40 protein-coding genes and 11 pseudogenes (1 of these 51 running past the window's edge) are annotated in these 57,671 nt (G+C 60.7%); 36 read left to right on the forward strand and 15 right to left on the reverse strand.

Going from position 1 to position 57,671, the window contains the following annotated elements:
• Positions 1–305 precede the first annotated feature (305 nt).
• The 3 genes and pseudogenes from EN862_RS10465 to EN862_RS36790 all read left to right on the forward strand — a co-directional run.
• Entirely contained in the window at positions 306–1,415 is a 1,110-nt protein-coding gene (locus EN862_RS10465; RefSeq protein ID WP_245460084.1) for a succinylglutamate desuccinylase/aspartoacylase family protein, read from the forward strand.
• 574 nt (positions 1,416–1,989) lie between these two features.
• Positions 1,990–2,274 (forward strand): annotated as a pseudogene (locus tag EN862_RS10475) (transposase); the annotation flags it as partial.
• Positions 2,275–2,493: 219 nt separating this feature from the next.
• A pseudogene (locus tag EN862_RS36790) lies at positions 2,494–2,982 on the forward strand (IS21 family transposase); the annotation flags it as partial.
• Positions 2,983–3,254: 272 nt separating this feature from the next.
• Here the strand turns inward: EN862_RS36790 and EN862_RS10485 are convergent.
• The 3 genes from EN862_RS10485 to EN862_RS10495 form a co-directional block, all read right to left on the reverse strand.
• Positions 3,255–5,003 (reverse strand): hydantoinase B/oxoprolinase family protein, encoded by a 1,749-nt coding sequence (locus EN862_RS10485; RefSeq protein ID WP_126101850.1) that lies wholly within the window; start codon positions 5,001–5,003, stop codon positions 3,255–3,257.
• Positions 5,003–7,084 carry a hydantoinase/oxoprolinase family protein gene (locus EN862_RS10490; RefSeq protein ID WP_127868431.1) on the reverse strand — a complete coding sequence of 694 codons (2,082 nt, stop codon included), beginning with the start codon at positions 7,082–7,084 and terminating at the stop codon, positions 5,003–5,005. Before EN862_RS10490 ends, EN862_RS10485 begins: the two co-directional genes overlap by 1 nt.
• Before the next feature lie 80 nt (positions 7,085–7,164).
• Positions 7,165–8,070 carry a LysR family transcriptional regulator gene (locus EN862_RS10495; protein WP_126101848.1) on the reverse strand — a complete coding sequence of 302 codons (906 nt, stop codon included), beginning with the start codon at positions 8,068–8,070 and terminating at the stop codon, positions 7,165–7,167.
• Between the two features lie 81 nt (positions 8,071–8,151).
• Here EN862_RS10495 and EN862_RS36090 point away from each other — a divergent pair, with 81 nt between their 5' ends.
• On the forward strand, positions 8,152–8,418 hold the full coding sequence (locus EN862_RS36090; protein WP_167498733.1) for a hypothetical protein: 267 nt from the start codon (positions 8,152–8,154) through the stop codon (positions 8,416–8,418).
• Positions 8,419–8,802: 384 nt separating this feature from the next.
• On the opposite strand, the gene EN862_RS10510 is transcribed toward EN862_RS36090, so the two are convergent.
• The 4 genes from EN862_RS10510 to EN862_RS10525 all read right to left on the reverse strand — a co-directional run bounded on the left by EN862_RS10510 (position 8,803) and on the right by EN862_RS10525 (position 11,480).
• On the reverse strand, positions 8,803–9,036 hold the full coding sequence (locus EN862_RS10510; RefSeq protein WP_126101846.1) for a hypothetical protein: 234 nt from the start codon (positions 9,034–9,036) through the stop codon (positions 8,803–8,805).
• A gap of 2 nt (positions 9,037–9,038) precedes the next feature.
• Positions 9,039–10,716 (reverse strand): IS66 family transposase gene (locus EN862_RS10515; protein ID WP_126101845.1). Its coding sequence is split into 2 segments (ribosomal slippage): positions 9,039–9,401 and positions 9,403–10,716, totalling 1,677 coding nucleotides; the frame shifts between segments, so codons are not numbered across the junction.
• A 66-nt stretch (positions 10,717–10,782) separates the two neighbouring features.
• Positions 10,783–11,130 carry an IS66 family insertion sequence element accessory protein TnpB gene (gene tnpB, locus EN862_RS10520; protein ID WP_126101844.1) on the reverse strand — a complete coding sequence of 116 codons (348 nt, stop codon included), beginning with the start codon at positions 11,128–11,130 and terminating at the stop codon, positions 10,783–10,785.
• Positions 11,127–11,480 carry a transposase gene (locus EN862_RS10525; RefSeq protein WP_126101843.1) on the reverse strand — a complete coding sequence of 118 codons (354 nt, stop codon included), beginning with the start codon at positions 11,478–11,480 and terminating at the stop codon, positions 11,127–11,129. Before EN862_RS10525 ends, tnpB begins: the two co-directional genes overlap by 4 nt.
• 600 nt (positions 11,481–12,080) lie before the next feature.
• Here EN862_RS10525 and EN862_RS10530 point away from each other — a divergent pair.
• The 6 genes from EN862_RS10530 (at position 12,081) to EN862_RS10560 (ending at position 20,983) form a co-directional block, all read left to right on the forward strand.
• The gene (locus tag EN862_RS10530; protein WP_126101842.1) at positions 12,081–13,751 is read left to right on the forward strand and encodes an ABC transporter substrate-binding protein; all 1,671 of its coding nucleotides are present in this window, start codon (positions 12,081–12,083) and stop codon (positions 13,749–13,751) included.
• A gap of 1 nt (position 13,752) precedes the next feature.
• The gene (locus EN862_RS10535) at positions 13,753–14,748 is read left to right on the forward strand and encodes an ABC transporter permease (RefSeq protein ID WP_126101841.1); all 996 of its coding nucleotides are present in this window, start codon (positions 13,753–13,755) and stop codon (positions 14,746–14,748) included.
• Positions 14,745–15,677: an ABC transporter permease gene (locus tag EN862_RS10540; protein ID WP_126101840.1), complete on the forward strand. Its 933-nt coding sequence runs from the start codon at positions 14,745–14,747 to the stop codon at positions 15,675–15,677. Before EN862_RS10535 ends, EN862_RS10540 begins: the two co-directional genes overlap by 4 nt.
• Positions 15,674–16,684, forward strand: a complete 1,011-nt coding sequence (locus EN862_RS10545) for an ABC transporter ATP-binding protein (protein ID WP_126101839.1) — start codon at positions 15,674–15,676, stop codon at positions 16,682–16,684. Before EN862_RS10540 ends, EN862_RS10545 begins: the two co-directional genes overlap by 4 nt.
• The gene (locus EN862_RS10550; RefSeq protein WP_126101838.1) at positions 16,677–17,678 is read left to right on the forward strand and encodes an ABC transporter ATP-binding protein; all 1,002 of its coding nucleotides are present in this window, start codon (positions 16,677–16,679) and stop codon (positions 17,676–17,678) included. Before EN862_RS10545 ends, EN862_RS10550 begins: the two co-directional genes overlap by 8 nt.
• Positions 17,679–18,868: 1,190 nt before the next feature.
• Complete coding sequence (locus EN862_RS10560) at positions 18,869–20,983, forward strand: S9 family peptidase (protein ID WP_126101837.1); 2,115 nt, start codon at positions 18,869–18,871, stop codon at positions 20,981–20,983.
• A gap of 400 nt (positions 20,984–21,383) precedes the next feature.
• On the opposite strand, the gene EN862_RS10565 is transcribed toward EN862_RS10560, so the two are convergent.
• Complete coding sequence (locus EN862_RS10565; protein ID WP_127229477.1) at positions 21,384–22,193, reverse strand: IclR family transcriptional regulator; 810 nt, start codon at positions 22,191–22,193, stop codon at positions 21,384–21,386.
• 698 nt (positions 22,194–22,891) lie between these two features.
• Between EN862_RS10565 and EN862_RS36795 the strand changes: the two genes are divergently transcribed.
• Entirely contained in the window at positions 22,892–23,212 is a 321-nt protein-coding gene (locus EN862_RS36795; RefSeq protein ID WP_245490127.1) for an amidase family protein, read from the forward strand.
• 414 nt (positions 23,213–23,626) lie between these two features.
• On the opposite strand, the pseudogene EN862_RS10575 reads toward EN862_RS36795, so the two are convergent.
• Together EN862_RS10575 and EN862_RS10580 are read right to left on the reverse strand one after the other, a co-directional pair.
• Positions 23,627–23,968: pseudogene (locus EN862_RS10575) on the reverse strand (transposase); the annotation flags it as partial.
• Positions 23,969–23,999: 31 nt separating this feature from the next.
• Positions 24,000–25,218 (reverse strand): annotated as a pseudogene (locus tag EN862_RS10580) (IS256 family transposase).
• Here EN862_RS10580 and EN862_RS10585 point away from each other — a divergent pair.
• Positions 25,217–25,609: an ABC transporter permease subunit gene (locus EN862_RS10585; protein ID WP_245490130.1), complete on the forward strand. Its 393-nt coding sequence runs from the start codon at positions 25,217–25,219 to the stop codon at positions 25,607–25,609. The pseudogene EN862_RS10580 and the gene EN862_RS10585 sit on opposite strands and share 2 nt — an antisense overlap.
• A gap of 1,143 nt (positions 25,610–26,752) precedes the next feature.
• Positions 26,753–27,919: a Xaa-Pro peptidase family protein gene (locus EN862_RS10590; RefSeq protein WP_126101834.1), complete on the forward strand. Its 1,167-nt coding sequence runs from the start codon at positions 26,753–26,755 to the stop codon at positions 27,917–27,919.
• Between the two features lie 76 nt (positions 27,920–27,995).
• Here the strand turns inward: EN862_RS10590 and EN862_RS10595 are convergent, their stop codons facing one another.
• Positions 27,996–28,661, reverse strand: coding sequence for a TetR/AcrR family transcriptional regulator (locus tag EN862_RS10595; protein WP_126101833.1), 666 nt, complete (start codon positions 28,659–28,661; stop codon positions 27,996–27,998).
• A gap of 131 nt (positions 28,662–28,792) precedes the next feature.
• On the opposite strand from EN862_RS10595, the pseudogene EN862_RS37370 reads away from it, so the two are divergent.
• The 22 genes and pseudogenes from EN862_RS37370 to EN862_RS10680 all read left to right on the forward strand — a co-directional run.
• Positions 28,793–29,071, forward strand: a pseudogene (locus EN862_RS37370) (hydantoinase/oxoprolinase N-terminal domain-containing protein); the annotation flags it as partial.
• Positions 29,072–29,181: 110 nt separating this feature from the next.
• Positions 29,182–29,286, forward strand: a pseudogene (locus EN862_RS37375) (hypothetical protein); the annotation flags it as partial.
• Between the two features lie 193 nt (positions 29,287–29,479).
• The gene (locus EN862_RS36805; protein WP_245460083.1) at positions 29,480–30,064 is read left to right on the forward strand and encodes a hydantoinase/oxoprolinase family protein; all 585 of its coding nucleotides are present in this window, start codon (positions 29,480–29,482) and stop codon (positions 30,062–30,064) included.
• Entirely contained in the window at positions 29,970–30,584 is a 615-nt protein-coding gene (locus EN862_RS36810) for a hypothetical protein (protein ID WP_245483997.1), read from the forward strand. The genes EN862_RS36805 and EN862_RS36810 overlap by 95 nt, the downstream gene beginning before the upstream one ends.
• Before the next feature lie 62 nt (positions 30,585–30,646).
• Positions 30,647–32,174 (forward strand): annotated as a pseudogene (locus EN862_RS10605) (hydantoinase B/oxoprolinase family protein).
• Positions 32,171–32,497: a hypothetical protein gene (locus EN862_RS36545; RefSeq protein ID WP_210211891.1), complete on the forward strand. Its 327-nt coding sequence runs from the start codon at positions 32,171–32,173 to the stop codon at positions 32,495–32,497. The pseudogene EN862_RS10605 and the gene EN862_RS36545 overlap by 4 nt, the downstream one beginning before the upstream one ends.
• A 108-nt stretch (positions 32,498–32,605) precedes the next feature.
• A pseudogene (locus EN862_RS36555) lies at positions 32,606–33,259 on the forward strand (hydantoinase B/oxoprolinase family protein).
• Between the two features lie 242 nt (positions 33,260–33,501).
• Positions 33,502–33,840 carry a hypothetical protein gene (locus EN862_RS36565; RefSeq protein WP_135897370.1) on the forward strand — a complete coding sequence of 113 codons (339 nt, stop codon included), beginning with the start codon at positions 33,502–33,504 and terminating at the stop codon, positions 33,838–33,840.
• Between the two features lie 139 nt (positions 33,841–33,979).
• Positions 33,980–35,143: a M20 aminoacylase family protein gene (locus EN862_RS10615; RefSeq protein WP_126101832.1), complete on the forward strand. Its 1,164-nt coding sequence runs from the start codon at positions 33,980–33,982 to the stop codon at positions 35,141–35,143.
• Between the two features lie 336 nt (positions 35,144–35,479).
• Entirely contained in the window at positions 35,480–36,733 is a 1,254-nt protein-coding gene (locus EN862_RS10620; protein WP_126101831.1) for a methylaspartate ammonia-lyase, read from the forward strand.
• 15 nt (positions 36,734–36,748) lie between these two features.
• A pseudogene (locus tag EN862_RS10625) lies at positions 36,749–37,882 on the forward strand (CaiB/BaiF CoA-transferase family protein); the annotation flags it as partial.
• Positions 37,883–38,975: 1,093 nt separating this feature from the next.
• Entirely contained in the window at positions 38,976–39,632 is a 657-nt protein-coding gene (locus tag EN862_RS10630; protein ID WP_127229476.1) for a hypothetical protein, read from the forward strand.
• A 316-nt stretch (positions 39,633–39,948) separates the two neighbouring features.
• A complete protein-coding gene (locus EN862_RS10635) occupies positions 39,949–41,100 on the forward strand; it encodes a porin (protein ID WP_126101829.1) in 1,152 nt (383 codons plus the stop codon).
• Between the two features lie 787 nt (positions 41,101–41,887).
• Positions 41,888–42,850 (forward strand): zincin-like metallopeptidase domain-containing protein, encoded by a 963-nt coding sequence (locus EN862_RS10640; protein WP_126101828.1) that lies wholly within the window; start codon positions 41,888–41,890, stop codon positions 42,848–42,850.
• A gap of 213 nt (positions 42,851–43,063) precedes the next feature.
• Complete coding sequence (locus tag EN862_RS10645) at positions 43,064–43,483, forward strand: DUF2958 domain-containing protein (RefSeq protein WP_126101827.1); 420 nt, start codon at positions 43,064–43,066, stop codon at positions 43,481–43,483.
• A gap of 79 nt (positions 43,484–43,562) precedes the next feature.
• Complete coding sequence (locus EN862_RS10650; protein WP_127229475.1) at positions 43,563–45,293, forward strand: ParB/RepB/Spo0J family partition protein; 1,731 nt, start codon at positions 43,563–43,565, stop codon at positions 45,291–45,293.
• A gap of 535 nt (positions 45,294–45,828) precedes the next feature.
• Positions 45,829–46,152 carry a DUF736 domain-containing protein gene (locus EN862_RS10655; RefSeq protein ID WP_126101826.1) on the forward strand — a complete coding sequence of 108 codons (324 nt, stop codon included), beginning with the start codon at positions 45,829–45,831 and terminating at the stop codon, positions 46,150–46,152.
• Positions 46,153–46,303: 151 nt separating this feature from the next.
• Positions 46,304–46,564, forward strand: a complete 261-nt coding sequence (locus tag EN862_RS10660; RefSeq protein WP_126101825.1) for a helix-turn-helix domain-containing protein — start codon at positions 46,304–46,306, stop codon at positions 46,562–46,564.
• A complete protein-coding gene (locus EN862_RS10665) occupies positions 46,561–47,109 on the forward strand; it encodes a S26 family signal peptidase (RefSeq protein ID WP_126101824.1) in 549 nt (182 codons plus the stop codon). The genes EN862_RS10660 and EN862_RS10665 overlap by 4 nt, the downstream gene beginning before the upstream one ends.
• The gene (locus tag EN862_RS10670; protein ID WP_126101823.1) at positions 47,097–47,780 is read left to right on the forward strand and encodes a lytic transglycosylase domain-containing protein; all 684 of its coding nucleotides are present in this window, start codon (positions 47,097–47,099) and stop codon (positions 47,778–47,780) included. The genes EN862_RS10665 and EN862_RS10670 overlap by 13 nt, the downstream gene beginning before the upstream one ends.
• Before the next feature lie 180 nt (positions 47,781–47,960).
• The gene (gene rlxS / locus EN862_RS10675; RefSeq protein WP_126101822.1) at positions 47,961–49,931 is read left to right on the forward strand and encodes a relaxase/mobilization nuclease RlxS; all 1,971 of its coding nucleotides are present in this window, start codon (positions 47,961–47,963) and stop codon (positions 49,929–49,931) included.
• 73 nt (positions 49,932–50,004) lie between these two features.
• Positions 50,005–50,736 (forward strand): AbiV family abortive infection protein, encoded by a 732-nt coding sequence (locus EN862_RS10680; RefSeq protein ID WP_126101821.1) that lies wholly within the window; start codon positions 50,005–50,007, stop codon positions 50,734–50,736.
• A gap of 120 nt (positions 50,737–50,856) precedes the next feature.
• Here the strand turns inward: EN862_RS10680 and EN862_RS10685 are convergent.
• The 3 genes and pseudogenes from EN862_RS10685 to EN862_RS10695 form a co-directional block, all read right to left on the reverse strand.
• Positions 50,857–53,999: pseudogene (locus tag EN862_RS10685) on the reverse strand (error-prone DNA polymerase); the annotation flags it as partial.
• Positions 53,996–55,314, reverse strand: a pseudogene (locus EN862_RS10690) (DUF6504 family protein). The pseudogenes EN862_RS10685 and EN862_RS10690, both read right to left, overlap by 4 nt.
• A complete protein-coding gene (locus EN862_RS10695; protein WP_126101820.1) occupies positions 55,229–55,990 on the reverse strand; it encodes an ImuA family protein in 762 nt (253 codons plus the stop codon). The pseudogene EN862_RS10690 and the gene EN862_RS10695 overlap by 86 nt, the downstream one beginning before the upstream one ends.
• Before the next feature lie 237 nt (positions 55,991–56,227).
• Between EN862_RS10695 and dinB the strand changes: the two genes are divergently transcribed.
• Positions 56,228–57,301, forward strand: coding sequence for a DNA polymerase IV (gene dinB / locus EN862_RS10700; RefSeq protein ID WP_245460077.1), 1,074 nt, complete (start codon positions 56,228–56,230; stop codon positions 57,299–57,301).
• A 12-nt stretch (positions 57,302–57,313) separates the two neighbouring features.
• Here dinB and ligD read toward each other — a convergent pair whose 3' ends face one another.
• Positions 57,314–57,671: the end of a DNA ligase D gene (ligD, locus tag EN862_RS10705; protein ID WP_126101818.1), read on the reverse strand. 1,583 nt of this gene lie beyond the right edge of the window; 358 of the gene's 1,941 nt are visible here — the last part of the coding sequence; its start codon lies beyond the right edge, outside the window; the stop codon is at positions 57,314–57,316.

Here is a 57,671-nt window from a genome sequence, read left to right on the forward strand (position 1 = left end):
GGCCCAACATGGCGCTGCACATGCCGCTGTTCCTGACCGACGAGGAGGGCCGTTTCGCGATCGGTTGCAGCGAGACGATCCTGGTGACCGATGGAGGGGCGGAGGTCCTGAGCAACGGCGATCGCGACCTTCGATTCCTCTGATCTAGCTATTTCAACACAATTCCAGATAAGACGATGTCATGGTGGTCGGCTTGTAAGGAAATCGTACGAGACGGATTTTGAAACCTGTTTTTGACCTAACTGAAAGTAAAAATTTTCGAGGAATAATCTGCATACATTTCAATACTGGGAGCACTGGCTGCAGTGCCTGATGGGGTCATTGGCGGAGAAATAATTGTCGCCTTCGTCAATCCGCCGGCCAAGCTGCACACTGTGGCAACGATTAATCCACCACGTTTTATAGATAATGGAACCTTGTCAATGAGCCAAAAACCGCACCTTACGTTTGACCTCGACGAGCCTGGCGTGAACAAGGGTTATCTTGTAGTCCCAACGGGCACGGACAGGGAAGCTCTTCCGCTTCCAGTTCTAAGCCTTAATAAAGGGGAGGGGCCGCGCCTCCTTATTACCGCCGGTATCCATGGCGATGAATTCGAAGGACCAATTGTCGCGCTTCGGCTCATTGACTGGCTAATTGAAGCGCAAACGTGCGGGAGAGTTCTCATTGCGCCGATGCTCAATCCGACAGCTTTGGAAGCGTGGAGTCGCAGGTCGCCAGTAGATAGGTTGGACCTGAATCGTGTGTTTCCCGGCCGGCCGAACGGGTCAATATCCGAACGCACTGCGAGTGCAGTGTCGGAGTTGCTGTTACCAACGGTTGACATGGTTTTTGATCTGCACAGCTTCGGACCCAAGTTTGATTGTCCCCCCGCAGCCACAACGCACCCTATTGGCGACGCCGATCTCATGCGAAAGACGCTTAACATGGCAGCGGCCTTCAAGTTTCCAGTGACACTGGCCTGGGATGGACCAACGCAAGGAATGTTCGATACCTTGGTTCAAAGCCAAGGCAAGGTATTCGTTTGTGCTGAGCTCGGCAGTGGAACCGTGAGCGCCGACGCTCTTGCGGTCGCCGAAGCTGGGGTACGCAACGCAATTATCGAGCTTGGGCTCGTAGAAGGAAAGACAGAGTATCCGACGCCCCGTCAAATGAAGACTAACCTGACACTCGAGTCGCTCACGTCGGACCAACTGACATCGCCGGCACGAGGCATCTTCGAACCTCGTTGTTCGGTGTTGGACGAGCTGAGTGAAGGAGATCTTGTAGGACTCCTGCATCCGTTGGATCCGTGGTCATCAAAGGCCATTGAAATTCGAGCGCCTACCACATCGATCGTCTGTTCATTAAGGACCGGAATGCAGGTCGACGTCAACGATGGCTTAGTGTACCTCGCGCGGCCGCTCAATCTCTGAATCTAAGGGGCATCGATATTTCGCCTCAACAACGACATACCGAGTGTGCGTACTTGTCAAGTAGCGCCCACGCGGCCGCCGGACACCCGACCACATTATGCTGCCCATGATGATCCTGCCTCTGGTCAGCGTCATCTCTGATGGCGGCCGCCCGCAGCATGGGCGACGCCTTTTTGCCGCCTTCTCGCGTTTTCTTCCCGCTCAGCCTGCCGGGCGTGCGCGGCGGTTCCCTGTGGTGTTTGTGATCTGCCTCGGCTTTTACATCACGCCGGCCCCTCGGCGGGTTGGGAGACGCCATGCTGTCGACCTTCATGGCGTCGCAGTCCAGACCTCCTGTAAGTTTGCGCGCGTCGCCCTCGGCCGTCACCGCTTCTGGCGGTCGCCGTTGTCGTGCTTTCCATTCTCGGGGCTAGACCTTTCCGGTAGGCAGGGCCGCACGGCGCAACCAGCGCGGAAGTTGGCTGACCCGGCTGCCTTGGTAGTGTGCTGAGAGTTCTGCAAATTCGCTGAGAGAGGGCGGTCATGGCAGGCTGATGATTGTTCACGTCACCGATTCCCGCGAAGGAACGCCGCCATGACCAAGACTGAAGATAAATCCGCCGGCCGTCAAAGACATTCTGCTTTCGAACCCGGATACGGATGGATTGCACGAGGTGATCCGCGCTGTGATGCAGGAGGTGCTCGAGGCCGAGATGGACGAGGCGCTGGGTGCTGCGAAGAACCAGCGCACGCCGGAGCGTCTCGGCTATCGCTCTGGCTATTAGTCTAGGGCCGCACCCTTGTCACGCGGGTCGGCAAGCTTGAGCTGCGGGTTCCGCAGGATCGGGCGGGCCGCTTCTCCACCGAATTGTTTGAGCGCTAGTATCGAAAAACTAGGTTCGGGTCTGCGGATATCCGTCGACGTTCCCGCTGGGGCGCGGCAATCAAGTGAGAGCGCAGCGTCAATCAAGATGAGAATGCCGCCGGCGGCGTTCCCTTTCGGAGCGTTGTCTGGCGATCGCGGCCGACCGGGTACGCCAGTGGTTTGTCGGATTGGAGGAATCACTTAGTGCCCGGCCGCCACGTAACCGATCACCAGATGAGGCTTCATGAAGTTCCGGCAGACCCATACGACGGCCGTCGCGGCGGCGAAGGCGTCGATCGGCACGGCACGGCCTATCGCATCGAGAAGGATTCGAGGCTGCCCTCGCAGAGGAAGGTTCCGCGACAACGCCGCCGCCCGATCCGCTCGCCCGACAATTTTGACGCCGAGATCGTGCCGCTGCTGTGGGCTGCGCCGGGAATCCGGCCGGTCGCAATCTTCGAGGAGACGCTGCGGCGTCATCCCGAGCTGGGCAACGCCATTCGCCAGCGTCGCGTCCGATCCCGGCGCGCTGTCCGATGGCGAGGAACAGGAAGTCATCTTCCGGCAAACGCACGAGCCGGCCGCCTCGGCCTGTCGGATTTCACCGATCATGAGCAGCACCGGCCTCACCATCGCCGGACAGCCGCTCGATCACCGTCTCTATCATTCGCGGCTCGCCTATTCCGGCTTGCAGCCGTGATGGCAGGCGTTGACGCACTGGTTTTTCCGAAGACGGATTCGGCAGAGTGGGTTTTAGAGATCGCGAATGCGGTTTCGGAACTCGAACGCGAAAGAAATCTTCCGCCGGGAGGCCCCGGTCCTTGCCCAGATCGGATCTGAACAGTTCACCAGTCCGACTATCGCACGATTCATCCTCCGAATCCATTCAAGGAAAATGAATCACGGCCGCAGCCCAAGGGCGAGCGCCTGTTTCAACATCCTGCTAGGTCGAGCCGGGTTCAAATCCTTATTTCTCGTCCTCCGCTTGAAATGACTTATTCCGCCGCACGAGATCTTGCCTGCCGCAGTTGTTGCGTGGCGTCGAGATCGATGACGATGCCCGCTTCACTCTTCGTGAGGACTACGGCGTAGTCGCGCCGCGCACCTTCTATGCTGATCTTGCCGAGACGACAGTCTTCCAGCACGCGCTCCGGCTCCCGTTCGGATGCTGGGCCGTACCCACCCCCCGATGGCATCACGTGGCAGAACAGGTCGTTTTTCTTCATTGGTACCGGCTCCTTAAGGAGCACCGGCAGCACGATGGCATTGTCGCCCGAGATCAGACGGTTCATCGACGGCTTGCCTTCGCAGCCCCCAAAGAGGCCATGCGGCGGATAGGCACGCTTATCGGAACGGATATTCAAGGTCGCTGAGCTCGCAAGGAGCCGATAATCGCGCCGGATGGCGAGCCCACCCCTACGGCGTCCCGGACCCCCTGTGTCGGGGACGAAGCCGTATTGCTCGATGCGGATAGGATAGGTCTGCTCGATCATCTCAACCGGCACGTTCGACTGGTTGGCGCCGATATGTGGGCCACCGTCCAGCCCGTCATTCGCTAGGCTGGCTCCCCAGGTTCCCATAACCGTTTCACAGAAGACGAACTGGTTGCCCCCATGCAGGCCCGCAATGGTAGGCAAAGTCGAGCCGCCGGATCCGTCGGCCGTTACCCGGTCGGGAGCAGCCTGCGAAAGCGCGCCGAAGAGGCAGTCGATCATTCTGTAGCCGGTAATGCCGCGCGCGCCGCAGGGGGCTGGCGATACGGGACGGACCACGGTGCCTTCCGGAGCCCTGACCTCGATGATCTCGGTGAACCCGTGGCAGTTGGGAACGTCCGCCTTCATCACGGATCGTAGGGCTGCGTAGGCACAGGCCTTGGTGAAGGGGAAAGTGGCGTTTACGCCGCCGGCGACCTGAGGCGAGGACCCGTCCCAGTCTATCACAACCCGGCTGCCCTTAATCTCGACCTGAACCTTGAGAAGGATCGGCTCAGGATTCTCGCCGATCCCGTCAATATGGTCGGTGAAGTGATAGACGCCGTCGGGAAGATCGCCGATCTCAGCTTCTGCCAGCTCACGTGCGTAGTCGTTCAGATCCTCTATCGCCTGCAGAACCGTATCGGCGCCATAGCGATCGAAGAGACGCACCATTGCCCGCGCACCCGTCGCTCCGGCGGCCATCTGTGCCTGAAGATCGCCCAGGACGAGATCGGGCGTACGCACGTTGATCGCTATCATATCCCACAGAGTGGCGTTGCGGCGCCCTCGATCCACAAGCTTGAGGACAGGGATGCGCAGGCCCTCCTGAAATATTTCGTGAGCGCCGAGAGCGTTAGAGCCCGCCACGATGCCGCCGACGTCCGAATGGTGCGCCAGTGTCGTCGCCCAGCCACGCAGGACATTCTCGTAAAAAATAGGGCGGACGATATAGATGTCGGGAAGGTGCTGGCCCGCTGCCGCGTACGGGTCGTTCATGATCAGCACGTCGTCCGGATGGATGTCGTCGCCGATTTTCCACAGCATCGTCTGTAGCGCATCATAGAAGCTGCCTAGATGCATGGGCGTGCACACGCCTTGAGCGATTGTACGCCCGGTCGCATCGCAGAGGGCCGTCGAGAAATCCAATGAGTCGCGAACGATCTGGGAGTAAGCGGTACGAACGATCGTAAGCGTCATCTCATCGGCGATCGTGTCGAACGCGTTCTTGAATATCTCGAGCAAAAACGGGTCTGTCTTGCGGTTTCGCATCACGCGACTCCTCGTTGCAGATCGACGACCAGGTTGTCAAATTCGTCTCGGAAGACGGAAGCGTCTGGCGGCACAACCGTCGTCCCTTCATATTCTTCCACGATAACCGGCCCGGCCTGCCTCTCCCGCGTGACTTCCGCGCGTCCCACGACAGCCGTCTCAATGAAGCCGTACCTCTTTCCGAACCACACCGGCCTTGAAGTGGTCTCGCTTGGCTTGAGTGCGTGCCGTAGGCGAGCAGGCACGACATGGTCCGGGTCGGATGCCCTGAGACGCAACGCGACGATCTCGACTGCGTTGTGCTCATCGAAACGGTGACCAAACCGTCGCTCATGCTCGGCGTCGAAGCGGGCGCGCAGCTCGCTGCGCGCCTCGGTGGATAGGTGCCCATCATCGAGATCAATAATCAGCTCGAATGCCTGCCCAAGGTAGCGCATCTCTACCTGGCGCATGCACCTGGCCTTCCCGGAAACACCCAGAAGGCGCTCCGCCTCACGCTGGAGCTGAACGTAAGCCTGTTCAGCTGCCGTATAATCGAGCTCGTCCAGTCGTGCGACGAAGGCTGATGCGACAGCTACTGACTTTTCGGCCAGAAGCAGACCCACGGCACTGAAAACGCCCGCTGCTGCAGGAACATATATGCGGCCGATCTCCAAGCTTCGCGCAATGGACGCCCCATGCACGCCGCCATTGCCTCCAAAAGCGAACATGGCGAAATCGCGCGGATTGCGCCCGCGATAGGTCGTCACCGCCTTGATGGCCCGCACCATCGTCGCATTCGCAACCTCATGCACGCCGTATGCGGCTTCATGCACGGACATTCCGAGCGGGGAGGCGATCGTCCTCTCAAGAGATGCGCGCGACAAGCCGGCATCGATCCTTACTGTTCCGCCGGCCAGAGACTGCTGATTCAAGAAGCCGAGCACGATATTCGCATCCGTAACGGTCGGCTCCTCACCGCCCAGCCCGTATGCGGCCGGACCCGGCGCCGCGCCGGCGCTGTCAGGGCCGACTTTGATAGCCCCTGCCCGGTCCAGCCGCACGATGGAGCCGCCACCAGCGCCAACCTCAGCGATGTCGATGACCGGAAGCTTGAGCGCGTATCCGCCGCCGCCGGCGATCGCACCCGCGGTGCTCATCGAAGCGCCGATCTCGTAGTTTTCGGCGAAGATGACATCGCCATCCTCGATCAGGGAACCTTTCGCGGTGGTGCCGCCCATGTCGAACGTTATGGCGTTCCGGATACGCAGAAGGCGGGCCAGATGGGCGGCGCCGACGACACCCGCCGCCGGCCCGCATTCCACGATCTGGGCCGGCTTGTCCTTCACCGCATCGGAGGAGATCGAGCCTCCGGAGGACTGCATGACTGATATGCGGGCGTTGCAACCGGCCGCAGCGAGATCGGCTTCCATCCCTTCCAGGTAGCGCTTAACCGGAGGGCCGACATAGGCGTTTACCACCGTCGTGCTGGTACGTTCGTATTCACGAATCTGCGGGAGCACGTCGACCGAAAGGGTTACGAAGCAGCCGGGGAGCAATTTCCGGAGGAGCGCGCCGGCGCGGCGTTCGTGGTCGGGAAAGCGATAGGAGTGCAGGAAGCAGACGGCGACAGCCTCCGCCCCCGACCTGGCGATGACCTCGGCGGCCTTGCACACATCATCCTCACCCAGCGGCACAACGACGCTGCCATCGGCTCCGACGCGCTCACGAACTTCAAGCCTCAGGTCGCGCGCCGCCAAAGGAAGAGGTTTGACGTAGAGCGGCTCGTAGAGCTTAGGCACACGGATGCGCCGCAATTCAAGCACATCACGAAATCCCGCCGTTGTGAGCAGCGCGACGCGGGCACCCTTGCCCTCCAGAATCGCGTTTGTAGCGACGGTGCATCCGTGCGCCATTTCGGCCATCGTCTCGATCCGAAGATCTCGGGCCGATGCGAGGGCTTTCGCACCTTCGATCACTCCGCTGGCATAATTCTGGGGTGTCGATGGCACCTTAATCGTACTTAGCAGCCCGTCCTCGGCTATAAAGGCAATATCGGTGAATGTACCACCAATGTCGGACGCCAAACGCCAGCCTTTCATCGAACCCTCCCTGCTCCACCAATTTGACGAAACATAGAAAGGAGCGCCCCATAGATGCAAATCGCAATTTACGCTGGAGATCAATAAAGTAATTTTATCGAGTCCGATGAGCCGCGTGCCTTCAAGAACTCTATGGCACGTTCGGTGAGCGTCTCGGGGACATGCGTGTCCGGCCCCTGCGGGTAGCAGACCGTGAAGCGGACATCGGTGAGCTTGAATTCGGTATCGACGACGACAAGGCTGCCGGTAGCGACTTCCTCCTCGATAGAGCCGAGAGGCACCGCGCCTATCCCCAAGCCCTTGCGAACCATCAAAATGGTTGTCTGAAGCGAGTTGATCGGGTTCAGCCTGGGCGCAATATCGGCTTTGCGAAGATCGCGCAGCAGATCCTGGTGTGGCCTAGTCATCCGCTCGAAGGTGAAGATGTCCATGCGGTCGATTTCGGCCGGTGTTAGCTTCCTGCCGTGCAGGCCGAGCGACGGTGCGGCTGCGAATACCATGGGACAGTCACAGAGCAGATGGTTGATCATCTGCGGATTGGAGATGGGACCCACAATGAACCCGATATCGATTTGTCGGGCAAGCAATTCGTCGCGCAGTCGATAGGATGGACCGATGTGAAGCTCGAACTCGGCATCCGGATTTGCCGCGCGCAAGGCCGCAAGGAAGGGCGGGATCCAGATGACTGCCATCGTGTCTGAAGCCCCGATACGCACGATTCCACGCAGCTCGCCTTTGCCGTAGCGTTTGAGGGCCTTGGCTTGGATTTCCAGTAGCTTCTCGGCGCTGCGAAGAAAGCTGCGGCCCTGCGGAGTGAGCGCAACCCGATGGCCCGAGCGATCGAAAAGACTGACGCCCAGCCGATCTTCGAGCGCCGCGATACGCGCTGAAATGGTTGGCTGTGTTGTGTTCAGTTGCTCCGCAGCCTTGGCAAAGGTCCCGAGCACCGCTACAAGATAGAAGCTTTTGATCTGGTCAAAGGTCATGCAGCTTTATCGGTCGGCGTCGGCGGTTCTGCAAGCGCCTTGGCGAGCCGGCCAGCCCCGTGATGGCACGCGGACCCTCGCGTGGGACTGATGATGCCGGTGGCAAACGACTACTACTCGGACCTAAACGACGAAAGGCGCCACTTCGATCTCGCCGACGCCTGCGCCGGCTACAGTGATCAGCTGGAGCTGCAAGCTGTTTCCCTCCTTGTCTTCCCGAATTCCGTCGCCGTTAGTACGCCGATATCCAACGGCATCGAAGCTGCCCGCGCACGCATTGAGCAAAAAATCAGAATGTTGGAGGAGCACATTCTCGGGTTCGCCACACAGGGATCCGTGCCGCCGTGATGACCGTACCCGGCATTGGCGTCTTGACGGCCAATCCGCTTCGTCACCGCGGTGGATGATTTAGCGCGCTTTGTTCGCTCATCGGGTGTTGGCGCCCATTTCGGCCTGACGCCGAGACGGTATCAATCGGGAAGTCGATCGTGACGGGTCGGTGTCAAAATGCGACGACACGCTCACAGGCACCTATCTATCTCTTCGAGCTGCGGGCACTCTGTTGGCACGGGTCGCCAGATGGTCTGCACTGAAAGCGTGGGCGCGCGTCTGGCGCGCCGGATTGGCAGCAAGAAAGCCCGAGTGGCCGTCGCCTGCAGAGTACCCATCCGGTGAAGTCCGCAGACGTGCGTATCTGGTGACCGTGAGGACCTGAGCACCGGAGTGCTGGGGTCAAGCTTTCGATGAGGAGACCCGATGATATTCTTCGAGGAGGAGTTTGACCTCCTCGATGCCTTCATCGGTGAAGGCCAAGATCCCGTCGTCATCGTTGGTGCCGTACACCCAGATGACGCCGTCCTCCGGCTCGAGACCGAGGGTCAGTTCGTGGATGAGCGCTTCGCTGACGCCGAGGTCGCTGGCGACACGGCCGACGGTGTAGACGTGATGCACCTTATTGCGCTGCATGATCAGGCGGCAGCTGGTTGGGTCCGCAGTTTTGCGGACCTCCAATTCCACGGCAGCAGATCATCGATCCGATGGGCCGGATAGGCGGGCAGTCGGGCGAGGACGTCGGCGAGCCAGGCCTGCGGGTCGATATCGTTCATCTTGGCGCTGACGATCAGGCTGTAGAGAACGGCAGCGCGCTGTCCGCCGCGATCGGAACCGCAGAACAGCCAGGACTTTCTGCCGAGAGCGATGCCGCGCAGGGCTCGCTCGGCTGCACTGTTCGATAGGCAGATCCGCCCATCGTCGAGGAACCGGGTGAAGGATGACCAGCGGCGCAGCATGTAGTTGAAGGCCTTGCTCAGGTCGTGTCCGCGCGAGAGCTTTGTCGCGCGTCTCGATCATCCAGCGCTCGAGCTCGGTGAGCAGCGGCGCGCTCCGCTCCTGGCGCACGGCGTGGCGTTGGGCTGGCGACAGGCCGTTGATCGCGCGTTCGATATCGAACAGGGCATCGATGCGCTTCACGGCTTCGACCGCCAGTGGATAGACCAGGTTGGGCTTCTCGCTGCGCGCCTTCTTGCGCGCCGCCGCTTCGATATCGGCCAGCTCGAACATTTTGCGCCGGCTGTGGGCCCAGCAGCTGGCTTCCATAACAGGCGCCGGCTGACGACCCGTCGCATAGAGATCGCCATAACCGCCAAAGGCATCGGCCTGCAGAATGCCGCTCCAGCCGGCGAGATGCGCCGCGGGATGTTCGCCTCGACGATCGCGGGAATAATAGAATACCGCCGCCGGCGGATCGGCGCCGCCGAACGGTCGGTCATCGCGCACATAGGTCCATAAACGGCCGGTATCGGTCTTGCCCTTGGCCAGGACCGGCACCGTTGTGTCGTCGCCGTGCAGACGTGAAGCGGCCAGCACATGGGCTTCGAGCTGCTTGAACAGCGGCATCAGCGCCGCGGCGCCGGCCCCGACCTGGTCGGCGAGCGTCGACAGGCTGAGCGGCACGCCTTCGCGCGCATAGCGTTCAGCCTGGCGGTTGAGCGGCTGATGCTGGCCGAACTTCTCGAACAGGATCATCGCCAGCAGGCCGGGACCGGCCCAGCCACGCGGGGTGGCGTGGAACGGCGCCGGAGCCCGGCTGATCGCCTCGGAGTCGCGGCAGGTGAACTTCTCCCGCACGTGCTGGATCACCTTCCATTGCCGCGGCACCACCTCCAGCGTCTCGGTGATATCCTCACCCAACTTGCGTAGCCGATGACCGCCGCAGCAGTGACAAGCAGTCGGCGCGGGCTCGACCATGCGTTCGCGCGGCAGATGCTCGGGAAATGGCTGGCGCGCGGGTCGCTTGCGCACATAAGGCGCCACCTCGGTGGTCCGGGCCGCAGCCTGTTCGGCGGCGATCTCGTCTTCCGTCGCGGTGCTCTGGAGTTCCTCGAAGATGAGTTCCATCTGGTCGTGCAGGCGGGCTGAGCGTTCAGAACTCTGACCATGCAGCGCCCGCTGCAGCTTCCGGATCGTCAGATCCTGATGTGCGATCAGCGCTGCATCATCCGATGCCTTGGCTCTGGCGACCGCCAGTTCGGCCTCGACCAGCGCAGCGCGCGCGGCCTTGTCTTCGGCTCTGGCCAGCGCCGCGATCAGCGCCGCTCTCAGCGCGCCAATATCGTCCGGCACAGCACCCTGGGCGGTGGCAACCATGCCTTGGAGTGAATCATAAAACGAGTCCGCTGACTCGCGGAAAATGGCGCAAACTCAAAGAAAAACTCAGCCCGCGCGCTGCGGTCGGAACGTGTGACGCGGGTTGCGCCAATCGATCCCGTCGAGCATGTAGGCAAGCTGCGCCCGTGATATCGAAACCGTGCCGTCCGCCGGCGACGCCCATAGAAACCGGCCCTTCTCGAGCCGTTTAGCATACAGCGACATGCCGAGCCCATCATGCCAGATAATCTTGATCAGGTTGCCGCTGCGGCCGCGGAAGACATAAAGATCGCCGGCATGCGGATCCCGGCCCAACGTCTCCTGAACTTGTAGAGCGAGACCCTGCATTCCGCGACGCATATCGGTCTGGCCGACTGCCAACCAGATACGCACCTGGCTCGGAACCGGGATCATGAAACCCCTAGCGCCTTCACCATCGCCGCCGCCAGTGTTGGCGGCGTGGTCAGCGGAATCCGCAGCCGCACCTTGCCGGCGACCTCCAGCTCGATCACCGCTGGGGATGCCGCCGGCCGCGAAACGGCGACAGGCTCATCGGGAGCCACGACAACTTCGGCAAAGCCCGTCTCGCGGGCTCTCACCGTGCGGCGCCACTTGTAGATCAGGCTGGTCGCGACATCGTACTGACGCGCCACCGCCGCCACTGTGGCCCCAGGCGCGAATGCCGCGGCCAGTATCCGGCACTGATCCGCTTCACTCCAACGGCGCCGCCGCTCCGGCCCGGTCAATAACGTCACATGGCTCATGTTGTGCTGCTAACCACGCTCGTAAGGACGACCTTAAGAGCGCAGCCTCGCTACCGTGCCATCTTCTCGCAAGGCGGCCTCCGCCGGAGGCGTACCCTGCAGACTGGCTGTGATCATGCATCGGATCTGGATCGACGTCAGCGAATTCCGCTGGTCGAAGGAGGAGGCGACCGCGATCACCAGCTAAGCATTAAGCAAGATCCGCCCTTTCGGCGGTGAATGTCCCTGCCGGGATGATGGCGTCGTGATCTCGTGGATGGGGAGGCAGCCCTAACTTAAGGTACTACTGCGTCGATTACATTGAGGCACCCACGTCTTGAACGCTAAATGCGGCGACCCAGTGTTAACCGCGAAGAGAACCACAGAGCCGGCAGGAACATGGATACGCCGACAGGAGCTTGCAATCAGCTCCACGATCAGAGAACCCCATCTAAATCCTAGATACCTGCGATATTGATTCTGTTCTTGCATTCCGTCTTTGCCCGCGACCATCATCTTCAACGCAAACGAAGGGAACCGCTGCATCACGCCAAGACATGGCCTAGGCTATGCGCGTTCGGTTTGAAATTGCGGTGCACTAGAATTTAAAGGGAGGACAGAATGAACGAGTGGCAGCTCAACCGCCGTGCCATGATGAAGGCTATGCTTGCGGGATCAACCGCGCCTTGGATCATGCACTCAAACGCGTTTGCCTCGTCGTGTGGTGATCATATCGTGCGCTTCGGCACAATGGGCACCCCGGACACGATGAACCCTTTTGCGAGTTATGGTTCCTTCTGGCCCCTGGTTTTCTCCTATGACTGCTTGGTGGGTATGGACGCGCAGCGCCACGAGGATCGGAAGGGGTTTGCGAAGGAGTGGTCCGTCGCTGACGACAAGCTCACCTGGACCTTTAAGATCTGGCCTGGCATGAAGTGGTCGGATGGTCAGCCTGCGACGGCCAGGGACGCTGCGTTCACCTATAATTATCTACGCGACTCCATTGGCAAGCCCGACGAACTAAATCGGGGTCTCAACAACACCGACGGCATGGACCAAATCGATCTCATAGAGGCTGTTGATGATGAGACTTTGCAAATAGTAACGAAGGCTCCTACGCGCTGGCCAATTGACAACTACCTTCTAATTGTCCCCGAGCACATTTGGAAGGATATCAGCTACGCCGATGCTCGCGGCACTTTCCGCAATAATCCCCCGCTGGTGGGAACTGGACCTATGATCGTTGCGGAGTTTAAACAAGGTCAGTTTGATCGCCTCACGCCAAATCCTTATTTCCGTACAGGACAGCCAAAAACTGCCGGCATGATATTGCAATACGTCACGACAATCGATTCAGTCGCGCAGGGTTTGAAGAGCGGCGACCTCGATTACGGCAGCGGTCTCACGGCCGCCCAATGGGCCGACCTCTCAAAGGATCCCAACATAAAGGTCGGTGAATCGCGCGTTGAGCAGCGTAATTATTTGGCCTTTAACACTCTCTCGGAGAAGGGGGCAGGCAGCACCAAGGCCCTGCAGGACCCGGCTTTTCGCGACGCGATCGGCTATGCGATCGACCAGAAGGCCATCGTCGACCGAGCTTACCGCGGGCACGCGGACCCTGGCGTGGGACTGGTAATGCCGGTGGCGGCCGATTACTATTCGGACCTAAACGACATCAGGCGCCACTTCGATTTCGCCGAGGCAGGCCGCCGACTCGATGCCGCCGGCTATCGCGACAAGAATGGAGACGGCGTCCGGGAGGACAAGGAGGGCAACAGCTTCCAGCTCGATCTGATTACCGGAAAGTTCTCGGGTGTCCTCGAGATGCCGATTGCGGTCGTGCAGCTTATCGCTGGCTGGCTGCAACAAGTCGGCATACCTTTATCGGTTACCCAACTCGACTCCGGCGCGCTCACTGCCCGCACGGCGGCGCCGGCGGATGGCGGCGGAGGCTGGGATTTGCTCGTAGCCAGCAACTGGCCATCTCCCACACCTCACGACCTGCTTAGGATGGGGAGCAGCAAGGCCATCGGCAACCCAAACATGTCATACTGGACCGATGACAACTTCGAAAAGCTCTTGTCCGAGGTCGACAGTACCGTCGACCCTAAGAAGAGCCAGGAACTGGTCGATGAGGCGGCGCGCCTCATTTATCGCGAAGCACCCTATATCATGCTATGCTATCCCCTCGTGCTCGACGCCCATCGCACAGATTGTTTCGAGGGCTGGGGGACACAGGACATGGTGTCGATGTGGACCTATTTTCCGTTCGATCGCTTGAGGTCAATCTGACATGGCTGCCAATGGTGGCCGGACCACGCGGCACATTGGGCATGCCCTTCTCAGAGCAGCCGTAACGCTTTCGATGGTAGTAATTCTGAACTTCATTTTATTCAGAGTCATTCCGGGCGACCCCGCTAAATTGCTATTGGGCGGGGCACGAGTTTCTGTGACCGCTGAGCAGTTGGAAGCGCAGCGGAAGAGTTGGGGCCTTGAGCGGCCGCTGGTGCCGGACCAGCTTGTCGACTACGTGTCAGCAACGCTTCATGGCGACCTCGGTTATAGTTTCAAGTTCAGGGGCAGGCGGGTCGCAGGCCTGCTCTTGGAGCGGCTGCCGGCCACTATTGCACTGGTCGGCATCGCTCAGCTCATCGCAATCGTTGTGGGGGTCACGCTCGGCATGTATGCGGGCTGGCGCAGGGGAGGAGTCGTCGATCATATCACGACGGGTGCCTCTCTCGCCCTCTATTCAACGCCATCGTTCTGGGTCGGCATGCTTCTGGTGGTCATCTTTAGCACGGCATTGGGCTGGCTACCTGGCTACGGTGGATATTCTCCGGGCGCGCTTAAGGGTTCTCTTGACTTATTGTTAGATTATCTGCGGCATCTCGTACTTCCCGTGTCCGCAGTGGCTCTTGGTCTGATCGGGCAATACGTTGTGGTTTCTCGTGCTGCTATGAGCGATGTTGTCGCCGAGGACTACATGGTAACTGCCCGGGCTAAGGGGCTGACTGACCTCCAAATGTTGATGCGTCACGCCTTTCGCAATGCAATGCTACCAGTCATGACCTTGGTGACGCTAAATCTTGGTTATGTAGTGGCGGGTGCTATTACCGTCGAATCTGTATTCGCATGGCCAGGCATAGGCAACTTAACTGTTGAGGCACTCAACGCGAGAGACTATCCAGTTCTGCAAGGGATATTCCTATTGCTTGGTGTGTCGATCGTTGTCGCGAACCTCGTCGCTGATCTTACTTACGGTCTTCTCGATCCAAGAGTTAGGCAATGAGTGAAAATACTGTTCAATATTCTAAGCGCAGCCGAGAGCGGGCTATCAAAGACTTTCTGCGTCAATTTCTTGGTCATGGCGGGGCTCAGCTGGGTATAGTATGCCTTATCTTCTTTTTTGTGCTGGCAGCGGTGCCGAATATTCTGGTGGGACCTCTGCAGACTGCGATCAATGCAACCGGCGACTTCCTCGCACCACCATCAAGCCAGCATCTGCTGGGGACGGATGAGGTGGGGCGAGACGTGCTCAATCTGGTCGTCCATGGTGCCCGGATATCACTCACGATCGCGCTGCTGGCGACTGTAATCAGCCTCATCGTCGGCACCACGGTCGGAATGACCTCGGGCTACTTTGGTGGCTGGGTGGATGTCTGGCTGATGCGCATCACAGATTTCTTTTTTGTTATGCCTTCATTCGTGCTCGCGCTGGTCATCACGCCTGTGGTCCTTGAGGTGATGGGGCGCGGTGGAGACATCCTTGGCTTCCGCCCTTCTCTTTTTGTGATCATTGTTGTCATCGGCATGACCAGCTGGGCGTTCGTTGCTCGTATCGTTCGCAGCCAGACACTCTCGCTTAAGGAGCGAACATTCGTTGATCGTGCCCGGGTGGTGGGAAGCAGCGATTTCAGCATCATGGTACAGCACATCCTGCCCAATCTCGTGCCGCAAATTGCAGCCAATGGCGCCTTGGTCGTCTCCGGCGCAATCTATATCGAGACTTCACTCTCGTTCCTTGGGCTTGGCGATCCCTTGCAGCCTTCATGGGGCACGTTGCTATCGCTCGCTCAGCGCGCCGGCGCCGCCAGTGCTGGAGCCTGGTGGTATCTTGGCGCCCCCGGGCTGTGCGCGCTTACGGTTGCGCTTAGCTTCGTCCTGATTGGCAATGCCCTCGACGATACGTTCAATCCACGCCGGAGGGTGATCCCATGACAGAACCCTCCCGGAGCACGGCGTTGCTTCTGAACGTCGACGGGCTCTCTGTTGACTACAAGCTCAAGGGCCTTTCATCGCGTGCAATCGATGGCGTAAGCTTTGCGCTTCGAGCCGGAGAGGCCGTTGCCCTCGTCGGTGAATCGGGCAGTGGAAAGACCACGACCGCAATGGCGATTGCGGGTCTGCTATCGCCCAACGCGCGGGTAAGCGAGGGCGAGGTACGCTATCGCGGAGAGCGACTGCCTATCAATGACGATGTCGCCATGCGGCCACACCGCTGGAGCGAGACGTCCGTCGTCTTTCAGGGCGCGATGAATGCGCTCAATCCCGTTCACCGCATCACCAAGCAGATCGCCGAGCCATGCATCCTGCGGCTCGGTTTGTCGCGCAGCGAGGCCACCGTGCGGGCAAGGGAGCTGCTCGAACTGGTCGGCATTCCGGCGGACCGCGGTGCAGCCTATCCTCACGAACTGTCGGGTGGGATGCGTCAAAGGGTGATGATTGCGATGGCACTCGCATGTCGCCCCTCGATTGTCATCGGCGACGAGCCCACCACGGCGCTCGATGTCATTACACAGGCTCAGATTCTCAAGCTCTTTGGGGACTTGCGATCGAAGCTTAACCTTGCCCTGATTTTGATTACCCACGACCTTTCTGTTGTTGCCGAGACTTGTGATCGCGTGATGATTATGTACGCTGGCCGCATCGTCGAGGATGGCACTGTCGCCGATGTCTTCGCGCAACCCAAGCATCCCTATACCCAGCTGCTGATCGAATCGATACCAAACCCAGCAAACGGCAAACGGATGATCCGGCCTATCCCCGGTGATCCTCCCAACTTGGTGAATCGACCCTCAGGCTGCGCCTTCCATTCACGTTGCCCGTCTGCAATGACGGTATGCGCGACCGAAGTCCCCAGCCTCGACGAAGTCCGGCGGGGCCGCGTCGCCTGTCACCTTCACCGGCCCTTGACGCAAGAGGACAAGGTCGCAATTCATGCCTGACACTGCCGACATCCTGCGTCTGGAAAGCCTGCAGGTCCACTTCCCGATCCGTGGCGGATTCTTCGACCGTGTTCTGGGCCGACCTGCCGGTGCAGTGCGTGCGGTGGACGGGATCGACTTGAACGTCGGACAGGGTGAAATCGTTGCCCTGGTCGGGGAATCGGGGAGCGGCAAGACGACAGTGGGCCGCGTCATCACCAAACTTGCTCAGCCGACAGGCGGCAGGTTGCTGTTCGAAGGCCGAGACATGACGTCGGAGCGAGGCTCCTCGACCCTGCGTCCTTACCGGCGTCGCGTGCAGATGATCTTCCAGGACGCCTATCAGGCGCTCAATCCGCGACACACCGTATTCGATATCGTGGCGGAGCCGTTGCGCTCCCTGCGGTTGGTCGAGAACCATTCCCAACTTACGGAGAGGGTCAGCGAAGCGCTTGCGGCAGCCGGGCTTAATCCTTCCGGCGATTTCTTTCCCCGCTTCCCGCACGAACTGTCCGGCGGGCAGCGACAGCGGGTCGTGATTGCCGGAGCGCTTGCCGTGAAGCCGGAACTCATCGTCGCCGATGAACCTGTGTCGATGCTCGATGTCTCGATACGCGCACAGATTCTTCAGGTCCTGGTGGATTTGCGTGACAAACACCACATGGCGCTGCTGTTCATCACCCACGACCTGCCGCTCGCGTGGTTGATCGCCGACCGGATTGCGGTGTTGTATCTTGGGCGACTGGTGGAAATCGGCACAGCGGATCAGATCACGTTCAACCCCCGCCATCCGTATACCGTCGCGCTGCGCAACGCCACGCCGCAGATTCGCGGCGACGCAGATCGCAGCAAGCTACCGGCCCTGCAGGGCGAGGTTCCAAGTGCCGCACGCGTGCCGAAGGGCTGTCGTTTCCATCCGCGCTGCCCGCTTGCCTTCGACCGCTGCAAGGAGGAGGAGCCGCCGGCCCTCGAAGTGGGACCACAGCATATGTCCGCGTGTTGGCTGACAAAGTGAAGGTCAGCCAATGCCGGTCAGTAAGGGCTCAGTGGTTGATACTCCAACCCCGTGCAAATCATCGACTGGTATGCTGTTTATGGGCGGGCTCCAGGCGGCGGTTGCGGGCGTTTGTCGCCTTGCTGGGTCGTTGCCGAGCCCATCGTCCCCCAAATACCTCCTCGAACTTCGCCCGCTTGTCGATCATCTCGTAGCTTCTCTTCCGAGAGACTTGATCTCTGGAGGAGGACATGCGGATGAAGATCCCACTGCGCATTCAACTGGATTTGTTCGCGCCCGCTGCGCCACCAACCGACATGTCCGACCGACGATCGGCTGAAGCGAGTGGCTCTGTTGCAATCGCTACTCATCGAAGCGGCGTCCGTGCCAGCCGACGGACAGTCGATCCGCGAACCTGAAGGAGGCGGGCAATGAGCAAGATCACCGCTGAGCACCTTTGCCGACCATCGTCTACATCCGGCAGTTGACAAGCTGCCAAGTCATGAACAACCGCGAAATCCAGCGGCGCCAATACGGCCTGGTCGAGCGAACTCGCCAGTTGGGCACAAGCTGCTGCTCGAGATAGTGCGGAGGCACTGGCCGTCAATCGGTCCGTTGAGAACACAGAGCCAGTCAGTTGCGTAAGGCGCCAACGTTTAACCTTCGCTCGCGGCCATGCGCGGTTCACAGGCGCTTGCTTTTCGGCCCCCACCTCGAGCGTACAACTGGCCATAACTTCGATTCGACGCGATCGACGTTGCCTGGCCGTGCACCGCACCGGCCTGTCCCCGCCGCCGGCGAGCATTGAGCATCTGGATTCGCGATAGCTGATAGCTTAATTCTATGCTTGTCAATTCCGGCATAAGCTTGAAGGTCTAATCAATAGCAAAGCAAGCGAGCTGCAGGGCCATCATCTAGGTAGCTGAAACGGTCGCCCGCGTGTTTATGACTATGTAACAGCGGATTTTTTGCAGTTCATGTTATTAATGATGGCTGAGAATAGCATGCACGTCGCTATTGTAAGCAAGTTCTGCGTCGTGCTGAACGCTATGCTGTCAAAATCGGAAAGAGAAAAACAATGAGGCATCTCATGGGTCATGATTTCTTGAGCGGTTTGCTCGCTAGTCGGGCGGGGGGCATTAGTGAAGAAACTATATTTTTGAGGGCTGCCGCGGCAATCCTTACTTTTGCTTCCACGTGAGGGAAGTGTGATGGGAGACAAACGCCTACAGCCGCCGCTTCCCCATTCCGAGCCGCGGATCAGGGTGCTTCATGACGACGTAACAATAGACCGGTATCGATGGCTTCAACACCGGGAGAATCCCGATGTCCGCGCTTATCTGGAAGCCGAGAACAGCTATGCGGAGCAAGCGACAGCTCACCTGAAGGGGCTCAAGGCGGAACTCATCGCCGAGATCGAAGGTCGTCAGACCTGCGAGGGCGTCGCCGCACCAGCGTTCCAGGTTGGACCTTTCGAGTACTTCCAAAGTCACGAGCGGGGCTTGTGTCATCCCGCATGGTGGCGCCGGCCGGTGACCGGAGGCTCGGCCGAGCTTGTTCTCGATCCGAACGCGATTGCTGGGGCCGAGGTCTTCTATCAGCTCGGTGTGTTCGAGCCGAGCGACGATGGGCGTTACGTGGCGTTCAGCTTTGATCTCATCGGCGACGAGCGCTACGAGTTGAGAGTGCGGGACATGGCCGCCGGCCGTGACATATGGCGCGACTCGGGTCGCGCCCGGCGCGTTGTCTGGGCCGCCGACAATCACACGCTCTTTCTTACACGGGAGCGGAGTGATCGGCGGCATGTCGATCAGATTGTCCGCTTGGACGTAGACGTCGGAAACTTCGAGGTGGTGTTCGAGGAGGCCAATGAGCGACTGGCGGTGCTGGTTCGGCGTTCTGATAGCGGCGCCTGGTTGTTCCTCGACGTAGTTACGACCTATTCCTTCAGCGTTCAGCAAGGCGCTGTAGAGGTGTGGTGTCTTCCGTCCGACGAGCCGCAGGGCAAGTGGCGCCGGATCGTGAAGCGTGAACTTGGGCACGAGATCTATGCCGAGCACTGGGGCGACAGGTTCCTGTTTCGGGTGGACGATGCTGGACCGTACTGGCGGCTCGTGTGTGCGCCGATTGACGACCCGTCGCCATCGCGCTGGGAAGAAGTCATACCACATCGGAACGGCGTGACCCTCGAGGAGGTCCACGTGCTCGAACAGCATCTGGTTGTCCTGGAACGAGAAGGTCTTCGTCCTCGCCTGATCTCGCGTAACGGAAGCGGGCGGGTTGGGGCCACGATCGTTCCCGACCAGCCGAGCTGCACTCTAATGGTCGGCCTGTCGGCAGGGGGGCACTGTTCGGTCGCACGGCATCCGTTCCGAAGCTCGAAGTTGACCTACTCGGTTAGCTCGTTTGTGACGCCGGACACCGTCATCGAGCATGATCTTGTCGACGACCGATCGGCAGTCCTGTACCAGGCCCGAATTCCGGGATATGACGCGGCTCAATATGTGGCGACGGTGGTCATGGCGGAGGCGGAAGACGGGGTGCAGGTCCCGATCTCCTTGGTCGCGCGGCGCGATCGAACAAGCCCGGGGCCGGTACTATTGAATGTGTACGGCTGTTACGGAATACCGAGATGGCCCTCGTTCTTCTCGTGGCCCTCATCCATAACAAAGCGCTTGAGCCTGCTCGATCGCGGAGTTGCTTTCGGCATCGTGCACGTACGAGGGGGCGGTGAGCTCGGACGTCCATGGCACGAGGCGGCTACCCGCGATCAAAAGCGCATTACCCACACAGACTTGATCGCCGCTGCAGAGGGGCTCGTTCAGCGGGGGATTGCCATCCGCGACGGCATCGTCATTGAGGGAAAGAGCGGTGGCGGGGGTACCGTGCTTGCCACGGCCGGCTTGCGGCCCGACTTGTTCCGCGCCGTGCTCGCCGAGGTTCCAGTCGCCGACATCCTAGATACCGAACTGGACTTCACGATGCCGTACGCGCTACATGAAACGGCGGAGTACGGAGATCCCCACATCGCCCACGAGTATCGGTACCTGCGCAGCTACGACCCGTACTACAACCTCAGCGCTGATCGCCCACTTCCGCCGACGTACATCGACGCCGCGCTCGACGACGGCCAGGTGCTCTATTACCAGCCCGCTCGCTACGTGGCGCAGCGTCGGTCCTGCGCGGCCGATCGCGATCCCGAGCTTGTCTTCCGCATGCGGATGGTGGGCGGCCACAGCGGCGCTTCACATGGGCCTGGTGTAGCCGAGGAAACAGCATTTCGCATTGCCTGGACGCTCGACCAGCTCCGACGAACAAGCAGCTGAACTGATGCTGTCACAAGTCCTCACGGATTGTGGTCAGACGGAAAGTTTGTCGTCGCCTATGATTATGTGGGCGCTCGGGCGGCCGACAAGTTAAGCAGCCGATTTGTGGACCCGCCTTCGTCCAGCTCTCGGCGCTTGCGTCGGCAATTTCGGGACAGGGACAACCGGCAGCCGAGCCTGAAGTGTACCTCGCATAAATCACCTTGGCTCGTCTGCGGGGCCGGGCCGGGTCCACGCCGCCGCAAAGCCCGCCGGGGCGTGGAGGGCGTAATTGCTGCCGTTGCTCTTTTGAACGAAAGATGTCATCGACGGCAGACGCGAGAGACTTTCGGACCTCGCCGTAGCGCCACATGAAGCGAATACCGATGTGCTCAGGTCACTGGGCATGTTGCTTTGCTGATCATATCGTCTGAGCACCGTGATGTCCTAGACGCCGCGAGATGGTTGCCGCCGCATTCATGACAAGAGGCGCCAGCTGGCGTTCACTTTGCTGGGTGAAATGAAAAACCGGCATCGTAACGGCAATTGCGGCCACAACTCTCCCCCTCCGATCGTGGATCACGGCCGCGATGGCGGCGGTTTCGGGAATGAACTCCCCCACATTCAGCGCGTATCCTCGTTCGCGCACGCAACGCAGCTCGCGTTCAAGCGCGTTCCCCTCGGTGATCGTGCGGTCCGTGTAGCGCTCTAGCCCGAGCGCCAAAACCTCTTCCAGGGTTGACCCAGGCATCTGCGACAGCATGGCTTTTCCAGTAGCCGTGCAATGCGCCGGATTGCGGCGCCCCGGTGCCGCGATGTGCTTGATCGACCCAGGACCAAGTACGTGCTCGATGTTGATGGCCTCCGTCTTGTTCCAAAGACTGAGCGAGGCCGTTTCCCTCGTGCTCTCGGCAAGTTCCTCCAGATAGGGTCGCGCCACCCGGACCACGTCAAGTTCAGCAAGAAGCCTGCTCGCCAGCGCGATGAGCTCAACTCCGAGCACAAACCGTCCAGTCTCTTCATCGCGCTCGACGAATCCGTTGTGCTCAAGCGTCGACAGTGTCCTGGAAACCGCGCTTGCATGCTGTTCTAGCCGCCGCGCGATCTCATTTACTCCGATCGGCCTTTCACTCGCGCCGACGATCCTCAGCAGATTCAATGCCCGTTGCACGGTTGTAACCTCACCACGGGCTCGGTCACGGGCGCTCGGGGGATGTTTGACAGAATTCATCGATGACTCCTCAGCTCCACTGGACAAGTGTTCACACCCCTGTCACGTTTCAAACCTAGTTGCAATACAGTTGCATTATCTGCAACACGGACGAGGTCTCGACGAGGTAAATTCGTGCTGAAGTCCGGTCATTCTCACGGGCCACACCTCCTCCTTGGATCCTCCTTGTTCTCAATTGGGGACTGAACAATGGCGATTTCACCAGCCGACCGCACAGTTCCATCGTTCTGGAGACCTGCGTGCCGTCGATCCGATCGCTATTGAGAGTGATGTCACGGGTACGCTTCGGCATTGGCAAACCGGGCAGGTTGGGAACGCAACTGCGACAGCCATCAATAGAGCAGTTGGTGAGTAAGGATCTGTCGAATGAGAATGAGCGAATATGCCGACCACGATGCTACCGATTTGGCCTCTCTCGTGAAGGCGGCCGAAGTGACGGCCATGACGAGGTCAATCGACGCATCAACGCCGTCATAGACTGTCGAGACAGTTGTCGTCTCGGACGAAGGCATCTTGGGCGGAGTACCTTTCCTTCGCAAGGATATTGGCGCTACCGCATCTCGGCGCCCTCAAGAACAGGGGAGCCGTCTCTTCAAAGGATATCGGCCCCGAACCGACAGCCATTATTATCGCCGCGCGCGAGACGCAGGGCTCCGTACCATGGGAGAACAACATGCCCGGAGTTGGGTACCTCAGGTATGAGTGAACTCAATGGCATTACCGCCAATCCATGGAATCTGGAACGATCTGCAGGGGGTCCTCATCGGCGCTGCCGCGACGGTCGCTGCCGACATCACCCCCTTGCACATGCCAGCGACGGCGGCGGGTCAATTCGCATTCCTGCATCCTGGTGCGGTCTTTTCGGGCTCATTCCGATCCCGCGGACGGATTTCAGGTCCAAGACGCTCATTTGGTCGCACTCGCGAATTTGTTTTCTGTCGAACGGTGCGCGACATGGCCGCCGCATTAGACGTCCTTTCGGACCCTCATCCTGGAGATCCGTTTATATCATGGTCTAGCTGGAATGACTTTGCACATGGCGACAACCGCGGGTTAGAAGTCATCGCGTCGGTCGGGCTGCCAGCCGTGTGCGAAGCGCTCTCTGCCAAGCTGTAGAATTGTGACGAGTTGCAGTGCACAGAATGCGCGAAATTACTTCCATAATGGAGATAGATCAATGACCGGAGCACCACACCTTACATTCGATCTCGAAGCGCCTGGCGTGAGCATAGGTTTCCTCGTTGTGCCCAAAGGCGCAGGCTGCGAGGCCCTTTCGTTCCGATTTTCTGCCTAAATAGGGGCCTGTTGCGCAGTAGCGGAGGGATGTTTGAAGGGATCGGATTGCAGGGGGTTTCGCTCGTATTCTTGAGCTCTGTCGCCTTGGGTGGGGGTTGGCGGCGGTGCGGCCTCTTGCGGCCGGATTGTAGGCGCACCTATCCCGTGATGGCGGTCCATCGGCGCATGTTGAATGCGATCGCCGCCATCGTTACCTGGGCGGTCGCCTTGGCCAGCCCGACATAGGGGATTGCGGTCAATCTCATACGGTTCTTGAGCGTGGCGAAGGTGGTCTCGACCGTCGCCCGGCGTCTGGCGATCAGGCGATTGTAGTGCTTGAGCCGCGGCGGCAACTGCGGATGATGCTTGTTGGGGCGGCGCGCAATGCGCACCTTCTTGCCCTCGGCCTTGAGCCGGGCGCGGCGGGCATGGGTGTCGTAAGCGGCGTCCGCCCACACCCTCTTCTCGTCGCCACGGATCAAATCATCGGCCATGGGGGACTGTCAGGAATTCCGTGTGCGGGTGGGCGGTTCAACATTGTGCCGCCATGGCTTTGATGAAGCGATTCGCCGAAGATGACGGCAAACTGGGCCTTGGCCATGGACCACTCACGTGGCGGCATTTTCCACTCTTTTCGGACCGGTTCAAGATCAGGTAGAGCAGCTTGGTGGCCGCGCCATCGCTGGGGAAGTGGCCCCTGGCCCTGACAGCCCGCCTGAGCTTCGAGTTCAGCGCCTCGATCGCGTTTGTGGTGTAGACGATCCGGCGGACTTCGTCAGGGAACGCAAAGAACGGGATGACCTCGCCCCAGGCACGCCGCCAGCTCTGGCCGATGGCGGGATAGCGCTGGCCCCATGGGCCGGCCTCGAACGCCGTCAGCGCCTTTTCGGCAGCATCGGCATAGACGGCGCGGTAGATGTCCTTGAGCGCTGTCGCAAGCCCTTTGCGGTCTTTCCAGGAGACGAAGTCCATGGAGTTGCGCAGCAGGTGGACGATGCAGGTCTGAACGATCGCCTCCGGGAAACGGCGGTGATCGCGTCGGGGAAGCCTTTCAGGCCATCGATGACGGCCAGCAGGATATCATCGACGCCGCGGTTCTTGAGCTCGTTCATCACCGGCAGCCAGAACTTGGCGCCTTCATTCTGCTCGAGCCAGGCCGAGTACCTCCTTGGCGCCAGCGGCGCGGACGCCCAACGCGATATGGATGGTTTTGTTGCGAACCATCCCTTCGTCCCGGGTCTTGACCCGGATCGGGTTCGAAGAAAATGAGCGGATAAACCGGATCGAGCGAGCGCTGTTGCCAAGTGGCGACTTCATCGAGCACGGCGTCCGTCACCGTGCTGATCAGATCCGGCGACACGTCGACGCCATACAGATCATGCAGGTGCCCGGTAATCTCCCGGGTGCTCATGCCGCGCGCATACATTGACACGATCTTTTCGTCGAAGCCGGGTAAGCGACGCTGATACTTGGCGATTAGTTGCGGATGGAAACTGGCGTGGCGATCACGCGGTATGTCCGGTTTCCGTCGTCACGGTCTTGCGGCCGTAGCAGTTACGCGTATTGCCAGCGCCTTCGCCGCTCGCCAGATGATGGTCCATCTCCGCGTTCAAGGCGCGCTCGGTCAGAGCCTTCTTGAGCGTATCCAGCAGGCCGCCCTGTTCGAAGGCTGCACTGGCTGCGCCTCCTGCCAGAAGCTGGTCGAGAAGATCATTTGGATCGCAGGCTCTTTAATCCTGGCGCAGAGCATTGGGGCTACAAGCTACGTAGTCGTGATTGTCTCAGCGACTTTAGCCAACTTTGATAGACGTTTAGAGCAAGCTGCCATGAGCATGGGGGCGGGTCCCGTCCAGACCTTCCGACGAGTAACTCTGCCTTTGATTCTGCCTGGTATCCTGGGAGGGGCCGTTTTTGCCTTCATTCATTCATTTGACGAAGTGGTGATAACCTCATTGGTACGCGGTTACTCAATCAAGACCTTACCGCTAAAGATGCGGGAGAACATTAGTCATTCGATTGATCCTACAATCGCCGCGGTTTCCTCTCTGTTAATGCTCCTGCCTGTCCTTTGGGTGGTCGCCATTTATTTTACGTGGTGGCGCTCAATGAAGGAAAAAACATCGTCTCATGCGGCGATTTAAGTGCCGGCAAGGCCCACAAAGAATACTCTGTTCTTCGCAGCGAGGCGGCAAAAGCGATAGTATGGTCAGGGCATTGCAATCGCTGCCGACGGCGGGATCCGGTTCTCTTGCAGGTCGGGCGCCAGTCAATTTAAGATCGCGAAGCGGTGTCATGTGCAATCGTTCCCCATGCCGCACTTTCATTCAAGGGAGCGCGTTCCGCCTAGATGGCAAGCATTCCGCGCGGCAAGCGAGATAGTAGGTTGTGTCTGTAAGTGTCGTGACCGAAGATGGAGCTGCAACAGGAACAGTGCACGTCGGAGCGGTGGCGCCGCAGGTGAAGCGGTTCACCGCGCACCTGGGGAGGTTGTGCGGGCAGAACGGCTTGCCCCACTATGCCGGGCGAACCTACGCACCACCGTGGAGCCTTTTTCGTCCGTCAAAAATTGGGGGAGCTTCAGGGTCTTAGGTCAGGGCCGTTGAGAGAAACCTTCTGCGGATTGGATGCATGGGTCCATGAGAGACTCCGCTTCCATGCTTCCAACCTCAGGCCCGCCGCCTGGAAGAAAGCGGTTCATTAGCGCCGCGCATCAAGCGTTGGTTCAAATCCGGTCGTGGCCTACCACCCGCTTGGCGAAGACATGGGAAGGGTGGCACCCGCAAAAGCAACCCAAAAGCACCGCAAGGGCAGCGGATGGGCCACGCCGAGGATTGTTCCTGGGGGAGCATCTCGCTTCTAGATCATGACATATGCAAACTGAATTTGACGCAACTTGAGATCGACAGTTAGAGGATCAATAGGCGACGTATGCACAGAGGCGAAACTTTCCGGCATCTGCAGAGCTTGGCGCCACAAAGGTCCTAACCTCGGATGTCGGCTGAACAACGCGCCATCCAAACATCCGGAGACTGCACACAACGCCAGAGGCTGAGTTGCCCTGATCTTTCGATCCGTTGAAATGGGGTACGCAGCCACAATCATCCAAGAGACATCGTGGCCTTCGTCAGTATCTCTCAATTGCTGACAATCCCATTCATAGAGGCAGACGATTCTACCCCTCTAGTTCCCCCGCGCTTTACGCTTTTCGGACACTTGGGCGCGTGCTGTTGCCCTAAATTACCCTACCGACGGACGGCCCCACACCAGGCAAGGAGTTAAAACCAATGGCGATGCCAAAAGGACCACAAGCGTTTCCCCGGGCTGAATATCTGCGACGGCTGTCCGTAGTTAAGGCGGAAATGGAAAAACGCGAGATCGATGCCTTATTGGTAAGCACTTCGGCGGATATCACCTATCTTTCCGGATACACTGCCAAATCTGGCTACATCCCGGAAGCGCTGATCGTTTCCTTGAAAGATGAGGAGCCGACCTTTGTGACGCGCCGTTGTGATGCGCCGGGCGCTGTTCATCAGATGTTCTTCGATAGCAATCGAGTTATTGGCTATCCAGAAGCGCTTATCGCAAACCCTGACAAAGATGGCTATGATGCAATAATTGATTTCCTGCATGAAGGTGGCCTTGCGGGGCGGGTGGGGATGGAAATTAAATCCCTCAGGCCGGAATCGGTAGAGAAATTCAGGACCCGGATGCCGGACGCCAAAATCGTAGATTTTAGCAAAGCAGTCGCTTGGATCCGGCTAATTAAATCCGACCTTGAAATCGCTATGATGCGGGAGGCAGCGGCGATCACTGATGCGGGAATGTTGCGAGCGGTAGAGGTAATCCGGCCCGGCGTTAGAGAAGCTGATGCTGCGGCAGAGATCATCTCGACGTTGATCCGAGGTGCGAATGGCAAGCCAAGCACGGATTTGTCGCACTTTCTTTTATGTGCTTCACCGCGTTCCTCCACGCCGCATATCAGGTGGGCAGAAGATGTTTTCCACGACGGTTCGCAGATCAACCTCGAGTTTAGCGGCGTGCGTCATGGGTATACCTCTGGGCTGATGCGAACTCTGTCAATCGGCAAATCGTCGGAGCAGTTGCGTCGAGTGCACGAGGGAGAGGTAGCAGGACTGGAAGCTGCGCTTGCCGCGGTCAAGCCAGGTGCCACTTGTGCCGAAGTCGCTATGGCTTTCAATAAAACGCTGAAAAAGCACGGTTTTGCGAAAGAAACCAGATGCGGCTACGCCCAAGGAATCGAGTGGCTGGAACCAACGGCGAGTCTCAAGGAAGATGACCTGACCGTGCTTCGGCCGAACATGACTTTTCACCTGATGCTCGGAAACTGGATAGACGAAGACTTCGGCTATGTGATCAGTGAAAGCTTCCGCGTGACCGAAAGCGGCGCCGAAACATTCTCTCGCTTGCCACGAACAATCTTCGAAATCTGATTACAGTTTGCCGCGCACCTCCCATCTTTGAAAAGAAGATCGGGCGGGCGGAGCGACACTACGCGGGACTCAGCGTTCACGCGAGCACGTAGCGGCGGATCACTTCCTTGATCGTCGCCAGCCGCCTGTCTGCTTCCTGGTCTTCCAGAATGCTCTTGCCGAATGACACTTCGACCGTATAGGCCGTGGCTACGCTGAACCAGCACTGGCTCGATAGGGAGATCCACAAATCAGCTGGATTGAGGTTCTTCCGAAACACGCCGGTCGCCTCGCCGCGGGCAATAATGCCACCCACGAGCGTCATGAGCTTGTCGATTGCCAATTCTGAGCGCGGCACTGAGCGCAAATTGTCGCCATGATGGAGATTCGCGATTCCAACCAGCACAAGGAACCCAGGATTTTTCCGATAGTAAGTGAGCGTGAACTCGCATAGCTGATCGAGCGCGACCATCGGGTCGGCGGAGATTGTGAGCACGGCTTCGGCCTCGCGCATTCGCCGATAGGCGTTGACGAGTACCCTCTGAAACAACAGTTCCTTGCGCTCAAAATGGCGATAAACTAACGCCTTGTTCACTCTGGCCGCCTTGGCGATACTTTCCATCTTCGTACCGCTCAGGCCATTCGCGACGAACTCCGCCTCGGCAGCGGCCAGAATGGCGGCGCGCGTGCGCGAGCTCTTTTCCGATATGCCATGACCTTCAGCGACTTGCGGCTGGCCTACGTTGGCACGTGCTACGATCATACGTTTGCCTTTCGAATCGGACGAAAACTTAGTTTGTTTCCTAAAAGAAAACTGCGAGGCCTGCCCATAATATGTCTTGCCAGACCATACAGCATTGCTTACGGTAACGGAAACGTTATCGTTACAAAGCGGTGAATGAGCAGGCGCATTCGTGTGCATCGGACGTCGGTGGCACATTCACCGACAGCATCGCATACGACGAGGCTACCCAGACCATAACGGTTTCCAAGGTGTCGACCACGCCTGTCAATCGTGCGCAGGGCACCGTGACCGGGCTGAAGCGGGCTCTTCTTCTGCAGGGCGGCACCGGGAGTGAGGTCGTTTACGTCGGCCATGGCATGACCACGGCGACGAACGCCGTCATTCAGCGCAAGGGAGCGCGCACGGCCTTCGTGACCAATCGCGGCTTCCGTGATATCCTTCTGATCGGCCGGCAGAATCGACCGACACTGTTCGACATTACAATCGTCCGCCCGAGCAACTGGTACCGCGGGACCTCTGCTTCACCGTCCGCGGTCGTCTGGCGCCGGGCGGCACGGAAATCGAGCCGCTCAACGAGGCGGATGTGCATGAGGTCGCCGCTGCGATCAAGGCGGCCAATGTAGAGGCTGTCGGCGTCCTGTTCCTGCACTCCTATGCCAATCCGACTCACGAGGAGCGCGTACGCAAGATCCTCGAAGAGTCGCTTCCTGGCGTCGCCATCTGCATCTCCACCGAGATCAATTCGGAATTCCGCGAGTACGAGCGGGCGTCGACGACGGTCCTGAACGCCTATCTCCGCCCCGTTATGCAGAAAATACCTGGAGTCGCTGCACGGTATGCTCGTAGATGCGCGGGAGGGGCTCGCGCTTTCCAGCGAAAAGCCAATGATGGTCATGGACGCGGCAGGCGGTCTCATGAGCCTCGACAGCGCGCGGATAAAGCCAGTGCACACAGTCCTGTCCGGGCCGGCCGGCGGCGTCGTCGCCAGTGCCCATGTGGCCCAACTCGCCGGGATTCCTGACATCATCACCATGGATATCGGCGGCACCTCGACCGACATCAGCCTCATCCGCAACGGGCGCCCGGAAATCACGCGTTCGGCGAGCCTGGAGACAGTGCCTATCCGGCTACCGGTCATCGATATCAATGCAATCGGCGCGGGCGGTGGCTCAATCGCCTGGATCGACGACGGCGGCGCGTTGCGCGTCGGTCCGATGAGTGCGGAAGCCGTGCCGTGGCCAGTCTGCTACGGCCGCGGCGGGATCCTGCCAACCGTTACCGACGCCAATCTCGTGCTCGGTCGCTTCGACGAGAAGTCGCGACTCGGTGGCGATCTCGGTCTCGATCTGGCGGCTGCGCGCAAGGTTATCGAGGAAAAGATCGCCAACCCGATCGACCATCATCCGCTCGCAGGTTGCTAAGGCGAACGCGCATCTCGACCATGACGGCGTGCGGCAGGAAAAGCGCGACATCGAGGTCAAGATCGACGTGCGCTACCTCGGCCAGAGCTACGACCTGCCGATCCTCGTCGACATAACCGATAAGCATTTCTGGGACAAGCTTCCGGACAACTTCCACGCCGCCCACGCTGCACGCTTCGGCCATGCGGATCCCTCGAACCCGATCGAAATCGTGGGTATCGGCGTGACCGGCATCGGCCGGATCGACACGCCGGTCTTGCCGAAGCTCGCCGAGGGAATGTCGCTACCGCCTCCAGCCGCACTCAAGGGATCGCGCAAGATCTATTTCGAGCCGTTCAATCAGCTCGAAAGGGGCGAATTCCAGGACGCGCCGATCTACGATCGCGCCGCGCTTCTGGCCGGCAACACGATTTGCGGTCCTGCGGTGGTTGAGGAAATCTCGGCGACGACCATTCTTTATCCCGGCGACCGATTGACCGTCCATGTGTCCGGCAACATGATCGTTGAGGTTGCGCAATGACCGGGTTTGATCCCCTCCGCCTCGAAGTCCTCAAAAACGGCCTTGAAGCGACGGCTCAGGAAATGGGTGTCGTCCTGAAGCTGACATCATTCTCGCCGAACATCAAGGAACGCATGGATGCCTCCTGCGCGATCTTCGATGCCAAGGCGCAACTCGTTGCGCAGGCTGAGCACGTGCCCGTCCATCTGGGCTCGATGCTGAGGGCGGTTGGTCCGACCCTCGCCCTCATTGAACCACTGGCACAGGGTGACGTCGTCATTCTCAACGACCCCTACGTCGGTGGCGCGCATCTGCCCGACATCACGCTAGTCGCTCCCGTGTTCGTCGAAGGCCGCTGCATCGCCTATGTCGCAACCCGCGCGCATCACTCCGACGTCGGCGGCATGGAGCCGGGCTCGATGCCGGGCCGCTCGACCGAGATTTTCCAGGAAGGCCTCATCATTCCGCCCGTTCGCCTCTATCGTCAGGGTACCGAGCAGACCGACATTATGGCAATGATCCTCGCCAACGTGCGGACGCCGGAAGAGCGTAAGGGCGACATCAACGCCCAGCTCGCAGCGCTCCGGATCGGCATTCGCCGCATTGACGAACTGGCCCATCGCATCGGCTCTCAAACGCTCGAAGACGGCTTCGCTGCCATTCTCGACTACACGGAACGTCGCGTGCTGAAGCGGCTAGCCGAACTTCCGAGCGGCAGCTGGACGTCGGAGGACTGCCTCGACGACGACGGCTCGAGCGACGATCCGGTCGTGATCAAACTGCGCGTGGATGTCATGCCTGATAAGATGGTGCTTGACTTCACCGGGTCTTCGCGCTTGCGGCGCGGTAACATCAACGCCGTCCAGGCGATGGTTCATTCATCGGTCTTCTACTCCATCAAGATCCTGATGGACCCGACGCTGCCGCCGAATTCCGGCGTCATGCGCCCGGTCACGATCCTGATTCCTGAGGGCTCGTTTCTCGACGCAAAGATGCCGGCCGCCGTTTGCGCCGCCAACACCGAGACGACGCAGCGTCTGGCCGACACGGTACTGAAGGCGTTCTCGCAATTCGCGCCGGACCGGATCGCCGCCGCGAGCCAAGGGACGATGAACCTCGTCGGCGTCGGCGGTCGACCCGCGCAACGGCAAACCGTACACTTACATTGAGACAATCTGCGGCGGCCAGGGCGGGCGGCCGATGGGCCCTGGCATGAGCGCGGTGCACGCCAACATGTCGAACACGCTCAACACGCCGATCGAGGCGCTAGAAATCAGCTACCCGATGAGGGTGGAACGCTACGAGCTGCGCGAAAACTCTGGGGGAGAAGGCGCCAATCGTGGCGGTGACGGCGTCATCCGCTCGCTGCGTGTCATCGGGCACGAAGCGCGTGTCTCGTTGCAGACCGATCGTCGCCGGTTCAACCCCTATGGCCTGCATGGTGGCATGGTGGGGGCGACAGAACGCAATTGGATAGAAAAAAAGGGAGAGCTCACGAGGGCGCCCAGCAAGGGAACGATGACCCTCGACGCTGGAGATGCGGTCATCCTGGAAACGCCTGGGGGAGGTGGTTGGGGAGCTCCGACCGGTAGAAGAGAACCGAAGGAATGAATTTGAAGGGCTTTGACATTGCCGCAGCGAAAATCCGGGCGCTGTCGTTCATGGCCGTTTCGCAAGCGTTCTCGGCTGCGGCTCACACACCGACCGGGTGGTGTTTGGCCACGAAACAGCCCGACAGCTCCGAGGGCAAGACACACAAAGTCTTCGCCGAACAGGTCGAGGAGTATTCCGGCGGCGATCTCATCGTCACTGTCCATCCGTCTGAGCAACTCCACAAGGAGAACGCAATCGGGCTCGAATGCGCTCGGTGCGACCGAGATTTTCCAGGAAGGCTCCGCTTGCCGTTCTTAAGCTCTACGACGGCGGCGTCCTGAACGAGGCGATCTGGGAGATTATCGGCTTCAACGTCCGCGTCCCAGGTATTGTCCTAGGCGATCTGAAAGGCACAAATGGCTGCCTGCACGGCCGGTCGCCGGTCCTTCATGGAGTTGCTCGGGCATTATGGCCTGACGGAAATCCTTGCCTACGCGGAGGAACTTCATAATTACGCCGAGCGGCTCACGCGCGCTTAGATCACCGAGCTACCCGATGGCGTTTACACATTCACCGATCACATCGACGGGCTCGGCAAAACGCCCGAGCCGATCATCATCAAGTTGGCGGTCACGATCAACGGCAATCGACTGTCGGTCGACTTCGCTGGATCGTCGAAGCCGGTCAAGGACGGCATCAACACCCCGCTCCCCTTTACCAAAGCAAGTGTCTATACCGCGCTGCGCTCGGTGATGAAGTCGGAAATACCGAACTGTCGCGGCTTCGAGCGCGCCATAGTCGTCGCCGCGCCGCTTGGCACCGCCGCAATTCCGTGCATCCCGCGCCCTGCGGCGCGCGCGGAATTACCGGCTACCGAATTATCGATGCGATGTTCGGGGCACTCGCGGCTCCGTTGCCCGATCGCTTCACCGCCGACGGGATGGGCGGATCGAGCGTCCCGACCTTCGGTGGCTGGCATAACGGCAAGCCCCTATGTCTTCACCGAGACGGTCATGGGCACCTGGGGCGCTGGTCAGTCGCATGATGGCCAGGTCGGGGTACCGCACATGGGCGCAACCAGGCGAATGTGCCGATCGAGATGATCGAGGCGAGTTACCCCTCCGCATCCGCAACTACGGCACGGTCTCCGACACCGGCGGTGCCGTCGCCAGCGCGGTGGCAACTCCTTCATTCGCGAATATGAATTCCTTGGCGAGGATGGCATTTTGTCGCTGCGGTCCGACAAGCTCGCCTTCCCGCCGCATGGTCTCTTCGGTGGTGAGGTCGGTGCCGGCCCGGACAGCACGTTGTCGCGCAAGGACGGCGCGAGCGGATCCGCCTGCCGGTGCTCGTGACCGAGCCCTATGAACTGCTGAAGGGCGATATCTTCCGTCACGTTTCGCCGTCGGGCGGTGGCTATGGCGATCCGCTCGATCGATCGCTCGACGACATCCGCTACGATCTGCTCGAAGGCTACAGCATGCGCGCTCACCTTGAGGCGAAATACGGCGTGATCTTCACCGACGGCGAGGTCGATGCCGCCAAAACGTCTGCCGCGCGTGCCCGCTTGCGCAGCGAGCGGGCAATAGCCCAGGCAAAGAGCACCCAGGGCGTCTCGGCTCGTGGCGCCGCCCCTAGGCGATCGGCCCGAAATACCGGCAGACGTGCTCACCCCCCGACTTAAGGCACCCCAAAATCTGTTCCGTGAACAATCTCGCTCCTAGATGACTACGATATACAAACTGCGTTTGACGCACGTTGTTGGCCGATTGATGGTCCTCTGTAACGAATGTGCGGCGGCCAACCCAGCCAGGACTTGATAGATGCAGAAGTTTGAAAATTTGAGAGAATTGCAATCTGAGGTCGCCGGGTGGCGACGTCATCTGCATCAATACCCAGAGCTCGATTATCGATTGCATAACACGGCCAACTTCGTTGCAGAGAAGCTGGCTTCTTTCGGTATCAATCACATCGAAACCGGGATTGCTGAGACTGGGGTCGTCGCACTGATCCAAGGCGAAGGCGGAGAGGGTCCGACTGTCGGCCTGAGGGCAGATATGGACGCCTTACCGATTGCAGAAGCATCAAACAAGCCGTGGTCCTCCCGGGTGCCCGGCAAGATGCATGCCTGCGGCCATGATGGCCATACAGCTATGCTTCTTGGGGCAGCAAAGCATCTTGCTAAAACGCGGAACTTCAAAGGCACGGTCGCCTTGATCTTCCAGCCAGCTGAAGAAGATGGGCGAGGCGGTCAGAAGATGGTGCAGGAAGGGATTATGGACCGCTTTGGCATCTCACAGGTCTTTGGCATGCACAACTCGCCGGGTCTCGACGTCGGGAAATTCGCCATCGCTGATGGGCCAATATTGGCTGCGCTCGATGAGTTCGATATTACGATAAGGGGTAGAGGGGGGCATGCGGCAATCCCACATCTTACAATCGATCCGGTCGTTATTGGAGCGCAGATCATTCTCGGGCTGCAGACCTTGGTGTCTCGCTACACAGATCCCACGGAATCGCTCGTCATTTCCGTCACAAAACTGAGCGCCGCGCAGGCCTACAACATCATCCCCGATACGGTCGAGTTGTCGGGCACTGTTAGGACGCTGCTGCCGAGCATGCGAGACTTCGTCGAGCATCAGATTCTGGCGTCCGCTCGAGGCATCGCGCAGGGGTTCGGCGCAGATGTTGAGCTGAAATACCGGCGCCTCGAACCGATGACCATCAATCATACCGAGCAGACTAGTCTGGCAGTCGCGGCTGCTCGAAACCTCGTCGGCTCGGGTGCCGTGAATGACAAGGTCAAGCCTCTAATGGGCTCAGAAGATTTCGCCTATATGCTCGAAGCGCGGCCTGGCGCGATGATATGGCTCGGGAACGGATCGACAGCAGCCGTACACAACCCGGCTTACGACTTCAACGACGAAGCCCTCCCTTACGGGATTGGCTACTGGATAAGCCTCGTCGAGACGACATTGAAGGCATGAACCCCTGTAGCTGACCACTGCCCAGAATTGATCGGAGCGGTAGTCAAGATCCAGAGCCATCGACCAAACTCTCGACAAAGATAACGTGGACCCGGATGGGTGTCTGGCAAACGGCTCGGAATGAGACCTTGGATGCATGGAAAGAGATGTCTGACGCATCTCCAAATGCGCGCTCGCTACTCTCAGGCCAAAGCAGCGGGTGGACGTGTCCATCTGAAAACGCGATAGTGCCGTCCCGGACTCTATATTGGCGAACTCTGCCCCAAGTAGCGCATACTTAGCGTTCAGCTGGTGTGTGCGCCCATCAATGGCTCTAAATGAATCGAGCGAAGTGAAGTGCAGATCAAAGACGTCCTTCTTGCGCCTGGCAACGGCGCGTTCTTTTATGACGATCAAGCTGCCATTAGGTCCGGCGCGACCCAGGACGGCTTCATCTATGTCGGCACACCGACTACGCCTGGGTTTGATCGAATTCGCATTCCGGCATCGTCGCTCAGTGTCGGGCTGGTTCTTACCGACGAAACCGTCGTTTGGGGCGACATGATGAACGTCCAGTACTCCGGTGCAGGTGGACGCGGCCTTGTGTTCGACACCAATCAAATCTCGGATCTTACCTCACGCGCTGTCGTACCGCGGCTTCTTGATGTCGATGCCACTCAGTTTCGTGATTCCTGCACGAACGCTTTTCAGCTCGTCGAACATCGGCGTCTACCTCTGGCTATAGAGTATGGCGTCAGCCAAGCTCTTCTTCGCGCAGCCGCCCATCTCCACCGTAAGACGATGGCAGAGATCATATGTAGTGAGTTCGGGCTGCAGTTACCCACGTCCCGAGTCCCAATTTACTGCCAGAGCGGTGACTCGCGAGAAATCAACGTCGACAAAATGGTTTTGAAAGCCGTGGATGTGCTTCCCCACGGTCTGATCAACTCACGGCAGAAATTCGGCATCGACGGGCAAGCCTTCATGGAGTTCGTGAAGTGGGTTGCAACGCGTACGCGCCAAATCGGCCGCCCGGGGTATCATCCGGTGCTGCATTTCGATGTGTATGGCTGGATCGGCCAGGAAATCGGCCTGGAGCCGCAAAGCATCGCCGACTTTATCTGCAAGGTTGCAGATACGGTCCCGGATTTCACGCTCAACATCGAGTCCCCGGCGGATTTTGGTTCGACGCAAGCTCAAATTGAGAACTACGCCAAGATCGTATCGATCTTGGACAACCGGGGCTCCAACGCACGCCTTGTCGTGGATGAGAGATGCAATACGCTTGAAGATATTCGGCTCTTCGCAGAAGCGAAAGCCACGCATCTTGTCCAGATCAAGACGCCCGATGTCGGTTCAATTGCCGACACAGCGCGGGCCGTTCTCCTCTGCAAGAAAAACAAGGTCGGAGCGTATGTCGGAGGAAGCTGTACCGAGACAGATCTCTCCGCCCAAGCTTCTGTCCACGTATCCGTGGCAACCCAGGCCGACATGATGCTTGCAAAGCCCGGAATGGGTGTCGACGAGGCATTCTCAATTGTCGGGAACGAACAAAGCCGGTTGCTTGCGATGCTGGACCGTCGCCGGTCTCAAGCCATAAACGTTGGATGAAAAGCACGGTGTCGCATGCAAAACGCTCTTGAGGGGATCACTGTCGTAGCCGTGGAGCAGGCCGTGGCCGCGCCTTATGCATCGTCTCGCCTTGCCGATGCCGGCGCCCGGGTGATCAAAGTCGAAAGGCCCGAAGGGGACTTCGCGCGCAACTACGACAAACTGGTGCGGGAACAGAGCGCTTACTTCGTCTGGCTCAACCGGGGTAAGGAGTCGGTCTGTCTGGACCTGAGGTCGGAGGCGGACCGCGCCGTCCTGGACACGCTCGTTGCCAGTGCTGACGTTTTTATCCAGAATCTGAAGCCGGGCAGCATCGAAAAACTGGGTTTCGGGTCTGCGGATCTCCGTCGTCGTTTTTCGCGGCTGATCACCTGCGACATCTCTGGTTTCGGGGAGAAAGGCCCGTATGCCCATTTGAAGGCTTATGATCTCATCGTCCAGGCTGAAACAGGTCTGTGCGCGATCACCGGCACCCAACAGGGACCGGCGCGTGTAGGGGTCTCGGTTTGCGACATCTCGGCGGGCATGACGGCGCATAGTGCCATTCTTCAGGCACTCTATTACCGCGAGGTTACCGGCAAAGGGACCAGCATTCAGGTGTCACTGTTCGATGCCGTCGCCGACTGGATGAACGTGCCGGTTCTGCAACATGACTATAGCGGCTACCACACGGCACGCGCTGGCGTGAAACACCCGTCGCTTGCGCCGTATGGCGCCTATCGTTGTGCCGATGGCAAAGACGTCATCTTTTCGGTTCAGAATGACCGCGAATGGGTAAATTTCTGCGAGAAATTCCTGAAGCAGCCGGCGCTCACGCGCGCACCTGGTTTTGCCGATAATATGGAGCGCCTCGGTCACGGGGCGCAACTTGATGAGATCATTGAACTGCGTTTTTCCGAACTATCCTGCCACGAAGCAATGCAGGAGCTTGAGGCAGCCGGTTTGGCATATGGCCGACTGAACGAAGTGGCGGATCTTTCAAAGCATCCCCATCTTCGCAGGGTCGAGGTCGTCACACCCGAAGGAACTGTCGAGACGATAGCGCCTGCGGCGATCTTCAACTCGGAGCGCCCCTCGCTGCGCCCAGTGCCGGGTCTTGGCGCGCATACAGAGACTATCCGGGAAGAGGTTCTGGGGCGTTTGCGCGATACGGGCCACGTTTCTGGCAGCTCTGCGGTCTCGGCCATGCGGGAAAATACCAAGCGTTGCGCGGCCGAGGGGCTAGCGAAGGAAGTCGGGCGGCTCGGGGCCCAGCCCTTAACCATGAGATCATCACCTGGAGACCCAGAGGACCTTCTCCGGCCGCCGGTGTCATATATTTCCCTCCTCGCTGTACCACCATGAACCAACTTACGAGACGGCGCTGAGCGTCGTTCGCGCGGCGCGGGAGAGTGTTTCATTCAGGACGACCTTGCGAGCGGCGAAGCAGCGCGGTTTCCTAGGGACGGGCCATCTGCAAACGCGATGATATCGTCCAGAATTTTATATTGGCGAACTGAACACCACGTCGCGCATACTCGCAGCTAGCGGGACAAACGCCCGCCCGCAGAGATATGCTCCGGCGCCTGCAATAAGCGAAATGCCACATCTTACCTTCGATCTCGATGTGACTGGCGTGAGCATGGGTCCTGCTGGTGAATGAGGAAGCCTCGCTTGGTCCTTTGGTTGCAGACCCAGACCGCTGAAGCACCGGAAAAACCTGCTCTCGCTGCCGGGGAAGCCCGCATGAGTGGATCGAGCGATCTGGCATGATGAGAAGTCCTGAGGACCGGCTTTTACGTTTGGCATGAGAGAGGTGCCGCGCACTGACCAAGGTAATTCGGCAACAGTGAAGCATGTATGCGCTGTTAAATGCCATATACAAAGTTTATATGGAAAATAGTACCTATAAATGTGCAAACGTTCAATTTGTCCAAGTAAAATTCGAGACATAGTTGCATAAAAGCAACGTCTAATTTATATAGCTCTGAAAGATAAACTTTGCCCTTGCGCAAATGGGAGCCATGGGTAGCTTCGCGCTGCGAAGAATGCACTGCGATGTGCGTCCGTTTCGGTCGTCGGGGCAAAGATGGTCGTCAATCGACGTTCTTCCCCTTTTTGTTGAGAGGCACCAGGTTGAGGCCGCGAGACGGCTGCTAGTTCGCATGCGTGCGAAAACGCAATACATCGCAGTTCTCCAAACTTCATGTCTTCAACGCTCTTTCGGCGGCCTGTTGAGGGAATCCTATTGGGAAAGCCACCTATGTCCGGACCGAGTGATCTTGCGGATGAAAAACGCCAGAGCGAGCTTTCAAGCTTTGTCTTGAAGGAGGTGCAGCGCATTCTTGCCCAATGCGATGAGGCAAAGCAGGGCGACAAGGCTGCTGGCGCGCTTTCGGGTTCTCCTTCCGACAACTCGACCGCCGTGGTCGCCGAATTTCTTGGCAGACTCGAGGCCGAAGCAGCGCGACGGCTGGATGCTCAGGCGTGTGAGATCGCTTCGCGACCGCGGCCCGCCGATCATCCCCTTGGGCATCCGCTTCTGAAAGATCATCCCAGAGAAGGCGCCCGCATTGCTGAGTGGGCCGGTCCAGTTGCGGGGTCGACGCATCTCGAGAGACGTTTTGGAATACCGCGGTCAACGCTACATTGGTGGCAGCGGCACAATGATGTGGTTGCCTTTCGCAGAGGCTCCCGCAAGCATGTATTTCCCCTGGCTCAGTTCATCGACGGCAGGCCTATGCCCGGAATCCGGGAGGTCCTTTCCTCGATCTCCGATCCCAGACTGGCTTGGCTGTGGCTGATCAGCCCGTCGCCTCTGCTCAAGGGTCGTGTTCCTGTCGAATTGCTCAGGGAAGGCATGAACACAGAAGCTGTTGCGTCGGCCGCCCAGGCTATTTCTCTGATTGGATCTATCTGACGATTCGTCGGCGTCGTTGGCTGTTCGCGCACGCTCGATGTGGCCGCAAGCAGTGAATGTGCCAATTGTGCGGTTTGTACAAATGTATAGTTGTTCAATTTGTGCAAGTAATAACGGCTATTTAGTGATAAAAATACAACTAATACTGGTACATATTGCAGTGGAACGGAATTTGAACTTGCGCTATTCCGCCCGGTGAATAGCGTTCGAACCGGGAAGGATGCATCGCGATGCGCATCTTTTTCGATCGTGGGGATAGGGAACGGTTCGTCTATCGACGTCCTCGCCCTTTTCAAATCATTCAAGGAGATCAAGTATGAACATCAAGAGCCTACTTCTCGGCTCCGCTGCGGCCCTGATCGCAGTTTCCGGTGCGCGCGCCGCCGACGCCGTCGTCGTCGCCGAGCCGGAACCGGCTGAATACGTCAAGATCTGCGACGTCTACGGCGCTGGCTACTTCTACATCCCCGGCACCGAAACCTGCCTGCGCATTGGCGGCTATGTCCGTTACGACATCAGCGCTGGCGATGTCGGCAGCTTCGATGGCGCACGTTCGACAGACGTTCTCAACGGCAAGGACCAGGGCACCTGGCACAAGAACGCCCGCTTCGCGCTGAAGACCTGGACCGGCCAGGAAACTGAGCTCGGCACGTTGAAGACCTACACCCAGACGAAATTCAACTTCGGCAACAGCGCCTACTACGCTGGCGAAGACGGCAATCAGGCCCACAACAAGGGCGTTACGATGGATTTTGCCTGGATCCAGCTTGGTGGGCTCCGGGTCGGTTTGGATGATTCGGCCTTTGACTCGTTCATCGGCTATGCCGGCAACGTTCTCAACGACACCATCGTTCCTTATGGTGATTTCTCCACGAACCTCATCCAGTACAACTTTGATGCCGGCAACGGCTTCTCGGCCGTGATCTCGCTCGAAGAAGGTTCGGTCGACGTCAATAATGTCTTCTACGTGGGCACGATCGACAGCTATGTTCCGCATGTCGTCGGCGGTGTGAAGTACACGCAGGGCTGGGGTGCCATCGCCGGCGTCGTCGCCTATGACAGCAACTACGAAGAATGGGCCGGCAAGGTTCGAGCTGACTTCAACGTGACCAGCGAGCTGTCGCTGTTCGCCATGTTCGGCTACGGCACCGACAAGAATTCGCTCGATTTCGCAAGCGGTCGCGACTTCTACAAGCAGTGGGGCGGTCACTGGGCCTGGTGGGCCGGCGGTACCTACAAGTTCAATCCCAAGACGTCGTTCAACCTGCAGGTTTCGGGTGACCAGGACAAGAACTATGGCGTGGCGGCTAACGTCGCTTACGACGTCGTCCCCGGTCTCACGGTCACCGCGGAAGTTGACTACGATCACTACGGTCACTTCAACGACGGCACGCCGTTCGGCAACTGGACCGCTGCCGACAAGAAGAACAGCATCGGCGGCCTCCTCCGCTTCCAGCGCTCGTTCTGAGGATTGAAGGGCCGTTCGCCGCGTTCGAAGCGGTAACTGCGAGCCTTCAATTTGTGGCTGAACCATTGTGGTGAGGCTTGAAGAAATTGTCGGGGAAGTGCTTGATCACGGACCTCCAATCCGAGCATTTCGTCGATGAGAAGGGGCGCCCTGTTCCCGGGCGCCCTTTTTTTGCGGGTCGTCATCAGACTCGCGTGAGCGAGACAGATCGGCAGCATCCGGCCGCAAGCCGGTAGCGCATCGCATTGATCACCTCACCCTCGAGCGGACGGCTCAACGCTCAGATCAGTTCCCATGCCTGGTCCGTCAGATTTGGACGAGTGGCACTGGTTTTCTCGGCGATCTTTGCCATCTGGCCGAGCTTGCGACCTCATAAACCACCGCGCCGAAGGGACATTTGCAACTAGCCGGCATAGGGGCGCCCGCGCGCCTTGTGGCGCGCGCCGGGTGCTCGTGAACCGAGCCCGCTTGTCTTCGGCAAGCTCAGGCGGTCTCGGCCCTGCGGCTTCGCCCCCTGGCGAGAGGCAGCCTTTCGGCTGCTGACGGTCGCCGGCCTCTCGGCCGGCGTGGTTTTTTGTGCTGGCCTTCCCCGGTGGCGCGGGGTGGGCGGCACTCCCTTCTAGGCCCGCCGCGGCATCCCGCAACCCTTCGCTTGCCGCTCCGGGTCCTCCTCTTCGTTCCGGTCCTTCGGATGCGGTTCGCCTTTGACGTCGGGCCTTTCCGGTCGCTTTCGCCGCCCACCCCGCTTCCGGGGAGGGCGCGGAATTGAAGAGCGGAGGACCAGACGATGCGTGCAAACAGCAAGCGTTCCGGCAGCCGAAAGGCTGGCGCGGGCAGCGGCGGGCGCACGGGTGCCAGCCTTTATCAGGAAATCACCGACCGCATCATCGCCGAACTGGAGCGCGGCACCGTGCCATGGGTCAAGCCATGGGGCAGCGCAAAGGCCGGCCTCGGCCTGCCGAAGAACGCGGCCAGCGGGCGCGCCTATTCCGGCATCAATATCCTGATCCTTTGGGGCGCGGTCATCGAGCGCGGTTTCTGTAGCCAGAACTGGCTCACCTTCCGCCAGGCGCTTGCGCTTGGCGGCAATGTCAGGAAGGGCGAACACGGCACCACCATCGTCCATGCCGACCGCTTTGTTCCCAAGGACGAGAAGGAACGCGCCAAGGCCGATGGTGACGAGCCGCAGGCGGTGCCTTATCTGAAGCGCTTCACCGTCTTCAATGTCGCGCAGTGCGACAACCTGCCCGACCACCTCTATGCCGCCGCCCAACCGCTGCCAGAACGCGAGATGATCCCGCAGGCCGAGGCGCTGATTCATGCAACCGGCGCTGACTTTCGCATCGGCTGCGATCGCGCTTTCTACATGCCGGGCAGCGACTTCATTCAGGTGCCGCCGCAGCCCGCTTTCTTCCACCAGATCGACTATTACCGCAGCTGCTTCCACGAGCTTGGCCACTGGACCGGACACCCGACGCGGCTTGCGCGCGATCTTTCCGGTTCGTTCGGCTGCAAGGCCTATGCGCGCGAGGAACTGGTCGCCGAAATCGCCGCCGCCTTTGTCTGTACCACGCTCGGCATCGAGCCGACCGTGCGCCATGCCGACTACATCGGCTCATGGCTGACGGTGCTGCGCGAGGACAACCGCGCCATCTTCCGCGCCGCCAGCTACGCCTCGAAAGCCGCCGATTTCCTGCTCGGCGCTAACGCCGATGCCCAAGGCAGCGATCAGCAGGAGATCGCGGCATGAGTGCGCGCAATCCCCAAACGCTGCCGACCGAGACGACGCCGGAAGGCGACGAGACCCTCATTCCGGTGAGCGGCCCGTCAACACGCGCGACCGATTTTGCCTTCTCACGAACGCGCCGATGCGCCCGCGCGCGGAGCAGAAATCACCCGATCTCGGCCTCTTGGACGAGTGCATACGCAACCAAACCGACCTGTTCTGACAAGGAACTTTGCCATGATCCTGATCACCGACGACCTTTGCGCCCAACTGCTCGCCAATGGCGCGGCCGACAAGGAAAACGACCATGTTCCGGTGCTGAAACTGTTCGATCCGACCGGGCCGGCGACCTGGCTTCTGACCGAACTCGATATGGACGGCGACACACTGTTCGGGCTTTGCGACCTCGGATTCGGCTTTCCGGAACTCGGCAACGTCAGCCTTGCCGAACTTGAAAGCGTCAAGGGCCGGCTTGGGCTCGGCATCGAGCGCGACCTCTATTTTCAGGGGCGGTTTCCGCTCTCTGTCTATGCCGAAGCCGCGCGCCACGCCGGCCACATCACCGAGGAGGAGCGTCTGCTGCAACAGGCAGCAGACGGGCTTGCAAAACCCCATTCCGAGCTTCCGCCGGATACGGCGGAACAGACGCGCCGCTAGGTGCGAAAACCGTCCCGCCCGCGCCGGCCTCGTGGCCTTTGCGGCGGGGAAACCTCAACCAAACCGAAGGAGACAAATCATGCAGCTTGCCCATATCCCAATTGATCGGTTGAACATTTCCGCACTCAACATGCGCCACGGCAAACGCGCGCCGGATATCTCCGATATCCTGCCGTCCGTTCGCGCGCGCGGCGTCCTCGTGCCGCTTCTGGTGCGGCCCAACGGTTCGCCCGAAACCTTCGAGATCGTCGCCGGACGGCGACGCTATTTCGCCGCCAAATCGCTCGCCGACGAGCGCGGCGAAAGCGATGCCTTGCCCTGCGCCATCATGGAGGATGGCGACGACGCCGATGCGCTCGAAGCCTCGCTCATCGAAAACATCGCCCGCCTCGATCCCGACGAAGTCTCGCAATGGGAAACCTTCTCCCGTCTGATCCGCGAAGGCCGCGCCATTGCCGACATCGCAGCCACCTTCGGCCTCACCGAGCTTCAGGTGAAACGCGTTCTGGCGCTCGGCGAGCTTCTGCCCAAAATTCGCGAAGCCTACCGCCGCGAGGAAATTGACGCCGAGACGGCGCGCTATCTCACCATGGCGTCCAAAGCGCAGCAGAAGGACTGGCTGGCGCTTTATGCCGATCCCGAACAATACGCGCCGCGCGGCTTCCAGTTGAAGCAATGGCTGTTCGGCGGCCAGTCGATCTCCACCAAGGTGGCGCTGTTCGCCATAGAGGACTATCCCGGCCTCATCGTCTCCGACCTGTTCGGCGAGGACAGCTATTTTGCCGATGCCGACCTGTTCTGGCTAAAGCAGAACGAGGCGATTGCCGCCCGACGCGACGCCTATCTTGAGGCCGGATGGGCGCAAGTGAACGTGCTCGAACCCGGCCAGTATTTCCACTCATGGGACCACGAAAAGACGCCGAAGAAAAAGGGCGGCAAGGTCGTCATTACCGTCTCGCATCGCGGCGAGGTCGAGTGTCACGAGGGCTGGCTGTCGCGCAAGGAAGCGCGCCGCGCCCGCGCCAATGAAGGGGGCGGCGAGCAGGAAGAACAGGTCGCAAAGCCGTCACGACCTGAACTCACCGGACCGATGCAGAACTATGTCGACCTGCACCGTCATGCCGCCGTGCGCACCGCGTTGCTCGACCATCCCGCCATTGCCCTGCGCCTCATGGTGGCGCATGCGATTGCCGGTTCAAGCCTGTGGCAGGTGCGCTGCGAGCCGCAGCGCGCCGCCAACGAGACGGTCGGCGCCAGCGTGGCGGCCTGCAAGGCCGAAGCCGCCTTTGCCGAAAAGCGGCGCGAGGTTTTGGCGCTGCTCGGGCAACCGGACGAGGACGGCGCGGTCGCAGGCGGCAATGGCGACGCCTTCGCCCTCGCCAGCGTCTTAGCAAAGCTGGTGGCGCTCTCCGACGACGATGTCTTGCGCGTTCTCGCCATCGTCATGGCCGAGACGCTCGAAGCCGGCAGCGCCGTCATCGAGGCGCTCGGCAATCATCTGAATGTCGACATGTCCGCTTGCTGGCAGGCCGACGACGCGTTTTTCGAGTTGTTGCGCGACAGGGAAATCGCCAATCTGATGCTCGCCGATATCGGCGGCAAGCCTGTCGCCGACGGCAATGTTTCGGAGAAGGTGAAGACGCAAAAGAAGATCATCCGCGACTTTCTCGCGGGCGAGAACGGCAGGGAAAAAGTCGACGCCTGGCTGCCGCGCTGGATGAAATTCCCTGCCCAAAGCTACACCAATCGCGGCGGCTTCCGCACCGCCGACCAGTGGGCCAAGGTACGGCACCTGTTCGTGTCGGAATAATCGACCAAGCCCCAGGCGGCGGCACTTCGAGAGCCGCCGCTTGGGGCACCTTCTCGGGCGGTACCGGCCGCACTTTTGGGACTTTTCGGTGCGCACCGTACGCGCAATCTCGACGTCAGTTCGATGCATCTCGCCAGCCCTGCGCCACGTGGGAATGCTCGCAGAGGCGCATCTCGGATAAGCACGTCCCCGCTGGCTGCGGTGTCTGAAGCCGTGCCAAGCTCGGTACCCGCCGCGCCGCCTGCTTGCCGTGTCAGCCGATCGCGCAACTGTCTCCCAAGCGTGTTTTAGGACCATTTCCCTGCGGCTGGCTTGTCGACCTATGGGCGATCCGGCCCGCCCGAAACCCTCGGCCGGCGGCTTTTTTCCCCGCCGCCTGCGGCGGCTCCTCGCGCCGCTTCGCTTCAAAAAAGCCGCCCGCTCGGGTCCTTCGCTGCCGCTGCGGCCCTATCGGGTTCAGGCGGGCCGGATGCGCCCATCACGGTCCGCCATCGCAGGGGAATGGTCCCCGGCGACAGCAAAACAGGAGACCAACATGACCGCGATCGGATACGTCACCAAGCAGGACAATGGCGGCTACAAGGGCCAGCTCAAGACGCTCAGCGTCCGCGCCGACATCGACATCGTGCCCAACCAGGCCAAGAGCGCCGACACCCATCCCGACTTCCGGGTGCTGACCCAAGGCGTCGAAGTCGGCGCCGGCTGGATCCGCATCGGCGAGGCTTCCGGCAAGGACTATGTGAGCCTCTCCATCGCCGCCCCGGAGTTCGGCCCGCGCAAGCTCTACGCCAATCTCGGCCGCGCCGCCGGCCAGGACGATGACGACACCTACGCCATTATCTGGAATCCCGTCGACTGAACGGCGGACACTGGAGCCTCGCGCCGCAGCCGGCGCGGGGCTCACCTCAAAAAAAGCGGCGAAAACTCGCCCCCGACTCTTCGCCCGTCCCCGACGCGATCCCGCTCGCCCATCCTCGCCGTCGCTTCTCCTTGAAGACACGAGGATCATCATGGACGACGAAAACGAACGCGCCGCCCGCGCCAAGAAGGGCAGCCCGTTTCTGAACACAGCGCAAGCCGCCTTCTATATCGGGCTCTCCCAACGCACGCTCGAAAAGATGCGGCTCAAGGGCGGCGGCCCGAAATTCCGCAAGCACGGCCGCTATGTCCGCTATCACATCGACGAGCTCGACGAATGGTCGAAAGGCCATCCCCAGGACGCTACTTCCGAGCACGGTTCCGCGCCGTCCGACGAGGGAGGCCAGTCGTGAACCGGAGCCCTTCCATCCGTCTGATCGGCAGCGCCTTGCGGCGCGTTCGCGCCCGCAAGACGATCGCCATTGCCGCGATTGGCCTCGGCCTTCTGGGCTTCACCACGCTCGCAAAACCCACGCCCTTGCTGGTCTGGAACGCCTCCGCCAGTGCGCCGGTCGGGCTTTATCGAGTCGCTGCCGGAGCCCCCGCGCGCGACGATCTCGTGCTCGTCCGCACGCCCGATTTCGTGGCCTATCTCGCCGACCAACGCGGCTATCTGCCCCGCAGTATACCGCTGGTTAAACGCCTTGCCGCGCTGCCCGGCGAGCATGTCTGCGCCTTCCACGACGCGATCATCATCGGCGGCGACATCGTCGCGCGCCGGCTCAAGGTCGACGCCAAGGGCCGAACTTTGCCCTGGTGGAATGGCTGCCGGGCGCTCGGCCATAACGAGGTGTTCCTGCTCGGCAGTGAGACAAATCACTCCTTCGATAGTCGCTATTTCGGGCCGGTGTCGGCCGAAAATGTCATCGGGAGGCTCGTGCCGCTATGGACCGAGTGACCCTCCTGCTGTTCGGCGTGCTCGCTATCGCGCCATGCGCCTGTTCCGCCTCGACCGGCGCCGAGCCGGTCGCCATCTCCCAAACTCCGCAGCTGCGAAACTGGCAGGAGTTCGTGGCGGAAGCGAGCCGGCGTTTTCGTCTTCCCAAGGCCTGGATCTACGCCGTCATGGATGCCGAAAGCGGCGGCAACACGATGCGCGATGGCCACCCCATCACCTCGAGCGCCGGCGCGGTCGGCCTCATGCAGGTGATGCCCGGCACCTATGCGGAGATGCGGGTCGAACACGGCCTTGGGCCTGATCCGCACGATCCGCGCGACAATATTCTCGCCGGAACAGCCTATCTGCGCGCCATGTATGACCGCTTCGGATTTCCAGGCCTGTTTGCCGCCTACAACGCAGGCCCCGCGCGCTACGACGACCATTTGCAGCATGGAAAACTCCTGCCAAGGGAGACCGTCGACTATCTCAAACAGCTCAAGGCGGCCGGAGTTTCAGGCGACGACATCGACAAGTCCAACGGCAAATCTGTCGCTCCAAAGGCGCAAAACGCTCCCTCCGGACGGTCGCTGTTCTTCCTCCAGGATGGTATTCGCGCCCGCGCGCGAAACGCGGATCTCTTCGTCCCGCTCGGCAAGGAAGGCGGGCTGCCGAAAGAGCCGGATCACTAGCGGTGGCGGGCGGGGCGCGTCCAGAGGGGGCGGGGCGCGTAAGGCAAGATAAAGGCACCGCCTCCACGAGCCGGCCAAGTCGTTGTCTGCACATCGTTTTTACTGGAGGCTCCCTCCTGCGTCAGGAGAGCAGGGACCCGCAAGTGGCTGATTCGACTCTGTTGCGGCCGGAGGCTGGGCATGAAGGATGACGAGTTCCGACCGAAGCTCGGCAAGATAGGCGCCCGCGGCTCCAAGGCCGGCAAACGCTATGCCGGCCAGCTCCGTGCGGCGATCAACAGGGCCGGCGGCCGGCCGCAGCACGGCGGACGCTTCACCGGAAGCCGGGCAGGGCGCGGCGGGGCCGCCGCGGCGCTGCTTAAATCGCGCGATCGTTATGCCGCCTTCCGGCAGCGGCGGGTCGTCGTCAAGGCGCGGATCGTCAAGCTCGCCGGCAAGGGCGCGGACGGGGCGCGTGCGCACCTGCGCTATCTGCAGCGCGACGGCGTCACCCGCGAGGGCGAACCTGGCGAGCTCTATGGCGCCGACAGCGACCGCGTCGACGGCAAGGCGTTCCTCGATCGCGCAAACGGCGACCGGCATCAGTTCCGCTTTATCGTGGCACCCGAGGACGGCATCGAGTACGAGGACCTCAAGCCGCTCACCCGGCGCCTTATGGCGCAGATGCAAGAAGACCTCGGCACGAAGCTCGACTGGGTGGCCGTCGACCATTTCAACACCGGCCATCCGCACAGCCATATCATCGTTCGCGGCAAGGACGACCGCGGCGACAATCTCGTCATCGCGCGTGAGTATATTTCGAGCGGCATCCGCGAGCGCGCCGCCGAGCTGGTCAGCCTCGATCTTGGTCCACGCACCGATCGCGAGATCGAGCAGCGCCTGCGCCAGGAAATCGAGCAGGAACGCTTTACCAGCATCGACCGTCGGCTGCTCAGCATTCGGGATGATGACGGCCTGGTCTCGCCGGCGAGCGGCGACGCCTTTCGGCAGACGCTGCACCAAGGCCGCCTGCGCAAGCTCGAGCGCATGGGGCTGGCCGAGGAAGTCGGCGCTGGCGCCTGGCGTCTCGGTGATGAGCTCGAAACGACGCTGCGCCGTATTGGCGAGCGCGGCGACATCATCAAGACCATGCACCGCGAGCTGAGCGGCAAGGGGCTCGCCCGCAGTGCCGCCGATTGGGCAATCCACGATCGATCCGGCGAGCCGATCCAACTTCTCGTCGGTCGCGTCGTCGCGCGCGGGCTGGCCGACGAAATCAATGACCGGCATTACCTGATCGTCGAGGGCGTCGACGGCAAGAGCCATTGGATCGACATCGGCAGAGGCGAGGCGATAGAACCGATGCCTGATGGCTGCATCGTGCGTGTCGCGCCGAGGAACACCGAGCCGAGGCGGGTTGACCGCACCGTCGCCGAAGTCGCCGGCGCGCATGGCGGTCGCTACAACGTCGATATCCATCTGAGGCATGATACATCCGCCACCGAGAGCTTTGCGCAAACGCATGTACGGCGGCTGGAGGCGATCCGCCGCGCGACCGGCGGCGTCGAGCGAGAGCCGAACGGCACCTGGCTCGTCTCGCCAGACCATCTCGATCGTGTCACGGAATACGAGCGCCAGCGGGCCAGGGCCGAGCCTGTCGTTGTCGACAAGCTCTCATCAATGCCGCTGGAGCGCCAAGTTACCTTCGACGGCGCCACCTGGCTCGACCGGGAGCTGGGTGCGGAGAGACCGGAGGCGTTGCGCGACTCTGGGTTCGGGCGTGAGGTTCGCGAGGCGCAAGCCCGCCGGCGGCAGTGGCTGATCGCGCAAGGCCTCGCGCATGAAGAGCAGGATCGGATCGTCTATCGCGCCAACATGCTTTCGATGTTACGGCAGCGCGAACTGAACCGTGTTGCCGGGCAGCTGTCGGAGGAGCTTGGACTGTCTTATGTCGAAGCCCGGTCTGGAGACGAGTGGAGGGTAGGCTCCGTCGCTCCGTCGAGCTTGCCAGCGGAAAATAATGCCGTCCTTGAAAAGTCGCGAGAGTTCACGCTGGTGCCATGGCGGCCGGTGCTCGAGCGGCACATCGGCAAGGAGGTTTCCGGGATCGTGAGCGGGGAGGGGATTTCATGGACCATCGGCCGGCAGAGGAGCGGGCCTACTGTATCGTGACATGGCTGCACGGAATCGTCGCCGGCGCGCCCGAAGTGACGGGCGCGGCGGACTGGAATAAGCTGGACAAGGGATGAGCGATAAAGAGCGGGACGGCATAGTGGAGAAAGCGGCGAAGTCGGATCGGGTATCGTTGAACATTCTCGTCCGAGGAGCCGAAAAGACATTCGACAACGCGGAACGCCTTTTTGTCGAGGCGGAGCTCTTGGCGAAAGCAGGCGCTGTGGCACGGGCGCTGTGTCTGCATCAGATATCGCTCGAGGAATGCTCGAAGGTCGACAGCCTCGGTGCCTGGGCAGTCAGCCTGGTTGTCGGTTTTGACGTCGATCAGAAGAAGGTCCTGTCCGCCTTCGCGCGTCATGCGTCGAAGAACAAGTCCAATGCGTATATGCTCAAGGCATCCGAGGCGGAGAGTGAGGCCAGATTGCGTGGTGACTGGGACGGCGCGATGGCGGCATTCAAGGACAGCCAGGAGGCGTTTCACGAGAGATCAAATCAAGCCAAGAACGCCTCACTTTACGTCGACTGGATCGACGGTGAGTTTGCCGCCCCGAGTGAACGCATCAGCAAGGAGATGCTGGCCGAGATCACTGAAAGGAACGCAGAGTTTCTCGGTAACAGCCACAATTCGCTGAAGATGCTGAGACGTTTGGAAGAATCGCCAGACAAGATGCGAGGCCTGCTTTCGGGGTTCGTTGAGCAGGTCGAAAAGCTCCGCGAGGAAAAGCAGGACAACCCAATGGAAGCGATGGAGGCATTGCTGTCGAGCTTCCTTGAAGCCGGCATGCGCGAACTGAAGGGCTAGGGCGTCGCTTAGTGAAAATCCCGGCTCCTCACCTATTTGCAACGTGGGGTCAACGAGGTCACGTGGTCTGAAGCCCCTGGGTAAGCTCCGCGGATCGACTCCCGGTCCCCTGTGACGAGCTTCGTCGCCTCGCCCATGCGGAAGGGGAAACGGCGTCTCGCGGTTGCCCACACTGGCAAGGTCCCCCGAAAGGTCGATGAGTTGGTGTGCAACGAGATGGACCACTTCGCCCTCACGCTGAATCTTGCCGCGAACGCTGAGCATAGAGGAGGAGAGCAGCACGCGGCGATACTTCTCGAAAACCTTGACCCAGACGACGACATTGGCAGAGCCGGTCTCGTCTTCCATCGTCAGGAACATCACGCCCTTGGCCGAGCCGGGCCGCTGACGGACAAGAACAAGGCCGGCCGCCTCCAGCCAGCGTCCGTCGCGCGCCTGCATCGCTTCCCTGCAGGTGACGATGGCGCGCCGGGCAAGGTCACTGCGCAGGAACGAGAGCGGATGGTTGCGCAGGGTGAGACCGACATGCCGTAATCCTCGACCACTTCCCGACCGGCCGTCATCGGCCGAAGCGACAAAGCGGGCTCATGGATTTCCGAGACTGTCTTCTGTTCGCGCGCCGAGGCGGCGGCAAAGAGGGGCAGGGGTTCGTCGCGCAACCCCTTGAGTGCCCATAGAGCTTCGCGGCGCGCGAGACCGAGGCTGGAACGGAAGGCATCCGCCTCGGCCAGTTGGACCAGAGCTGCCGACGGCATGCCAGCGCGATGCCAGAGATCGTCGATGGATGCGAAGGGCTCGTCAGTCCGGGCTGCTACGATCGCCGCCGCGTCCGCATTGGCTAGCCCTTTGACGAGGCGCAGGCCGAGGCGGACGGCGAAGCGTCCGTCCTCGCCAATCGGCTCCAGCGTGCAATCCCACCGGCTCGCATTGATGCAGACCGGCCGGATCTCAACCCCGTGGGCCTGGGCATCGCGCACGATCTGGGCCGGCAGGTAAAAGCCCATTGGCTGGGAATTGAGCAGCGCACAGCAGAAGACCTCGGGATGGTGGCATTTCATCCAGCTCGAGGCATAGGCGATGAGCGCGAAGCTGGCAGCATGGCTTTCGGGAAAGCCGTAGCTGCCAAAGCCTTCGAGCTGCTTGAAGGTGGTCGCGGCGAATTCCGGCGTATAGCCGTTGGCGATCATGCCGCCGATCAGCTTGTCGCGAAATCTGCTTACGCCGCCAGTGTGCTTGAAGGTCGCCATGGCGCGGCGCAGCTGGTCGGCCTCGCCGGCACTGAAGCCGGCGCAGACCATGGCGACCTGCATGGCCTGCTCCTGGAACAGAGGGACGCCCAAGGTCTTGCCGAGCACGCGCTCGAGCTCGGGGGTCGGGAACTCGACCGGCTCCTTGCCCTCCCGGCGGCGCAGATAGGGGTGGACCATGTCGCCCTGAATCGGACCGGGGCGGACGATGGCGACCTCGACCACCAGGTCATAGAAGGTGCGCGGCTTGATGCGGGGCAGCATCGACATCTGGGCGCGGCTCTCGATCTGGAAGACCCCGATCGTGTCCGCCTTGCGGATCATGGCGTAGGTCGCCGGATCTTCGGCCGGGATGGTGGCCAAGTCGAGGGTCATGCCCTTGTGCTCGGCCAGCAGATCGAAGCTGCGTTTCATACAGGTGAGCATGCCAAGCGCCAGGACGTCGACCTTCATGAATTTGAGAATGTCGATGTCGTCCTTGTCCCACTCGATGACCTGGCGATCGGCCATGCGGGCGGGCTCGATCGGCACCAAGTCGTCGAGCCGGTCATTGGTCAGAACGAAGCCGCCGGGATGCTGTGACAGATGCGGGGGCGTGCCCTCGAGCTGTTGCGCCAGTTCGAGCGTCAGCCGCAGCCTCCGATCGGCCACGTTGAAATTGAGCTCTCGAGCGCGCGTCTCGTCGATGCCTTCGCCGTGGCCCCAGACCTGGGGCGAGAGCAACTTGGTGACGTCCTCGGGCAGGCCGAGAGCCTTGCCAATGTCGCGGACCGCACCTTTGGTGTGATAGCGCACCACGGTCGAGCAGAGGGCACTGTGGTCGCGGCCATAGGTCTCATAGACCCACTGCATGACGATTTCGCGCCGCTCATGCTCGAAAACGACATCGATATCCGGGGGCTCGTTGCGCTCCTGCGAGACAAAGCGCTCGAAAAGAAGATTGTTGCGCTCGGGATCGATGCTGGTGATGCCAAGCACGTAGCACACGGCGGAGTTCGCTGCCGACCCTCTGCCCTGGCACAGGATGTCCCTGCTGCGCGCGAACTGCACGATGGCGTTCACGGTCAGGAAGTATGGGGCGTATTGCAGGATCTCGATCAGGCGCAGTTCATGCTTGATGACAGCCACCACCTTGTCGGGGACGCCCTCGGGATAGCGGCGCTCCGCGCCTTCCCAGGTGAGCTTTTCGAGCGCCTGCTGCGCCGTCAGCCCGGGCAGCATCTTTTCCTCGGGATACTGGTAGGCGAGTTCGTCGAGCGAGAAGCGGCACTGCCGGGCAATCTCGACCGTACGCGCAAGCGCCTCCGGATAGCGCGAAAACAGGCGTTCCATCTCCTCGGGCGGCTTGAGATAGCGGTCGGCGTGGCGCTCGCGCCGAAACCCCAACTCGTCGATGGTGATGTTGTGGCGAATGGCGGTCACTACGTCCTGGAGGATGCGCCGGCCGGGCTCGTGAAACAGAGCGTCGTTCGTCACCACCGTCGGCACCCTCATTTGGACGGCAAGGTTTGCGAGTTCGTGCAGCCGGACCTGGTCATTGGGTCGGCGACGCAAGGTGAGGGCCAGATAGGCGCGATCGCTGAAGGTCTCCCGCAGGCGACGCAGTTGCATCGCGCAGTTGTCGTCAGCCCGATCGGGAACGAGAACGGCGATCAGGCCCTCGGCATAGTCGGCCAGGTCGCTCCATTCGAGATGGCATTGGGCCTTGCCGCCGCGTTTCTTGCCGAGGGTCAGCAGCCGGCACAGACGCGAATAGGCGGCCCGATCGGTGGGATAGACGAGCAGGGACATGCCGTCGACGAGATCGAGGCGACAGCCGACGACGAGCCTGACGCCGGTGTCCTTGGCGGCCTGATGTGCCCGCACAATGCCGGCTAGAGAATTTCGGTCGACTACAGCCAAGGCCTCAATGCCGAGCGCCGCCGCCTGCGCGAACAGCTCAACGCAAGAGCTGGCGCCGCGCAGGAACGAGAAATGGCTGGTCACCTGCAATTCGGCATAGCGCGGGGTGGTCATGCGAAGACCCCGTGCAGGAACCATTTGTGCGAGCCGGTCTCGCGATCCTCGCCGTCACCGGCGCGGTAGATCCAGAAGCGCTCGCCGGACTCGTCCTCCACCTGGAAATAGTCGCGCACGGCGATTAGTTCGGCGTCGCGCTGCCACCATTCACCGAAAACGCGTTCGGGACCGTCTGCCCGCGCGACGCGATGCCGGATGCCGCGCCAACTGAACCAGACCGGCGGATGGTCGGGTAGCAGCGCCATGGTCTCAATGGGTTCGGGGTGGGTCAGCAGACGCGCCGGGCGAGGCCAGTCACTGGGCGAACTCGTCCCGTCGTCCGGCGCATTCGGTGCGATGCGGCGGACTGAGCGTTCGGGCACGTCACTCTCGACCGGGGCAAAGCGGTAGAGCCGCTGCTCGCCGATACGGTTGGCAAGCACGTCGATGAGATCGGTAATGTCGGGCTCCGGCTCCTCGACCAGTGAGGAGATGATCTGCTTGGCTCCGAAGGGCTCGGCGAGCGTTGCGGCCAGGGTCATCACCTCGATGCCGAAACCGGGATCGACGCTCTCGATCCGGTCGGTAAGGAGACGGGTCAGCCGTTTGACATCGCGCACTGGCACGGCGGTGCCGACGCGAATGGCCTCGATGCGGTTGTCGACACGATGAAACAGGAGGTCTAGCCGGCGTGGCCGAGCCCCTTGGCCTCGAGCGCTTCGCAAAGCGCCGCGACGAGCTTGCCGATATAGCGGGCTATGGTCTCGGCGGCGCCGATAGGCTCGCCGAAGGCCCGGCGAACCTCGATGAGTTCGGGAGAGCGGGCGGGCTCGAAGGGTTCGCTTCGCCGCCCCATGGCCTGGTCCAGGCGACGGCCGAGTTCGGGCCCGAAGCGCAGGGTGAGAGAGGCGCGCGCCTCGATACCGGAGGACGCCATGCGCGAGACGAGTCCCTCGAGCATGGCGTCCTCACCGCCATGCAGATGGTCGGTGCCCGTGGTGTCGATGATCAGGCCATCGGGCGGATCGGCGGCGACGATTGGCGCATAGCGCAGCGACCAGAGCGCCATTCTATCGAGTGCCGCGTTATCGCCGGCGGCATCCAGGTCGAAGCTCTGCACGTTGGGCACCAGCACCTGGGCCTTGCTCGCCGGCATGCCGACGCGCAGGCCGGCCGCGCGCGCCCCCGCATCGGTGGCCAGCACGAGCCGCCGGTTTCCCTGCCGGCCGAGCATGATGACCGGGGTTTCAACCGAGGGCGCGGATTGGCCCATGGCGCGCCGCAGGCGATCGGTCGGCCAGGTCGGAAAATAGAGCGAGACGACCCTTGTCATCGCAGGCTTCCACTTCAAAATCGGCGCTTTCTCCAGCCCGCACCCGGATCAGCTCGAGCTGCCAGCGAGCGCGGCCGATACCGGGGACCGGCAGGGGGCGGGAGGGGAGCGCGGTGACCCGCCAGCGGGTGACCGCAGCGGTTGGTTGTCCAAAATCGGTCGCCTCGGTCTGTCGGCGCCAACGGCGGATGGCGATGCCGATGGCGCCGGAGGTTTCGGCGGCAAGTTGCAGTCGGCGGGAGGCGGTCATTGAGAGCCGAGCCAGTTCGGCAACGACGGCCCCGAGCCCGCCATGGCGAAGCCCTTCCTCGAAACAGGCGAGCACGGAAGCTTCGTCGCCGGCCTCGACATAGACGACGCGGCCTGGGAGCAGACCGGCCTGGGCGAGGGCGGGCGCAAAGAGATCCTGCCGCGTAACGCACCACAGCACCTTGCCCTTGGTTCGAGCGGTAATGCCGGCGGCAAAAAGCGCCGCCGCGGCGCCATCGATCGCTCCGTTTCGGCCGCCGGCGATCTCGTGCAGCGCGCCGAGCGCCAGCCCGCCTCCCGGCAGGACCTTGTCGATGGCGGGAACGCCGAAGGGAAGCGACGCACGGTTACGCGTCGGCCCGCCCTCGAGGCGCGCGATTCGCTCGCGAAGCGCGGCGATAGCAGGGCTGGCGGCCGGCTGACCCATGGACGAACCACTCTCAAACTGTCTTCCCAACGAATTTCGGGGCTGATATGTTCCTTATTTGTTCTCTTGGGGCTGATGAGTCGATCGGGGTCGTTGCGTCGCTTCGAAAGTTGGATCGCAGACTGCACTCCATCGCGTTGCGGTCTATTTTCATATGCGGCAGGCGATGCGGGAAAGGGCGTTATGGGCGAGCGAATTGACAACGGCCAAGAAGCTGATGCGCCGAAGGCGAAAGGCATGGCCATTCTTCGCAAGATCATCCATGTCGATATGGATGCCTTCTTCGCCTCGGTCGAGCAGCGCGACAAACCGGACCTGCGTGGCAAGCCTGTGGCGGTTGGTGGCTCGGCGGCGCGGGGGGGCGTGGCCGCCGCCAGCTATGAGGCCAGAAAGTTCGGGGTGCGATCGGCCATGCCCTCGATCACCGCGAAGCGCAAATGTCCCGAACTGATCTTCGTGCCGCCGCGGTTTGACGCCTACCGGGCCGTCTCACAGCAGATACACGCGATCTTCGCCGAGCACACGCCACTGATCGAGCCGCTTTCGCTCGACGAAGCCTATCTGGACGTCACCGACAATCTTCAGGGCATCCCGGTCGCCACGACGATCGCGGAGATGATCCGCACGAAGATCAAGTCCGAGACCGGTCTGACAGCGTCAGCCGGCGTCAGCTACAACAAGTTCCTGGCCAAGCTCGCCTCTGGCCAGAACAAGCCAGATGGGCTGTTCGTCATCACTCCGAAAATGGGGCCGGCTTTTGTCGAGGCATTGCCCGTGCGGAAGTTTCATGGCGTTGGCCCGGCGACCGCCGACAAGATGGCCCGGCTCGGCATCGAGACAGGCGCTGACCTGCGTGCGCAGAGCCTGGTGTTCCTGGAGGAGAAGTTCGGGAAGGCAGGCCCGTACTATTACTGGATAGCCCGCGGCATCGACGAGCGTCCGGTGCGGGCCGATCGCGAGCGCAAGTCGGTGGGGGCCGAGGACACCTTCGTGAACGATTTGTTTGACCTCGAAAGTGCTCGCAGGGAACTGGCGCCATTGGTCCGAAAGGTCTGGCGCTATTGTGCGGAGCGATCGATCCATGGCCGGACCGTGACGCTCAAGGTGAAGTTCGCCGACTTTCAGCAGATCACACGCAGCCGAACGATCGGTGGCGTCATCGAGACGGAGACGGACCTGGCGACCGTCAGCGGCACACTCCTCGAACAGGTGTTTCCCGTCACCAAGGGGATACGCCTGCTTGGGGTGACGCTTTCGAACTTGAGCGGAACGCGAGCAGAGGCAGACGGCCAGATGTCGCTGACCATCTAGGACTGGCTGCTGTTACCGGACTGCTTTTCGGATCCGCTCGGTCAGGGTTTGTTCGACGTCGAAATAGCCTTCCCACGCGTCGTCGGACTGCCGAGCTCGCGCAGCGGACGCGTAGACGTCAAAGGCGCTGGCGCTTTTGAAGGCCGGCAATTCATCCCAGGTGACGGGTACGGCACAGGACGCTCCAGACCGGGCTCGGGTCGACCAGGGACATATTGCCGTGGCACCCTGGCCATTGCGCAGATAATCGAGGAACATACGGCCCTTGCGCCTCGCCTTGCTCATGTTCGCGACGAAGCGGGCCGGATCCGTGCGGGCCAGCAATTCGGCGAAGTCCTGGCAGAAGCTCTTGACCTCTTCCCAGTCGGCT

Source organism: Mesorhizobium sp. M2E.F.Ca.ET.219.01.1.1, assembly GCF_004016445.2.
Classification (GTDB): Bacteria; Pseudomonadota; Alphaproteobacteria; order Rhizobiales; family Rhizobiaceae; genus Mesorhizobium.

Bases quoted from the DNA above. Each gene is read 5' to 3' on its own strand.
- dinB (WP_245460077.1), top strand. From the start codon at position 56,228: ATGGCCATTCTTCGCAAGATCATCCATGTCGATATGGATGCCTTCTTC.
- rlxS (WP_126101822.1), top strand. From the start codon at position 47,961: ATGAAGGATGACGAGTTCCGACCGAAGCTCGGCAAGATAGGCGCCCGC.
- EN862_RS10550 (WP_126101838.1), top strand. From the start codon at position 16,677: ATGCCTGACACTGCCGACATCCTGCGTCTGGAAAGCCTGCAGGTCCAC.
- EN862_RS10660 (WP_126101825.1), top strand. From the start codon at position 46,304: ATGGACGACGAAAACGAACGCGCCGCCCGCGCCAAGAAGGGCAGCCCG.
- tnpB (WP_126101844.1), bottom strand. From the start codon at position 11,130: ATGATCCCGGTTCCGAGCCAGGTGCGTATCTGGTTGGCAGTCGGCCAG.
- EN862_RS10655 (WP_126101826.1), top strand. From the start codon at position 45,829: ATGACCGCGATCGGATACGTCACCAAGCAGGACAATGGCGGCTACAAG.
- EN862_RS10560 (WP_126101837.1), top strand. From the start codon at position 18,869: ATGGGAGACAAACGCCTACAGCCGCCGCTTCCCCATTCCGAGCCGCGG.
- EN862_RS10545 (WP_126101839.1), top strand. From the start codon at position 15,674: ATGACAGAACCCTCCCGGAGCACGGCGTTGCTTCTGAACGTCGACGGG.
- EN862_RS10495 (WP_126101848.1), bottom strand. From the start codon at position 8,070: ATGACCTTTGACCAGATCAAAAGCTTCTATCTTGTAGCGGTGCTCGGG.
- EN862_RS10565 (WP_127229477.1), bottom strand. From the start codon at position 22,193: ATGAATTCTGTCAAACATCCCCCGAGCGCCCGTGACCGAGCCCGTGGT.
- EN862_RS10530 (WP_126101842.1), top strand. From the start codon at position 12,081: ATGAACGAGTGGCAGCTCAACCGCCGTGCCATGATGAAGGCTATGCTT.
- EN862_RS10535 (WP_126101841.1), top strand. From the start codon at position 13,753: ATGGCTGCCAATGGTGGCCGGACCACGCGGCACATTGGGCATGCCCTT.
- EN862_RS36805 (WP_245460083.1), top strand. From the start codon at position 29,480: ATGCTCGTAGATGCGCGGGAGGGGCTCGCGCTTTCCAGCGAAAAGCCA.
- EN862_RS10645 (WP_126101827.1), top strand. From the start codon at position 43,064: ATGATCCTGATCACCGACGACCTTTGCGCCCAACTGCTCGCCAATGGC.
- EN862_RS10680 (WP_126101821.1), top strand. From the start codon at position 50,005: ATGAGCGATAAAGAGCGGGACGGCATAGTGGAGAAAGCGGCGAAGTCG.
- EN862_RS10615 (WP_126101832.1), top strand. From the start codon at position 33,980: ATGCAGAAGTTTGAAAATTTGAGAGAATTGCAATCTGAGGTCGCCGGG.
- EN862_RS36545 (WP_210211891.1), top strand. From the start codon at position 32,171: ATGAATTTGAAGGGCTTTGACATTGCCGCAGCGAAAATCCGGGCGCTG.
- EN862_RS10635 (WP_126101829.1), top strand. From the start codon at position 39,949: ATGAACATCAAGAGCCTACTTCTCGGCTCCGCTGCGGCCCTGATCGCA.
- EN862_RS36795 (WP_245490127.1), top strand. From the start codon at position 22,892: ATGAGTGAACTCAATGGCATTACCGCCAATCCATGGAATCTGGAACGA.
- EN862_RS10490 (WP_127868431.1), bottom strand. From the start codon at position 7,084: ATGAAAGGCTGGCGTTTGGCGTCCGACATTGGTGGTACATTCACCGAT.
- EN862_RS10590 (WP_126101834.1), top strand. From the start codon at position 26,753: ATGGCGATGCCAAAAGGACCACAAGCGTTTCCCCGGGCTGAATATCTG.
- EN862_RS10595 (WP_126101833.1), bottom strand. From the start codon at position 28,661: ATGATCGTAGCACGTGCCAACGTAGGCCAGCCGCAAGTCGCTGAAGGT.
- EN862_RS10695 (WP_126101820.1), bottom strand. From the start codon at position 55,990: ATGGGTCAGCCGGCCGCCAGCCCTGCTATCGCCGCGCTTCGCGAGCGA.
- EN862_RS10525 (WP_126101843.1), bottom strand. From the start codon at position 11,480: ATGAGCCATGTGACGTTATTGACCGGGCCGGAGCGGCGGCGCCGTTGG.
- EN862_RS10510 (WP_126101846.1), bottom strand. From the start codon at position 9,036: ATGCAGCGCAATAAGGTGCATCACGTCTACACCGTCGGCCGTGTCGCC.
- EN862_RS10640 (WP_126101828.1), top strand. From the start codon at position 41,888: ATGCGTGCAAACAGCAAGCGTTCCGGCAGCCGAAAGGCTGGCGCGGGC.
- EN862_RS10650 (WP_127229475.1), top strand. From the start codon at position 43,563: ATGCAGCTTGCCCATATCCCAATTGATCGGTTGAACATTTCCGCACTC.
- EN862_RS10485 (WP_126101850.1), bottom strand. From the start codon at position 5,003: ATGCGAAACCGCAAGACAGACCCGTTTTTGCTCGAGATATTCAAGAAC.
- EN862_RS10630 (WP_127229476.1), top strand. From the start codon at position 38,976: ATGTCCGGACCGAGTGATCTTGCGGATGAAAAACGCCAGAGCGAGCTT.
- EN862_RS10670 (WP_126101823.1), top strand. From the start codon at position 47,097: ATGGACCGAGTGACCCTCCTGCTGTTCGGCGTGCTCGCTATCGCGCCA.
- EN862_RS10540 (WP_126101840.1), top strand. From the start codon at position 14,745: ATGAGTGAAAATACTGTTCAATATTCTAAGCGCAGCCGAGAGCGGGCT.